The organism is Spirochaetota bacterium, from assembly GCA_035477215.1.
In the GTDB taxonomy this organism is placed as follows: Bacteria; Spirochaetota; UBA4802; order UBA4802; family UBA5368; genus MVZN01.
Genome location: DATIKU010000014.1, coordinates 57,672 through 115,342, shown reverse-complemented (window position 1 = coordinate 115,342; position 57,671 = coordinate 57,672). Strand labels below are relative to the sequence as shown.

At 58.2% G+C, this 57,671-nt stretch carries 55 protein-coding genes (2 of these 55 cut by a window edge); 24 read left to right on the top strand and 31 right to left on the bottom strand.

What is annotated here, in order from left to right; translation table 11 throughout:
- The 3 genes in view from VLM75_02550 to VLM75_02540 are tightly spaced (at most 34 nt apart) and all read right to left on the bottom strand, a layout consistent with a single transcriptional unit that may run on beyond the window.
- On the bottom strand, positions 1–576 hold the beginning of the coding sequence (locus tag VLM75_02550) for a hypothetical protein (GenBank protein ID HSV95796.1). Its footprint begins 1,233 nt before the window's first position; 576 of the gene's 1,809 nt are visible here — the first part of the coding sequence; it begins with the start codon at positions 574–576; its stop codon lies beyond the left edge, outside the window.
- Between the two features lie 34 nt (positions 577–610).
- Positions 611–1,345, bottom strand: a complete 735-nt coding sequence (locus tag VLM75_02545) for an ABC transporter ATP-binding protein (protein ID HSV95795.1) — start codon at positions 1,343–1,345, stop codon at positions 611–613.
- 1 nt (position 1,346) lies between these two features.
- The gene (locus VLM75_02540; GenBank protein ID HSV95794.1) at positions 1,347–2,642 is read right to left on the bottom strand and encodes an FtsX-like permease family protein; all 1,296 of its coding nucleotides are present in this window, start codon (positions 2,640–2,642) and stop codon (positions 1,347–1,349) included.
- A 301-nt stretch (positions 2,643–2,943) separates the two neighbouring features.
- On the opposite strand from VLM75_02540, the gene VLM75_02535 reads away from it, so the two are divergent.
- Positions 2,944–3,936 (top strand): hypothetical protein, encoded by a 993-nt coding sequence (locus VLM75_02535; GenBank protein ID HSV95793.1) that lies wholly within the window; start codon positions 2,944–2,946, stop codon positions 3,934–3,936.
- Here VLM75_02535 and VLM75_02530 read toward each other — a convergent pair.
- The 12 genes from VLM75_02530 to VLM75_02475 all read right to left on the bottom strand — a co-directional run bounded on the left by VLM75_02530 (position 3,923) and on the right by VLM75_02475 (position 16,850).
- The gene (locus VLM75_02530) at positions 3,923–5,317 is read right to left on the bottom strand and encodes a CoA-binding protein (GenBank protein HSV95792.1); all 1,395 of its coding nucleotides are present in this window, start codon (positions 5,315–5,317) and stop codon (positions 3,923–3,925) included. The two genes, VLM75_02535 and VLM75_02530, sit on opposite strands and share 14 nt — an antisense overlap.
- Complete coding sequence (locus VLM75_02525; GenBank protein HSV95791.1) at positions 5,314–6,024, bottom strand: hypothetical protein; 711 nt, start codon at positions 6,022–6,024, stop codon at positions 5,314–5,316. The genes VLM75_02530 and VLM75_02525 overlap by 4 nt, the downstream gene beginning before the upstream one ends.
- A gap of 113 nt (positions 6,025–6,137) precedes the next feature.
- Complete coding sequence (locus VLM75_02520) at positions 6,138–6,539, bottom strand: response regulator (GenBank protein HSV95790.1); 402 nt, start codon at positions 6,537–6,539, stop codon at positions 6,138–6,140.
- Positions 6,540–6,662: 123 nt separating this feature from the next.
- Positions 6,663–7,193: an NADH-quinone oxidoreductase subunit B family protein gene (locus VLM75_02515; GenBank protein HSV95789.1), complete on the bottom strand. Its 531-nt coding sequence runs from the start codon at positions 7,191–7,193 to the stop codon at positions 6,663–6,665.
- Positions 7,194–7,195: 2 nt separating this feature from the next.
- Complete coding sequence (locus VLM75_02510; protein HSV95788.1) at positions 7,196–7,741, bottom strand: 4Fe-4S binding protein; 546 nt, start codon at positions 7,739–7,741, stop codon at positions 7,196–7,198.
- A gap of 166 nt (positions 7,742–7,907) precedes the next feature.
- Positions 7,908–8,807, bottom strand: a complete 900-nt coding sequence (locus VLM75_02505; GenBank protein HSV95787.1) for a complex I subunit 1 family protein — start codon at positions 8,805–8,807, stop codon at positions 7,908–7,910.
- Positions 8,808–8,817: 10 nt separating this feature from the next.
- Entirely contained in the window at positions 8,818–10,491 is a 1,674-nt protein-coding gene (locus VLM75_02500; GenBank protein ID HSV95786.1) for an NADH-quinone oxidoreductase subunit C, read from the bottom strand.
- A 34-nt stretch (positions 10,492–10,525) separates the two neighbouring features.
- Positions 10,526–12,382, bottom strand: a complete 1,857-nt coding sequence (locus tag VLM75_02495) for a proton-conducting transporter membrane subunit (GenBank protein ID HSV95785.1) — start codon at positions 12,380–12,382, stop codon at positions 10,526–10,528.
- The gene (locus VLM75_02490) at positions 12,379–12,894 is read right to left on the bottom strand and encodes a hydrogenase maturation protease (protein HSV95784.1); all 516 of its coding nucleotides are present in this window, start codon (positions 12,892–12,894) and stop codon (positions 12,379–12,381) included. The genes VLM75_02495 and VLM75_02490 overlap by 4 nt, the downstream gene beginning before the upstream one ends.
- 27 nt (positions 12,895–12,921) lie before the next feature.
- The gene (locus tag VLM75_02485; GenBank protein ID HSV95783.1) at positions 12,922–13,773 is read right to left on the bottom strand and encodes an FAD/NAD(P)-binding protein; all 852 of its coding nucleotides are present in this window, start codon (positions 13,771–13,773) and stop codon (positions 12,922–12,924) included.
- 9 nt (positions 13,774–13,782) lie between these two features.
- Positions 13,783–14,850 carry a 4Fe-4S dicluster domain-containing protein gene (locus tag VLM75_02480; GenBank protein ID HSV95782.1) on the bottom strand — a complete coding sequence of 356 codons (1,068 nt, stop codon included), beginning with the start codon at positions 14,848–14,850 and terminating at the stop codon, positions 13,783–13,785.
- Complete coding sequence (locus tag VLM75_02475) at positions 14,847–16,850, bottom strand: molybdopterin-dependent oxidoreductase (GenBank protein ID HSV95781.1); 2,004 nt, start codon at positions 16,848–16,850, stop codon at positions 14,847–14,849. Before VLM75_02475 ends, VLM75_02480 begins: the two co-directional genes overlap by 4 nt.
- 453 nt (positions 16,851–17,303) lie before the next feature.
- On the opposite strand from VLM75_02475, the gene VLM75_02470 reads away from it, so the two are divergent.
- Positions 17,304–18,023, top strand: a complete 720-nt coding sequence (locus VLM75_02470; GenBank protein ID HSV95780.1) for a DUF2294 domain-containing protein — start codon at positions 17,304–17,306, stop codon at positions 18,021–18,023.
- On the opposite strand, the gene VLM75_02465 is transcribed toward VLM75_02470, so the two are convergent.
- The gene (locus tag VLM75_02465) at positions 17,998–18,489 is read right to left on the bottom strand and encodes a hypothetical protein (protein ID HSV95779.1); all 492 of its coding nucleotides are present in this window, start codon (positions 18,487–18,489) and stop codon (positions 17,998–18,000) included. The genes VLM75_02470 and VLM75_02465 overlap by 26 nt on opposite strands.
- A 253-nt stretch (positions 18,490–18,742) precedes the next feature.
- Here VLM75_02465 and VLM75_02460 point away from each other — a divergent pair, with 253 nt between their 5' ends.
- From VLM75_02460 to VLM75_02425, 8 genes are all read left to right on the top strand, one after another.
- Positions 18,743–19,351, top strand: a complete 609-nt coding sequence (locus VLM75_02460) for an outer membrane lipoprotein carrier protein LolA (GenBank protein HSV95778.1) — start codon at positions 18,743–18,745, stop codon at positions 19,349–19,351.
- 107 nt (positions 19,352–19,458) lie between these two features.
- A complete protein-coding gene (locus VLM75_02455; protein ID HSV95777.1) occupies positions 19,459–20,085 on the top strand; it encodes a hypothetical protein in 627 nt (208 codons plus the stop codon).
- Positions 20,082–22,217, top strand: a complete 2,136-nt coding sequence (locus tag VLM75_02450) for a ComEC/Rec2 family competence protein (protein HSV95776.1) — start codon at positions 20,082–20,084, stop codon at positions 22,215–22,217. Before VLM75_02455 ends, VLM75_02450 begins: the two co-directional genes overlap by 4 nt.
- A 179-nt stretch (positions 22,218–22,396) precedes the next feature.
- Positions 22,397–23,875, top strand: coding sequence for an HDOD domain-containing protein (locus tag VLM75_02445; GenBank protein HSV95775.1), 1,479 nt, complete (start codon positions 22,397–22,399; stop codon positions 23,873–23,875).
- Positions 23,876–23,896: 21 nt separating this feature from the next.
- Entirely contained in the window at positions 23,897–25,612 is a 1,716-nt protein-coding gene (locus VLM75_02440) for a 6-hydroxymethylpterin diphosphokinase MptE-like protein (protein ID HSV95774.1), read from the top strand.
- A gap of 87 nt (positions 25,613–25,699) precedes the next feature.
- A complete protein-coding gene (locus tag VLM75_02435) occupies positions 25,700–26,587 on the top strand; it encodes a hypothetical protein (GenBank protein HSV95773.1) in 888 nt (295 codons plus the stop codon).
- A 33-nt stretch (positions 26,588–26,620) separates the two neighbouring features.
- Entirely contained in the window at positions 26,621–27,355 is a 735-nt protein-coding gene (locus VLM75_02430; GenBank protein ID HSV95772.1) for a hypothetical protein, read from the top strand.
- A complete protein-coding gene (locus tag VLM75_02425; protein HSV95771.1) occupies positions 27,352–28,212 on the top strand; it encodes a tetratricopeptide repeat protein in 861 nt (286 codons plus the stop codon). Before VLM75_02430 ends, VLM75_02425 begins: the two co-directional genes overlap by 4 nt.
- Before the next feature lie 2 nt (positions 28,213–28,214).
- On the opposite strand, the gene VLM75_02420 is transcribed toward VLM75_02425, so the two are convergent.
- From VLM75_02420 to VLM75_02410, 3 genes are all read right to left on the bottom strand, one after another.
- Complete coding sequence (locus VLM75_02420) at positions 28,215–28,679, bottom strand: chemotaxis protein CheX (protein HSV95770.1); 465 nt, start codon at positions 28,677–28,679, stop codon at positions 28,215–28,217.
- Between the two features lie 104 nt (positions 28,680–28,783).
- Positions 28,784–29,923: a SurA N-terminal domain-containing protein gene (locus tag VLM75_02415; GenBank protein ID HSV95769.1), complete on the bottom strand. Its 1,140-nt coding sequence runs from the start codon at positions 29,921–29,923 to the stop codon at positions 28,784–28,786.
- A 92-nt stretch (positions 29,924–30,015) separates the two neighbouring features.
- Positions 30,016–30,180: a Trm112 family protein gene (locus VLM75_02410; protein ID HSV95768.1), complete on the bottom strand. Its 165-nt coding sequence runs from the start codon at positions 30,178–30,180 to the stop codon at positions 30,016–30,018.
- Positions 30,181–30,374: 194 nt separating this feature from the next.
- Between VLM75_02410 and dnaE the strand changes: the two genes are divergently transcribed.
- The gene (gene dnaE, locus VLM75_02405) at positions 30,375–33,815 is read left to right on the top strand and encodes a DNA polymerase III subunit alpha (protein HSV95767.1); all 3,441 of its coding nucleotides are present in this window, start codon (positions 30,375–30,377) and stop codon (positions 33,813–33,815) included.
- 18 nt (positions 33,816–33,833) lie between these two features.
- Here the strand turns inward: dnaE and VLM75_02400 are convergent, their stop codons facing one another.
- The gene (locus VLM75_02400; protein ID HSV95766.1) at positions 33,834–34,871 is read right to left on the bottom strand and encodes a hypothetical protein; all 1,038 of its coding nucleotides are present in this window, start codon (positions 34,869–34,871) and stop codon (positions 33,834–33,836) included.
- Positions 34,872–35,040: 169 nt separating this feature from the next.
- On the opposite strand from VLM75_02400, the gene VLM75_02395 reads away from it, so the two are divergent.
- From VLM75_02395 to VLM75_02375, 5 genes are all read left to right on the top strand, one after another.
- On the top strand, positions 35,041–35,988 hold the full coding sequence (locus tag VLM75_02395; protein ID HSV95765.1) for a class I SAM-dependent methyltransferase: 948 nt from the start codon (positions 35,041–35,043) through the stop codon (positions 35,986–35,988).
- 181 nt (positions 35,989–36,169) lie between these two features.
- Entirely contained in the window at positions 36,170–37,039 is an 870-nt protein-coding gene (gene panC, locus VLM75_02390) for a pantoate--beta-alanine ligase (protein ID HSV95764.1), read from the top strand.
- Positions 37,027–37,503, top strand: a complete 477-nt coding sequence (locus VLM75_02385; protein HSV95763.1) for a hypothetical protein — start codon at positions 37,027–37,029, stop codon at positions 37,501–37,503. The genes panC and VLM75_02385 overlap by 13 nt, the downstream gene beginning before the upstream one ends.
- Positions 37,504–37,544: 41 nt before the next feature.
- Positions 37,545–38,036, top strand: coding sequence for a peptidylprolyl isomerase (locus VLM75_02380; GenBank protein HSV95762.1), 492 nt, complete (start codon positions 37,545–37,547; stop codon positions 38,034–38,036).
- 28 nt (positions 38,037–38,064) lie between these two features.
- Positions 38,065–38,811: a hypothetical protein gene (locus tag VLM75_02375; protein HSV95761.1), complete on the top strand. Its 747-nt coding sequence runs from the start codon at positions 38,065–38,067 to the stop codon at positions 38,809–38,811.
- Here VLM75_02375 and VLM75_02370 read toward each other — a convergent pair.
- The 5 genes from VLM75_02370 to VLM75_02350 form a co-directional block, all read right to left on the bottom strand.
- Complete coding sequence (locus tag VLM75_02370) at positions 38,759–39,598, bottom strand: tetratricopeptide repeat protein (protein ID HSV95760.1); 840 nt, start codon at positions 39,596–39,598, stop codon at positions 38,759–38,761. The two genes, VLM75_02375 and VLM75_02370, sit on opposite strands and share 53 nt — an antisense overlap.
- Before the next feature lie 155 nt (positions 39,599–39,753).
- Positions 39,754–40,248, bottom strand: a complete 495-nt coding sequence (locus VLM75_02365; GenBank protein ID HSV95759.1) for a hypothetical protein — start codon at positions 40,246–40,248, stop codon at positions 39,754–39,756.
- A 7-nt stretch (positions 40,249–40,255) separates the two neighbouring features.
- Complete coding sequence (locus VLM75_02360) at positions 40,256–40,990, bottom strand: cytidylate kinase-like family protein (protein HSV95758.1); 735 nt, start codon at positions 40,988–40,990, stop codon at positions 40,256–40,258.
- A gap of 60 nt (positions 40,991–41,050) precedes the next feature.
- Positions 41,051–41,893 carry an archaetidylserine decarboxylase gene (gene asd, locus VLM75_02355; protein HSV95757.1) on the bottom strand — a complete coding sequence of 281 codons (843 nt, stop codon included), beginning with the start codon at positions 41,891–41,893 and terminating at the stop codon, positions 41,051–41,053.
- A 72-nt stretch (positions 41,894–41,965) separates the two neighbouring features.
- Entirely contained in the window at positions 41,966–43,108 is a 1,143-nt protein-coding gene (locus VLM75_02350) for a SpoIIE family protein phosphatase (GenBank protein ID HSV95756.1), read from the bottom strand.
- Between the two features lie 256 nt (positions 43,109–43,364).
- On the opposite strand from VLM75_02350, the gene VLM75_02345 reads away from it, so the two are divergent.
- The 5 genes from VLM75_02345 to VLM75_02325 all read left to right on the top strand — a co-directional run bounded on the left by VLM75_02345 (position 43,365) and on the right by VLM75_02325 (position 46,893).
- On the top strand, positions 43,365–43,988 hold the full coding sequence (locus VLM75_02345; GenBank protein HSV95755.1) for an MBL fold metallo-hydrolase: 624 nt from the start codon (positions 43,365–43,367) through the stop codon (positions 43,986–43,988).
- A 179-nt stretch (positions 43,989–44,167) separates the two neighbouring features.
- Positions 44,168–44,407 (top strand): membrane protein insertion efficiency factor YidD, encoded by a 240-nt coding sequence (yidD, locus tag VLM75_02340; protein HSV95754.1) that lies wholly within the window; start codon positions 44,168–44,170, stop codon positions 44,405–44,407.
- Positions 44,408–44,411: 4 nt separating this feature from the next.
- Positions 44,412–45,329 carry a hypothetical protein gene (locus VLM75_02335; GenBank protein HSV95753.1) on the top strand — a complete coding sequence of 306 codons (918 nt, stop codon included), beginning with the start codon at positions 44,412–44,414 and terminating at the stop codon, positions 45,327–45,329.
- Positions 45,330–45,350: 21 nt separating this feature from the next.
- Positions 45,351–46,229 carry a hypothetical protein gene (locus VLM75_02330; protein HSV95752.1) on the top strand — a complete coding sequence of 293 codons (879 nt, stop codon included), beginning with the start codon at positions 45,351–45,353 and terminating at the stop codon, positions 46,227–46,229.
- A gap of 19 nt (positions 46,230–46,248) precedes the next feature.
- A complete protein-coding gene (locus tag VLM75_02325) occupies positions 46,249–46,893 on the top strand; it encodes a hypothetical protein (GenBank protein HSV95751.1) in 645 nt (214 codons plus the stop codon).
- A 14-nt stretch (positions 46,894–46,907) separates the two neighbouring features.
- Here VLM75_02325 and VLM75_02320 read toward each other — a convergent pair whose 3' ends face one another.
- A complete protein-coding gene (locus VLM75_02320; protein ID HSV95750.1) occupies positions 46,908–47,372 on the bottom strand; it encodes a hypothetical protein in 465 nt (154 codons plus the stop codon).
- Positions 47,369–47,965, bottom strand: coding sequence for an LON peptidase substrate-binding domain-containing protein (locus tag VLM75_02315; GenBank protein HSV95749.1), 597 nt, complete (start codon positions 47,963–47,965; stop codon positions 47,369–47,371). The genes VLM75_02320 and VLM75_02315 overlap by 4 nt, the downstream gene beginning before the upstream one ends.
- 336 nt (positions 47,966–48,301) lie before the next feature.
- Here VLM75_02315 and VLM75_02310 point away from each other — a divergent pair, with 336 nt between their 5' ends.
- The gene (locus tag VLM75_02310; protein HSV95748.1) at positions 48,302–48,616 is read left to right on the top strand and encodes a TIGR02266 family protein; all 315 of its coding nucleotides are present in this window, start codon (positions 48,302–48,304) and stop codon (positions 48,614–48,616) included.
- Here VLM75_02310 and VLM75_02305 read toward each other — a convergent pair.
- Positions 48,597–51,419, bottom strand: coding sequence for an SNF2-related protein (locus VLM75_02305; GenBank protein ID HSV95747.1), 2,823 nt, complete (start codon positions 51,417–51,419; stop codon positions 48,597–48,599). The two genes, VLM75_02310 and VLM75_02305, sit on opposite strands and share 20 nt — an antisense overlap.
- A gap of 352 nt (positions 51,420–51,771) precedes the next feature.
- A complete protein-coding gene (locus VLM75_02300) occupies positions 51,772–54,852 on the bottom strand; it encodes a tetratricopeptide repeat protein (GenBank protein ID HSV95746.1) in 3,081 nt (1,026 codons plus the stop codon).
- 268 nt (positions 54,853–55,120) lie between these two features.
- Here VLM75_02300 and VLM75_02295 point away from each other — a divergent pair, with 268 nt between their 5' ends.
- On the top strand, positions 55,121–55,852 hold the full coding sequence (locus VLM75_02295) for a hypothetical protein (protein HSV95745.1): 732 nt from the start codon (positions 55,121–55,123) through the stop codon (positions 55,850–55,852).
- 17 nt (positions 55,853–55,869) lie between these two features.
- Here VLM75_02295 and VLM75_02290 read toward each other — a convergent pair whose 3' ends face one another.
- Both VLM75_02290 and VLM75_02285 read right to left on the bottom strand, forming a co-directional pair.
- Complete coding sequence (locus VLM75_02290) at positions 55,870–56,514, bottom strand: endonuclease III domain-containing protein (GenBank protein HSV95744.1); 645 nt, start codon at positions 56,512–56,514, stop codon at positions 55,870–55,872.
- Positions 56,515–56,517: 3 nt separating this feature from the next.
- On the bottom strand, positions 56,518–57,024 hold the full coding sequence (locus tag VLM75_02285) for an Lrp/AsnC family transcriptional regulator (GenBank protein ID HSV95743.1): 507 nt from the start codon (positions 57,022–57,024) through the stop codon (positions 56,518–56,520).
- Between the two features lie 345 nt (positions 57,025–57,369).
- Here VLM75_02285 and VLM75_02280 point away from each other — a divergent pair, with 345 nt between their 5' ends.
- Positions 57,370–57,671: the beginning of a type I restriction-modification system subunit M N-terminal domain-containing protein gene (locus VLM75_02280; GenBank protein HSV95742.1), read on the top strand. Its footprint extends 466 nt past the window's final position; the window shows 302 of its 768 coding nt (coding positions 1–302); the start codon lies at positions 57,370–57,372; its stop codon lies off the right edge, out of view.

The window sequence follows — 57,671 nt, the reverse complement described above, 5'->3', positions numbered from 1 at the left end:
GACGACCACAAGTGACAGGGCGAAGACGAAGAGGATGTGTCCCGCCCGGTCGATTTGACCCATGCGGCTCAGATAAAAAAACATGGGCAGAAAAAGCAGCACGCATAGAAACACCATGGGAAGTTCGTACAGCGCTATTCTGCTGTGGAACAGGAGTATAACGTTGATGGACATCGCAAGCCCCAGCAGAAAGATCGTACGCTTATTGAAGAAAAAAGAAAGTACAAACAGCGTCAGTACTATGATTCCCACCGAAACGGCGATATTGAAATATCTGAGGTTGATTATTTTAATGCCGAAGGTCTCGAATATCCAGAGCTGGACGGCATGGATCACAGGGGATTCGTCGCGGTGGCCGCGGTAGCTGTCGTGCTCGCTCCAGCGGGGGGCGCCGTACTTTAAAATATTCCGGGCATCGAGCGCCTTGTACCCTTCGTCGACATAGATTGCGGCACTCCATGACAGGTAATCGGGCGGATCGCTGTTGAGACTGTACATACGAAGCGCGAGGCTGAAGACCGCGATCGACACGATGATGATCGCCTTGTACAGCACCGACATTCTGCCCGCAGTCATGATCCTCCGACGTTTGAGAGCTTCAAGCCGCGGCTCATCGACCGCGGCGCGATCTTTTTCTGCGCTCCGGCGGCTCTATCCGCTTCAGTTGCGCGTCATCGATATTGAAATGCACGTCGGCGTTGGCGACGGTGCGGCTGTCGTGGGTCGCGATGACGATCGCCATGCCGTTTTCATCCCTCAGTTTTTTAAACAGGCTCAATATATCGTTTGCCGAGCGCCCGTCCAGGTTCCCGGTGGGCTCGTCTGCCAGGATGACCCGGGGATTGTTGATGATCGCGCGGGCAATCGCAACACGCTGGCGCTCGCCTCCCGAAAGGGTCGCCGGATACTGGTGCAGGATATTCTCGAGCTGAAGGTATGCGACGAGGTAGTCGACTTTTTCTTTCAGGTTCCGCGACCTGGGGCTTATAATCGCCGGATAGAATATGTTCTGGTACGACGTCATGTCTGGCAGCAGGTTGAAGAACTGGAAGACGAAGCCGATCTCCCGGTTGCGAAAGCGCGAGCGCTTGAAATCGCCCCACTTCAGGATGTTCTGCCCCTTATAGACGACCTTGCCGCTGTCGGGCTTCATAAGTCCCGAGATGATACCCAGAAGCGTCGTTTTCCCCGCTCCCGAGCGCCCGGTAATCGCCACGATGGACGAGGGCTCGACCGTAAAACTTGCCCCGTCGAGGATCTTCCGTTTCCCGAACGAGGCGCTGACGCCCTCTATCGAGAGAAGAGCCGGTTCTCCGCCGGTTTTTTCGCCGCCCGCTCCACGCATTTTATTTCTGCACCGCCCTGAAAAGATTCATGTTAGACGCAAATACAGCCGGAATGAACGCCGAAACCGACGAGAGAATCGCCGACAGCCCGACCGCCAGGGGCAACAGCCCCCCGGAGTCCACGCTCAGAGTCAGCCCCTTGAGCACCGGGACCCAGTGCGGCATATTATGCTTAAAATATCCGATGGCCATCACCCCCGTGTAATAGCCGATAAAGCCGAAGAGCGCCCCGATCAGGGCGGCCTCGAAAACGAACGTCAGGATGATGCGGGCCTTGGAAACACCGATCACCCGCTGAAGCGAAAAGGTATAACTGCGGTTGTAAACAATGGTAAGGTAGGAATTAAAGATCGCGATCACCGTCAGGAAAAGGAAAATGCCCATTATAACCAGCGACGAACCGTCGATGACGGCAAGCGCCTTGTTGGTTTTGGCCGCGATCTCCTGCTGCGATTCGACCTTGAGCCCCAGCGACTGGATTTTTTTACTGATTGCCGGAAGATCCCTCACGTCTTTAACCGTAACGACGAGCTGGGCGTACGAAAAACCCGGCCTGATGGCCGCGGGATCGCCTGCATGCGCGGCGGCGAACTTCGTGATGAAGTCGGAAGGGACTACCAGGCCCGTCAGCGGCAATTCCGCGCTGAAACCGAAGACACGGGCCGGTTGATCGTACTTCTTTCGTTCGGGGGCGCCGCGTGAAGCCGTCTCGATCACAAGCTCCATCGGGAAGCCCCAAAGAGTTTTTTCCCCGAGCTGCGGAAGGCCACGCGCGGCGGCCAGGTTATTGAAGACGTCCAGAACGAATTTCGGCACTATGACCGGAATCTCAGCGCCCGGAACGAACTGGCGCCAGCGGGTTTCTGACTTTCGCAGAAAAGCCGGGCTGATACCGTAGACCGGCATATATTCCCTGACCGAACGGCCGAACATCTCGAGCTTGACCTTCGCCGGGTACTCCATCCGTATTATGGAATTGATCTCGCCGATTCCGGGAATGGCCCGTATCCGCCTAACCCTGTCCGTGGCGATTTTTTCCGATCGCCCGCCCATGCTGACGAGCTCACCCGCGCCCGACGCGGGAGGGGAGACCACGATCTCGTTGATGTCGAGCGTCCCGAACAGCGTCCCGCCGACGTATTCCTTGATCGACTGCCGAAGCGAGAGGTAGAGCACGAGGAAAGCGATAAGGAAGATGATGCCGAAGCTCGACAGCAGGCTTCGCAGGATGTTTCTGACAATCTCCCTCAGTGAAAAATAAAGGTTCCGTCCGATGTATTGTAGAAATGCCTTCATTGGTATCCGTACGGTCTCACGCGGCACCCAGCCTGGACGTTCCCCGCGGCCTGTCAAGATAATTATTTCACTGACCGCGTCGGACGATGATAGAGCGATCCGGTATATTTGTCAATATTCTAATCCGGTATTTGATAAACGGGGATGAACAGAACAAGCGGTTGAAGCAAGGCGCCGTGGCCCGGAAACATTCCACTCTTCCCAATAGACGACCCTTTGCATCCGACCGGCCCGTAATTTCGCTTGAAATACCCCGGGGAAGGCATACCTTCAATTTCATCTTCGAATAGAGGTACACGATATGAAAAGCCGCCTATACCCCTTCCTTGCGTTTATCCTGCTTGCGTTCTGCGCCACGCTTGGCGACTCCACACTGAGGGAGCTCCCGGTCGACCGGGAATATCCGATCGTCATACGGCACGTCATCGATCCGCGCCTGCCGGCGCTCTCCGAAGCGGAGTTTCAGGACATGCTGGGGCGTTGCAAAAACTACATAGACGAGTACCTGGGCTACAGGGTTAGCTTTTTCATCCAGGGGAATCAAAGTATGCAGGCATTCAGAGAGGAGGTGAAAAGGCTCGACGATCTGCCGATGATGCACCAGCTTAAAAACAGTTTGCTGGATATCGACAGCGAGGGCGACCGCGGCCGCCTGGCGAAGTACATCGACGAACTCGTCTCCTCGGCCCCGGAAACGACACTGCAACAACACGTCCCCGGATTCAAGCGATACAAGGACCGAAAGGAGATCTCGTCGCACATCTACCGGCAGTACGTCGAAAAACTCAGGAAGATACAGAACATTAAAACATCGGACGGCACCCGCCTGGCGGAATCACCGCACGATAGTACGCTCACCTATCCGTTCTGGGACATGGCGTTGCGCCATCTCGAGGGTGCCCACTTCATCTTTACCAACACTATCATGGCCGACATGGAAGTCGATATCCCGATCTACGTGGCGCTTCGCTATGGGATAACCACCGGACTGGTCGAGGAAAACATTCACAACGCCTACCGCGCGTCCGGCGTCATTTTCACTTATCCCTTTCTTTCGCGGGACGGATTTTTCGTCGCCGAACGCGGGGAGGAGACGCCCGCGGAGCTCGTTACCGACGTCATAGCACTGTACGCAACGCACGAGTTCGGACATTTTCTGAACCATTACCGGGACTATTACGATCACCACAACTGCATCATGGTCCCGGCGCACGACCTCGATTATTACCGATGGTACAAAGATAAAAAGGAGAAGAAGTGCGCGCTCGAGCACGAGAAGCTCAAGAGGTTTTAATCCCTGCTTTCTTCCTCGAATGGGCCTTCACGCCGGCGATGAACGCGGCACATCGGCTGATCTCGGCGAAGACCGGGATCCCCGCCTCCTCGGCAACAGAGCGATAGCGCTCATTCGCCTCGCTGGGGCCGATCTGCCACAGGGCGACCGGCTTTCGATAGCGCTTCTGCATCTCGCCGGCGGTAACCAGATAATCGGGGCTCGACAGGTTCCATGCGATCGATTCAATGATGACCGAATCGACATTCGGGTCTTTAATGACCGCTTCGAAGGCTCTGTTATACACGAGCTCAAGGCCGTTTAATTCAACCGCCGGCCATACGTCTACCGGGTGCGAGGGCCTCATCCACGGGGGAAACACCTCCGCAAGCGCGCTTATCGTCTCGGGCCCGAACTCGGCGAGCTTAACTCCCCAATCCGCCAGAAGGTCCGAGGTCACGATGCCGGCCCCGCCCGAGAAGGTAATGACCGCGGTGCCGCCGTCCGAGCCGCACGGCGTTATTTTTGAAAATCCGCGCGCGAAGTCCATGAGCTCGTGTACATCATACACCTGAACGATGCCGGCCTGGCGGAACGCCCCCTCGTGCACCGCCGCCGAGCCGGAAAGGCTTGCGGTGTGGCTCACCGCCGCCTTCGCCCCCTGTTCACTCCTTCCCGCCTTCAGTACAATGATCGGCTTTGATGTAGAGCGCGCGATCTCGAGGAACTTCCGCCCGTCGACGATCGATTCGAGATAACAGCCGATAACGCCGGTTTCCTCGTCCGCGACAAGGTATTCCATGAGCTCCGTCTCATTGACGTCGCACTTGTTGCCGATCGAACACACCTTCGCGATGCCCATGCCGCCGCGCTCCAGGATCATCATGAGAAAACCCGCGGAAAGCATGCCGCTCTGCACGATGAGCGAAACCTTTCCCGGCTTCATGAGCGTCATCCACCTGTCCGTATACATAAACGAAAAGACGTTTCTTGAATGCCCGTCGAGAAGACCCATGCAATTAGGCCCCCACAGGCGTATGCCGAAGCTCCGGGCCAGGCTGACCGACTCTGTCTGCAGCCTCCTGCCCTCCTCGCCCACCTCCGAAAAACCCGCGGATTCGATGATGATCGCCTTCACTCCCTTTTTCGCGCATTCGCGGATTGTGCCGGGCAGATATTTCGCCGGGATAAAATAAATGGCAAGGTCGAAGTTTTCCGGGATTGAGGCAACATCGGGGTAACACGAGGTACCGAGGATCTCTCCGTACCTCGGATTGACAGGATACACACGCCCCCGGTATCCGGCCAGGGTGTTTCGCAGAATATGGTAGCCTCCCTTGGCCGCGTTGTCGGTGGCGCCGATTATGGCCACACCGTCGGGATGGAAAAAACGATCGATCATGGAGACCTCCCAAAATGCTTTTCCGCCTTGTGGTATTGTTTTGTTATGCGATAAAGGCGCACCATGGCCCCCCTGGCCTCGGTGCGGACCGGATTGAGCTCGTACGCGCTTTCAAACGTAGCGAGTGCCTCGTTGATTCTACCGTTCTTCTCTTGCGCAAGGCCGAGGTGGAACAGCGTGTCGTAGTCGCGCTTTCCGGCCCTGCCCGCCTCCACCAGGCGCCGCTCGGCCTCGGCATGGCGGCCCGCATGGTAAAGCGACACGCCATGTACGTATAGGAGGAATGAATTTCCTGATACGCGGTGGCGGGAAAGGATATCCGCCAGGTCAGCGTACTCCCGTTCCTCGAAAAGAATCTCGATGACACTCCCGATGGCATTGAGATCCTCGTTGTTCCTGAGGGACGCGATCACCATCCGGGCCCCCTCCGATCTGCGTCCCGTTTTGATGAGGGAAAGCCCCTTCAAGCGGCGAAGGTCGTAATCGGCCGGGTAAAGTGTCATCAGGCGATCGATGTATCCGAGCAGATCGTCATACCGCTCTTCCCTGAAAAGAACACGGGCCTTTTCTATCGATTTACCCCTGTCCTCGCCGAGGAAACGCTGGTAATAGGCCGTCAGATACCAGCGGTACAATTTCTGGCTGTTATACCAGGAGATTGTGACCACCGCAACCAGAAGAACGAAAATTATATGCCGAATTTTCATCGAAGCATCCACCACGCAAAAGGGAGATACCGTTCGATATCTCCCTGATTAATCGGATATACCGCCTGATATCGTCTATCGAAAGGCGGACAAAGGGCAAGGCCTTTTTTGGCCTATAGTAACTTTTTCACTTTTCCCAGGAGTTCGTCAATTTTGACCGGCTTGGTGAGGAAATCATTGACGCCGGGAAGAAAACTCTGCCCCTCGCTAAGCGAGAACCTGGAGTTGGTGACCTGGTTGATCGCCGTCAGCATGACGATGGGCGTCTCCCTGACATCCTTGTACCTGGAGGTCGGTCTCTGGCTTCGAATCTGATAGGTTATCTCAAAACCTGCCGTGTCGGTTTCCATCATAACGTCGAGTATCATGAGGTCCGGCCGCACCTCGAGGAGCTTCACAAGGCCTTCGGCCCCGCTATTGGCTATGGATACGTCGTAACCATTCATCATAAGCGCCTGCGAAAGGCTCGCCACCAGGTCGCTGTCGTCGTCCACTAAAAGTATCTTCTTTGCCATGTCACGCTCCAAAAATTATGGATTGCGAATTAAAGATTCAAGATTCGAAGACTTGTTAAGCGTGAAGCCCCCTTCCGGAGAACCGGTCATCATGCCATCCGAAATCTTATAATCTTTCATCTTCTAATCTTTAATTAATTTGTAAATTACGTTTCGCTCTTCCCAGGCCTTGTTGCGCTCGTACATATCGATCGGGAACTCCATCTGTTTGAGCTCTATTGGCGCGACCTTCTTCTCGACCAGGCCCAGCGCGAGGGCAACGCCGTAAATGATCGCCTCGGGGCGCGGCGGGCAGCCGGGAATGTAGTAGTTGACGGGAACGGCCTTGTCCGCACCGCCGGTTACATTGTAGCAGTCGAACCAGCAGCCGCCGCCCACGGCGCACGAACCAATGCCGAAGACCAGCTTGGGCGAGGGCATGGCGTTATACGCCTTCTTGACGATGGGAAGCGTGGGCCTCGTCACCGCGCCGGAAATCAGCATCACGTCGGCGTGCCGGGGAGAGGCCACGAGCTTCATGCCGAACCGTTCGATATCGTAATAGGGAGTGAGGACGTTCAGGATCTCGATGTCGCAGCCGTTACACGCCCCCGCATTGCAGTGATACACCCACAGCGATTTTAGGAACGCCTTTTTGATCAGATTAGCAAGCATGGCTACTCTCCCGCCTTTTCCGGCCTTTTGATTTTTTCGGTCTTTTCGTACAGTTTCATATCGAACTGCTCGGAGCCAACCGGCACCACGGCCCTCATCTCGATGCTGTCATACTTGAAGCCGATTCTCGACATGCGGTCGATCACGTTTGTTGTCTCGTGGTCGTAACAGCGCCCGCAGCGCTGACAAGTGGCCATGAACAGCTCCATGGTTTCGTTGATATCTTCCTTGTCTCCGGTCGCAAGTTCAAAGCTCTCGGTCATGGTGATGGCGTCCTCGGGGCACACGTCGGCGCAGCGCGCGCAGTAGGTGCAGCGCGACCCGTCATATAACATGACCCGAAGCTCCTGACAGAGGTCACGCACCAGTATCGTGCGCGCCGGGCAGTGCGCCGCGCACCCGCCACAGCCTATGCACTTGTGGTGATCCCAGTATGGCTGCCCCCTGAAATTCGCTGGAGCCGGGCGCGGCTCGAACGGATACCGGAGCGTCACCACGCCGGGTTTTGCCACCATGAAAACCTGCTTTATCTTACTTGTCAGCCACACGGTGTTTCTCCTTGGGTTCAAGATTTAAACCGACCTGCATAATCAAATCCCCCGCCCTCCGGCCCGCCCCCTTTGGCAAAGGGGGCTCCTGTCGATCAACCAGTCCCTTCTCAGCGGCTCCCCTTTATCAAAGGGGAGCCGCCGGAGGCTGAGGGGATTCAATCGGCTATATTCCATATACCGACAACCCGACGGCCACGAGCGATGCGGCGATCAATATCGCGTAATACTTCACCGCCTGGTCGATGCGCAGCCTCGGATTGGTCGAGCCGAGCAGGGCGATGAGCACGAAGACCACCAGTATCCCGACAAGCTGAACCGCCACATCGACGAAGAAATACCCCGTATAGACGAGCGGCACAAACACCGCAACGAACAGCGCCGCGTAGAACATCTGCTTGATCATCATATAGTACTTGAAGAGGGCGAGCCCGGGGCCGCTGTACTCGATGAAGGGCCCTTCCATTATCTCGACCTCGGCCTCTGCGATGTCGAAGGGCTGTCTGGCCACGAAGGCCTGGAGCGCCATCAGGAAGACGACGAGCATAAGCACCATCGAGAACCCGTAGGACCCGCCGAGCGAACTCGCTATACTGGCGTCGATAGCGAGGCTCTTCGCCTTGAGCGCGCCAAGGATGAGGGTCATGGCGAGCACCGGCTCCACCATGATCATGGTGACCATCTCCCGGCTCGCCCCCACCATGGCATAGGTGTTTTTACTGGAAAGCGCCCCCAACAGCACCGACACCCCGCCAAGCGCAAGAAGATAGATGATGGTGATGATGTCCCCGTACTGCGTGAGGAACCCGGGAGTGTAGCCGAGCGGCATAAGCGACACCGCCGTTATAATTGACGCGAGCGCCATCATGGGCGCGATTCTGAACGCCCAGTTGCCGGCCGAAAGCGTCTCTTTGCCCAGAAGCTTCAGGAGATCGTAATAAGGCTGGAAGATCGGCGGGCCCATGCGGGACTGCACCTTGGCATAGAGCTTTCGCACAACGCCCTCGAAGAGCGGGGCGAGCGCCAGGAAAATCAATACGTTGATCACGGCTATCAGGATGTCCATACGCTTTCCTCTATCGTTTATTCCGTGAAAGCTCTTCAAGCTCGCGCCGGGAGGCCGTTTTCGCGGCGCCCGATCGCAGGTCCACTATCTCCATCCGGTCAGTGCATGAAAAGCACGGATCGATGCTCCCGATGATGATCGGCACATCGGCGAGCTGGTTGCCCAGAAGCATGAGCGGCACGCCCTGGAGATTCGGATACGTCGGGGCGCGCACGCGCCAGCGCTCCGGGGCGTTTTTCTCGCCGGTGATGACATAGTGCACCACTTCGCCGCGGGGCGCCTCGACGGCTGCCAGGCCATGCTTAAGGGCCGGGATCGGCGCCTCGAGCTCGGTGAGTATCGGACCGTCGTTCGGCATTTTATCGAGGCACTGCCGTATTATCTTGATCGATTCGAAGGTCTCCAGCAGGCGCACCAGCAGTGTAGCCCATACATCGTTGGAATCGAAGACCGGCACGTCGAACTTCATTTCGTCGTACGCGGCGTACGGATAGTCGCGCCGTACGTCGATATCGACGTTCCTTGCTCGAGCAACGGGCCCGACCAGGCTCCAGAGCACCGTGTCGGCGGTTGAAACATAGCCGACGCCCTTGGTCCTTCTGTGGATGGCCGAGTCGCCCTGTATGGCCTTCTGGACGACGAGGAGCTCCTCCTCCACCTTGCCTATCACATTCAGTATGTCTTCTTTTATTTCGGGGGTGATGTCCCGGCGTACGCCGCCGATGACGATCATGCCGTAAGTCTTCCTGTTGCCGGTGATGCGCTCGCCCAGCCACATGATGGGCTCGCGTATGCGCCACGACTGCATGAACACCGTGTCGAAACCGATGAGGTGACCGGCGACCCCGAGCCACAGGAGGTGCGAGTGAACCCTCTCGATCTCGAGCATGATGGTGCGGATGTACTCGGCCCTGCGCGATATCTTTATACCGCCGGCCAGCTCCACGGCCTGCGAATAGGAAGTGGCGTGCACCGAGCCGCAGATACCGCAGATGCGCTCGGCAACAAAGGGTATCTCGTTATACGTAAGCTGCGTCTGGCAGAGCTTCTCTATGCCGCGGTGCGTCATGAAGCCCCGGTAATCGCTACCCTTTATGGTCTCCCCGTCCACGAATACGGCAAAGTGCGCCGGCTCGTGCAGCGTGGGGTGATAGGGGCCTACCGGGACGATGCTGCACCCCTCGGGGCACTCGTCGAGCTGATAGGCCACGTCCTCGGCGGCCGGCGGCATGAGGTTCCAGGGGATGTCCTTTCGGAGCGGATGCACGCCTTCGGGCCAGTCGTCGGCGAGGATGAGCCGTTTGGGCTTGGGGTGCCCGGTGAACTTCATGCCCAGGAGATCCATGAATTCGCGCTCGGACCATCCGGCGTTGGGGATGTCCGGCGTGATGGAATCCATCACGGGCTTCGATTCGGGGACCGAGGTGCGCAGGGACAAAAAAATACCGTCCTTGTCGAAGCCGAAGGTGTGGATCATGCCCAGCGTCCCGTCGCGGCTGATATTGTCGCAACCGATGCTCACAAGGTAGCGCCCGCCCATGGCGATGATCTCGTTTGAAATCTCGCGCACCTTTGCGCTTTTTATATCCACGAACAGCCTCGTCGGGTTTTGCTCCTCAACGGCGACGACGGCATTCTTGAACTTTTTATTTAAACCGCTTTTGATCTCTTCAATCCCTGGCATACCGCACCTCGTTTAATAAGGATGGCCTATTTAATTACTTTACGTTCCCGCCGGTCCAATGCAGCAGGTTTTTAAGCGCGGAGAACATGCTCTTGTCGCGGTACCTGGTCTTGTCGTGCAGGTCCTGGTAGCCGCAGAGCCAGGTGGGAACCTCGCGCTCCTTCGATCCGCCCGCGCGCTTCAGCACGGCGGCAAAGCCAAACGCCGCCGCGAAGATTATCAGGAGAACCGCCGGAACCGCGATCGACGACACCGACGAAAGCCCCGGAATGCCCACCGATACGCCCATGGCCGAGTTGAAGACGTGGTCCTGGACATTCAGGTTCCTGAACACCGCCGAGACCATCGACCCTCCCGAATTCGCGAAAATGCCGATGATCGTCTGAAAGTAGAAGAAGGGGATGAGCCCCTGGAGCAGGCAGAGCGCCGCGAGGAAGAGCTTCGGGATGAGCATTCCCGCGGGCACTTCCTTCACCTTTTTGCCGACTCCCCACTCGGCGCCCGCCGAGGTGAAGGTCATACCGAAAAATTTTACGTAGCATGAAAGCGTCACGGCGCTGGTAAAGAGCGCGATGATTCCGAAGATCACCAGGAAGAGCACCTCGCTACCGGCGAGAAGCGAAGTCGACACCAGCGTCCACTTGCTCGCGAACCCGCTGAAGGGCGGCACACCGGAGATCGAGAGGGACGAAATGCCCGCAACCAGCGCGGTGACCGGCATGAGGTTGATGAGCCCGCCGAGCTTGTTGAGGTCCTTGGTCCCGGTGCTGTAGAGGACGCTGCCGCTGGTTAAAAAGAGCAGTCCCTTGAAGACCGCGTGGTTGAGTATATGATAAACTACGCCGACGAGGGCGATGAGTCCGAGCATCTTAAGCGACGCGCTTTCGGCGCTCACCATGAAGAGCGCCGCGCCGATACCGAGGATGATGTAGCCGACCTGCCCTATCGATGAATAAGCGAGCAGCCGCTTGGAATGGCTCTGTTTCATGGACTGCACGGTGCCGATAAAGAGCGTCACCACCCCGAAGGAGGCGATGAGCACGCCCCAGAAGGCGCCGCTGAAGTGAAAGGTCTCGGCGTGCGGCACCATCCAGAAGAAGGTGCGGATTATCCCATACACGCCGGTTTTTATCATCACGCCCGAAAGGAGCGCGCTTATCGGAGACGGGGCGATGGAGTGCGCGTCGGGCAGCCACATCTGGCCGAAGGGGAACACCGCCGCCTTGAAGCCGAAGCCGAGGAAGAGGAGCCCGTAGACAATGTACGGAACCGCGCCGTGCGTGTTCCCCAGACTGCGGGTAACGGCATGGATCGAATCTCCCATCGAGGTGCCGGCGATGAAGGCCGCGACGACGATGAATACCCAGGCAAGCTGCATGAGAATGAGGTACTTGTTGGCGGCCCTGACGATTTCGGGCTTCCGGTGCTCGAATCGCACCAGGAAATAGCTGGTGATGGTCATAGCCTGCCAGGCGATGGTGAAACCGGTGGTGAGGTCGTCCACGGTGACGATCCCCGCCATGCCCAGCACGAAAATCGGGTAATTCGCGTAGTAGCTCCGCAGGCCGTAATCGTCGTAGTGCTCCATGTACTCGATCGAGTAGAAGGCGCTGACGATGGCCATGAGGGCGATGATCCCCAGGAAGAACCCGGAGAAGCTGTCCAGGAGAAAGTACATATCGAGCGGCCCCACCGATACGAGCTGCGCCTGGAGGGAGTTCACAAAGATGACGCTGTAGCTGATCGAAAGAAGGATGGCCCCCGCAACGGCGACAAAGACGAAGTTGAGCCAGCCCGCCAGCCTGCGCTTCTCGGCGATTAAGGGCACAACTACCGCCGAACAGAGAAGTATCGCCATCGCGAGAATCAGTTTTCCATAAAGGTCACTCATACACATGCTCCTTCGGGGTGCTGTTTAACTGCTCCAACAAGTATTTTACAGAGTGTGTCGGCGCTCATTTTTACGGCCTGCGAAAGCCCCTCACCGAAATTCAGGTTCCCGGGCTCGATACCGAGGAGATAGGTTTCCTTGCCCCGCCCTCGCCAGATCGATTCCGAAAGCCGCAGCGAAAGCTTGTGGGTCGAGTAGTCATTCAGGAGGTCGCCGATCTCGGAGAAGGCTCCGAACATCACATCGCCGGGCCTGCCGCCGAAGCGCACCGCGTCGATCACAATGACCCTGTCCCAGTCTCCGTCGGCGATCTCGAAGGCGTGGCTCTCGATGATGTCCTCGGCATTTACCAGGTGGGCCCCGCCCGCGCCGGCGGCCCGGAGAGCTTCGACAAGAATCACGCCCGCGCCGTCGTCTCCAAGCAGTGTGTTTCCCATGCCCACGATACAGGCCCTGCCCGAAAGTGCTTTTCGTATGTCATCGACGATGCTCATCGCTCTCCGTTCTTCCATCCCAGGCAGTCCGCCCGCACGCCGAGGCTATATCTCCTCGCCGAGGGTTTTTATCTGCCGGTAGGTGTATACCGGCCCGTCCGTACAGACAAGCGTTCTTCCCACGGCGCAGTGCTGGCATTTGCCGATGCCGCATTTCATGTGCCTCTCAAGCGTCGAGTAGATATTTTCGTCCGGGAGGCCTCGTTTCAGGAGCTCGCCGATCACCGTGTTGAACATGACAGGCGGACCGCACACGAATGCGATGGTGTTCTCGACGGGAAGGTTCGCCTTGTCGAAAAGGGTGTGAACGAATCCCGTCTCGCCCTTCCAGTCCGGCGTGGGCGCGTCGACCGTTATATAGGTCTCGAAACCCTCGAAGCTCTGCCACTCCTTGATGTTCTCCTTATACATGAGGTCGTCGGGCGTGCGCGCGCCATGAAGCACCAGCACCCGTCCGAAATCCTTCTTGTGCTGAAGGGCGTGGACGATGGACGAGCGGAGCGGGATAAGACCGATGCCGCCCGCCACGTAAACCAGGTTCTTGCCCTTGAATTCCTCGAAGGGAAAGCCGTTGCCAAACGGTCCGCGGAGGCCCACCTTGTCGCCGGGCTTCAGCCCGTGGAGGGCGCTGGTGACCTTTCCGACAGTGCGCACCGTTATGTGAAAGCGATCGTTCTCGGGGCTGGGCGGCAGCGACACGGCGAACTCGCCCGCGCCGAATATCGTGCACATGATGAACTGCCCGGACTTGTACTTGAAATTATTCCATATTTCCTTGTTGTCGATCGAAAGGTAGAAGGTCTTCACCTCGCGAATCTCGTCCCTGATCTCCTCGATCGTGGCGACCTCGGGTACGGTGACTATCTTTCCGTTCTGGATGTTCAATACCTGGCTCATACGCTTCCCCTACCTCGTTATTTCCCTTCTGACATAGGTCACGACGTTCGGCAGACCGATATCGCCGGGGCACACCCAGGCGCACCGGCCGCATCCTACGCAGCCCGGCCGCAGATATTTCTTCATCTGCGAGTATGACAGCTTGCAGAAAAACCTCTTGTTGCGGCGGTCTTCAACGGGTTTGCGGGGATTGTGGCCGCCCGCCATGCGCGAATACCCTTCGTAGGAGCACGAGTCCCATGTGCGCAGCCGGTCAGCGCAGCCGGCGCACTCCGGGTTGTTTACGTCGGCGATGTTGAAGCATGAGCACGAAGGGCACACGAAGGTACAGGCGCCGCACTCGAAACACTGGTCGCCGACATACTCCCACACGTCCTCCTTCACGAAGCCGGTGGTGACGCGGTTCATGACGCGCGAAATCCACGCCTTGGAATCGACGGCAATGCCCTCGAACATCGCGATGGATTTGTCGACCTTTTCCTTTTTCATCGCGAGGTGGGAGTCGTTCGCCGGCTTGAGGGCGAGCTTCGCGGCCAGGGCCGTCCCCTTTTCTGAGCCGACCTCGACCAGGCATTCCTTGCCGAGGTCGGTAAGGTTGAGGTCGTAGCCCTCGCCCGCCGCGGGCCCGCTGTCGGTGCATACGCAGAAGCATTGTTTAAAAGGAGCGACGCATGTATTGGTGACGATGAACATCTTCTTGCGATGGTTCAGGTACACCTCGTCGACGAATTCCTGCCCCATGAAGAAACGGTCCAGGCAGAGTATGCCGGCCAGGTCGCAGGGGCGAAGCCCCACCAGCGCCCTGGGTTCGATTTTGTAATCGGGCTCCATCTTTACCGCGTTTTTCGCCCTGTCATATTCATACGAGAGGATGCGCTCCATCTGCGGAAACACGACCGACTTGGGCGGATTTGACGGGATTGGGGCCGAGAGGTTGATTTCAGCCAGGTCCTGTGCCCGGTCGAAGAAGGTCTGCCCCGAGCCCTTTTCGATCATGGGGCCATATATCTGGTATTCCCGGCTGAGCTCCTGTGCGATGTTACCGACGTCGGCTTTCTTGATAAGGAACATGGTCATACCTTCTCAATCCTTACTGGAATGGTTGCGTCTTCTCCCTGCCTGAGAACCTCCGTGTGTCCCAGCAAAAAGCGCGATATCATTTCCTGGACGAAATACGGCGCGTAAGCGGTGTATGGCTTGACGTCGTCCGAAACCCTGGCCGACACCCGCATTTCGCCGTGCGGCGATACCACGCGCACCGGCCAGTGGTCGCGCACGCCGATCTCCTTCGCGCTTTGCGGGCAGATTTCGACGTAGCCTTCCGGGTAGTCCAAAAGCGTCGCGTTATATTCGCGCATGGGAATATGCGTCTTTTTCATGAGATTGTTCTGGTGCCAGAAATGCTGCGCCTTGCCGACCATCAGCAGAAAGGGAAACTGTTCCTTCGCCGCCGGCATCTCGAAGACATCGCTGACCCTGTAGAAGGAAAGCTTGCGGCCCGCTTTCGCGACATCGAACCGCTTGGTTCCACGCGGATTCTTTTCATCGACAGGCCACTGCAACCCGAACGCCCCCGAAAGCTTCGCGTGTGAAACGCCGGCATAGGCGGGGGTGAGCCGCGCGATCTCGTCCATTACGTCGGAGACCTTCGCGTACTTCCAGGACTGGCCCGCCTTCCCGGCTATCATGGAATAGAGCTTCCAGCCGGGGAGCAGCCCGTCCTCGGGCTCGATCTTCTTCATCGAAAACTGTATGCGGCGCTCGGTGTTGGTAAAGGTGGCGTCCTCCTGCACATAGGTGGCTATTGGGAGCACGACATGCGCGTAATCGGCGAACGCGTTTTTAAAGGCGCCGATATAGGCGATGAAATCGAGCTTGCCGATGGCGTCAGCGTATCTAACGATTCCTTCGTCGTGGTCGACCACAACAAGCGCTTTGAGTTTCGATGACCGGTCCGACAGCATTTCATAAATGGGCGCGCCCGGCGAGGACGGCACGTCGGTCTTCCATTCCGCGGAGAACTTCTTCGCCGCCACGTCGGCGAGCGGCTGGAACCCGGTAAGAAGATCGGGGGCGAGCCCCATGTCGTACCCGCCCTGGAGGTTATTCAGGCCCGCGACGGGATTGACGCCGCATCCTTCCTTTCCGACCTTGCCGGCCATGAGGAAGAGGTTGTAAATATAGCCGATCGTGTCCTCGTCGAGGCCGGAGATGCCGGATGCGAAAAACACCATCGCCGACCTCGCTTTCGCGAGGTCGCGGGCCACGGCTTTGATTTCGTCGGCCGGGATGCCGGTCCTGTCGGACACTTCGTTGTCGGGGAGAAGCCCGAAGGCGTGGCGGAATTTTTCGAATCCCTCGGTGTGCGAGCGCAAAAAGGCGGCGTCGGAGAGGTTCTCATCGTAAATGGTTTTGGCGAGCGCGAGGATCGCCAGTTTATTGGCGCCGGGTTTTACCTGTAAAAATTTCTTCGAGAGCTTCGCAATCTGCGTGCGTCGGCTGTCAAGGGTCACCACCATGGCGCCGGCGCGCTCGGCCATGTGGATCTCGCTTCCGATGATGGGATTCTGGCGGGTGATGTCGATCCCCGCCACAAGGATAAATTCGGACTTCCGTATTTCTTCGACCGAACCGAGCATGCCCGCCATTCCCGTTCCCGTGTGGAGTACGTTGAGGCTCGCCCGGTGCCCGGAATCGCTATCGAGGCTGATGTTGTTCGTTTTGAACGCGGCGCGCGCGAGCTTCATCAACAGATACTGTTCCTCGTTCGAGGAGCGCGGCGATGCAAGAAAACCGATCGATTCGGGAGGATATTTCTTTAGAGTGTCCACCAGACGCGCCACCGCGTCATCATACGATGATTCCTTAAAGCCCCCGTCCGCGCGCACCAGCGGTTTTTTTATTCGTTCCGGCGTATCGAGGAGTTCGTGGATGTTCCAGCCCCGCACGCATAATCGACCTTTGCCTATGGGATGGTTCTGGGAGGGATAGACCCGGGTGATTCTGTTGTTTTCGGTACCGATGAAGTGGCCGCAACCCGTCCCGCAGAAAGTGCACACGCCAGGTTTCTGATTCATACCATAACACTCCACGTAATAGAATTTCCGCTGCCGGTTGCGCACAGCGCCGCCCTCTATTACAACCCGTTGCAAACGACAGGCCCTTAAGCACCGCGGACGGCTGTACGCAAACCGACAAGACCCAGAGCGGAGCCTATGGAACCCTTACGGGCGGCCTTGTGATCGCTACGCTTCACGCCCAAATCACCCGCCAACCGTAGCCCCATGATTATTTTAGTCAATATTTTTTTAATTCTAATACACCATAATTTATTATTTTTTCTTATTTATACGATTTATGAATTATTGTTATTTTATATTTTACATCCAATAATATATGTCTATATTATAATACAATAAATATATTATCAAATAATACAACTCACCCGTTCCCATGTTAGTAGTCCGCCGAATGACACGACACATGTCTCGCGGCGCCTTCCACCGACCGGACTCCAGGGGAACAAGACCGTGAAAACCAGGAGCAAGGGGATGATCGAGGCCGAGATCAGCGAAGCGCTGATCAAGTTCGGGAAGGAATACATGGGCAGGGGGCCGGTAGAAACCAGAACATATATAAACGATGACACGATCATCGTTCGCCTCAAGGGAGTCCTTGCGCGCGCGGAAACGCAGCTTTCAAAAAGTGGCGAAGAATTGGCGCTCGTCAATCCGCCGCTGATCCTGAACCCGCCCATCAACCGGTGCGCCGGGCAGTTCATCAGGGTGGACCGAAACCCGCTGGAGGTGATCGACCCGGTCGACGATGAGTGGCTGTGCTACCCGGCGAAGGTGGGGCCGCTTCTCATACTCATCTATTTCCACGCTAAATTTGACGACCATCCCGTCATAGAACGCTTTGCGGACGTCGACCGGGCATTTTCGGTCTTCCGCGAGGGAATGGTGAGGAGCAAGGGCGCCACGACCTCCACCGGGATCGTCCATTCGTATTTTGCCAACATCTTAGGGCCTCCGCAGTACAGGGATATTCATGACCGTCCGGCCATGGTATTCTTCAACGGCTTTTTCAACCGGGGGCGCTCGTGGGACAGATGCGCACGCGGCAGGGAATCACCGGTTACGAAATGCGGGGCCCGGAATAAGCGGCCAGCAAGCTGTTGCGGCAGGTCCGCGGCGAACGCCGAGGTTCGCCGGGCGTGGGCCGTTACCCGACCGGGAACTTGTCGATAGCGCCTTTTATTAGGTAGATCGCGTTGTAAATGTAGCTTATGCCGCTGATGAAGCGCTCCTTGATCATGCCGATGGGAAGCGAGTCGATGACGTGCCGGATGGCGGCCAGTTCGTCCTCCATCACGCGGTGACATTCGAGCGCCCGTTCGCGGCCGACATCCCGCACAAACAGCTCGACCTTCGGCTGGAGTGTGGCGACGTCGTAAAACATGTCGCGGAGCGGGGCGATCGATTCGGCCGGGCAGCGGTTTACGAGCTTCTCGATGACGCAAATGCGCACCATCCGGTAGCCCCTGGTTACATCCCGGCAGTTGCGGTTCGAGAAGCTGTCGGGGAAACGCTCGAAGTAAACATCCCCCAGGGCGGTCATGTCGTCCTTTTCGAACGGAAAATCCCCCTTCAGGGCGGCAACCCTCTCCCGGAACGCCTCAAGATCGGTGTTCTCGCTGAAAAGCCGCGCAATCATAGGCCCTCCCTTACCCGCCGAACCAACTGTACCGCGCCCCCCGCAGGCAATCAAGAGAAAAGCGCCACGGAAATTGTATTGCATTTGCATAACCAGTTCATAGAAAGTGTCTCTGGAGGCTGTTCCGTAAAGAATAGCTTCAAGGCTGCCGGGATGCGGAATCCCCGGAAAACCGGCTGATTTTCGGCGGGAGCAAATTTTCTTTTTACTTTTTTCAACCTGATAACGTACTATATATGGGGACTCTGAAACAATGAAACGGATACTCACCATTCTCGCGTGTGCCGCATTCATGGCCTACGCGCAGGCCGCGTCAGCGCTTACGGGGGATGAGGCGGTCGGTAAATTCCAGGCGCGCATGAACAGCGTCGGCACGATGAGCGGCACCCTCTCCTGGATGCACCAGAGCGGGCAGGGATACAGCGGCGATTTTAAATACATGGCCCCGGGGAGGCTGCTGGTTAAATTCACCAGTCCCTCCGGCCGTATCCTCTCATCCAACGGCAGGAGGCTGTGGGTCTTCGACTCTTCCAGCAATATTTGCGGGGTCCAGGACCTCGCTCGCGGGGGGTCGGGAGGGCTTGCGGGGCTGGTCAGCGGCTATCTCGCCATCCTCACGGCCCAGGGCCCCTCCGGATACACTATCAAGCTTAAAAACAGCGAGCGCGCGTATTCGGACGTAACGCTGGTCCTCGATGGAAGTTTCCTTCCCAGGAAGATCGTGCTGCTCAACAAGGCCGGCGACGGCATGTCCATTGCCTTTTCGAACATCAAAACCGGAGAGAGCATGGCCCCGGGCATATTCGACTTCTCCATACCGTCTAACGCTCAACTGGTGAAGAATCCGCTCGATGTTAAATAGAAACGAGGCAACTTCCGCCGGCGCGGGGATTTCCCCCGTCCCCGGCCGGGCAAGTCGCGCAGAGCGCGCGTGCGCTCCACTTCGAACGACACAGGGAAACGCCGGCGATGAATAAAGGCACGATCGCGATGATACATACCGGGCGAAAGCGCCCCCGGTCGTTCGTTGCCGGGGTCCGCGCGGCAATCGTCGCCGCCGTTATGGCCCTGTCGATGCCGGTCTCGGCACAGCAGGAGCTTTTTTTCACCTACATCGGCGCGACGCTGGGCGGCGGGGCTGCCTCGATCGACTATAGCGAGTGGGTCGTCGATCACCGCGAATCCAGTAGCGCCACGGGCGCGTATTTCTCGGGCGGCATGCTCCTCGACGTGGTTGTGCGCGATATCATCGGCGAATTCTCGCTCCAGGCGGTGAACACGGGAGCGTCGGAAGACGCGGTCGCATCATTTCGCCTTCTCTACTCCGCCACCGGCAAGTACGCGTTTCGGCTCGGCGAATCCTTTTTCCTCTCTCCCGGCATGGGACTCTACATGGAGACGGGCCCCTCGGACAAGGACTATGACGGCGGCGCCGGGCTCGCCGCTTCGGCGGGTCTTGGATGGATGTTTTTCCGCGACTGGATACTGCTGTTCGATATTATCGGGCGATACGGCTCGTACGGCCTCGGGGAGGACTCGACCATTATCTCATACGGGGTCAACCTTGGGGTCGTTTATAAAATCGGCAGGCTGTGATACCGGCTTCGCGCGTAGTACAGCCGTCGCTATTTCTCCTTCTGGTCGTCATCGCTTCGATTCTCCTCGCCTATGGATCGACTCTCGATTCGCCGGCCGACCGCTTCGCCGGCATTGCGGTTGCGCTCGGCGCCATCATAATACTCCATCCGATTGTCCAGAAAACCATCGCCCGCAAGGAAGAGCGCCCGTATCGTGACACACCGGGGCCGATTTTACCGGCCTGGGGCGAAACAGAAACCCCAAACACGCCACATTCCCCGCTCCGCGTCCGCCTGCTCGCCGTGCTCGCGCTCGCCTGTGCCGCGGTCACCGCGTATCGCATCAATGCGCTGGCGCGCCCCGACGCCGAATCGACCGCTCTAACATCCTTTGCCGGCACAGTGGAAAGCGCCCGCATGCAGCGCTACACCTCCGAGATCGTCATTCGGCTGGACCACGTTCCCGGCACACGGGACCGGGCGGCCGAAATATCGCGCGCGGTGGTCCTCGCCCCGCGCGACACGACCGTGCGGAGAGGAGACGAGTGCGCCGTATTCTCTGAAGCGCGGCCGATCACCATGGAGCGAATCAGGGAATCTTCATTTCTCCGCGGACTTGCGCGTCGCGGACTGGCATACGTCGCCTATGCCGATGAAGACTCTCTCGCCGTCGTCAAAACCACGCCCGATGGCGCACGCGAAACAATTCGCTCCGGTATCGCCCGATCGATCGACCTGCATTTCAGTGCCGGGACGGCATCGCTCCTGAAGGCGCTCTATTTCGGCAACAAGAACCACCTGGACAAGCGAACGATCGAATACTACAAAAAAGCGGGGGTGATGCACATCCTTGCCGCGAGCGGCCTGCACGTGGGAATCGTCGCCGCCATCCCGTTCATGCTCCTCGCTCCGCTACGAATCGGAAAGATGACCATTCTTGCGGTTACCACCGCCCTTCTCTGTTTTTATCTCTATATAACGGACATGCCCGTCTCGCTCGTGCGCGCCTTTATGATGTTCGCCGCGTACGCTGTCCAGCGCCTCTTCGATATGGACCGGGGCGCGGTCAATACTCTTTTTCTGACCGCGTCGGCGATCCTGATTTTCATGCCGCACGAGCTCTACGAGCCGGGCTTCCAGCTCACCTTCGGGGCGACGCTCGGGATACTGCTCTTTTACCGATCCTTCGACGCCTGCCTCGACCTCCTTCCCCGCCCCCTGAGGGGGCCGCTCGCACTGACGCTTGCGGCGCAAATTCCCGTGTTCCCCATCATACTGTATCACATGAACGAGATCAACCTGGCGGGCGTCGTCTCAAACCTCGTTGCCGTACCCGGCGTAGCCTTCGCGCTGTCGGCCTCCATCGCGGCGCAATGCGCCGGTCTTCTCTCCGAAACCGCCGCGCGCGTACTCGCCGTGCCGGTCGACATGGCGGTAGAGGCCACCTCTCTGTTCGTGCGCGCAATGGCCTCGCTGGGCGGCCATTTCAGGATGGAACACCGCTGGTGGGTCCTTCTTCCCTTCTTCGCGCTCTACATAGCCCCCCTGTTCGCGAAGCGGAAGAACAGACACGCGGCCGCCATTGCCCTCCCCCTGGCCTTTGCCGGAGCGTGGTTCATGCTGTCATCAGACGCCGGGCGACCTGTCGCTCCGCGCGTCGTATACGAGGAGGCCGGGCGAACAATTGTCGTCTCCGACGGCCGCCACGCCCTGCTGTACGGCCGGCTCACCGGAATTGAAGAGGCCAGAGCCGTGTACGAGATCCTGGAACGCGAACGCGTTGAAACGGTACAGTTGGCCCTTGCCGAAACCGATTTTCGCTCTCTGTCCGCCTCCTGCTTTCTCGCCCGTCGCTGCGTGGTCTCCGCCTGCATCATCGATTCGGGCTTCCGCTTTTCACGGGCCCTGTCGCGGCTCGTGGCGGTTCTCGAGCGCGACGGTGTAACGCCGGAGTTTCGCCGCCTCCGCCCCCCGCCGGTTCACTGCGGCGACGCGATGCGATGTACGGATCTTTTCTCGCCTCCTACCCGCGTCTCTCCCATGTCGACGCTCGCGGCGGCCATGGAACGTCTGCGTGCATATTTCCGGTCGGATGGAGACCTCGCCGATATTGCCCGCCCGGGATTGCCGGCGACGCCCGAAAGGCGGTAAAACGAACCGGCCGCCGGAAAACACTGTTGACAAAACAGTGCCCCGTTTTCTTTGAATGGAAGTTGTCGGAAGGCCCGTCTCGAGACAATTTATCTGTTCAGTAAGCATGTTGCCGGTTCGATATTCAATACAGGGCGCGAAGGCGGACCCATTACAGAATTGCGGGAACAATAAACAACATGGCAATTCCCAACACTTCCGATACAGCCGCAAGGGTGGCCAAAGGCGAGCCTTACAGCTTCTCCTTCCATTACCTGTCCGAGGACGTGGTGCGATACATCAACGCGCTGTTCGCGAAGATCCTCGCCGGGATGGACCATATATTCCTGCTCGATACGTTCATAACGATAATCAGGGAGATATGCATCAACGCCGTAAAGGCCAACGCCAAGCGTGTGTATTTCCGGACTATCGGCATCAACATCGACGACGCCGAGCGCTACCCCGAAGGGATCGAGATGTTCAAAAAGAATGTCATCAGCCACTTCGAGATCATGGACGTTGAGCTGAAAAACAGCGATTACCGGGTCAGCTTCAGCATGAAGAAGGACCAAAAAGGGCTCGTAATCCAGGTGCTCAATAATTCAGTGATTCGGCCCGAGGAGATGGCGCGCATCAGCATGCGGATGGAAAAGGCGCGCCACTACGAGGACTTCAGCGAGGCCTACGAGGAAATCTACGACGATACCGAGGGAGCCGGCCTGGGGATCGTGCTTACCGTTCTTTTATTGAAAAACTCCGGCATCGGTGTCGAGAACTACAAGATCATCCGCGGCGAGAAGGACACAAGGACCCTGCTCTCAATCCCCTTCGATCTGCGGCCGCGAGAGATAACCACCACCATAAAAAAACAGATCCTTACGGAGATCGAGGGCATCCCCACCTTTCCGAAGAATATTATGGACCTCCGGCAGCTATGCGCGAATCCCGAATCGTCCATCGTCGAGATATCAGAAAAAATCACCCTCGACCCCGCACTCTCCTCGGACGTGCTGAAGCTCGCCAATTCCGCGGGCTTCATCGCCGGCAAGCGCATCGAGACAATAGCCGAAGCGATCAAGAACATCGGGCTTAAAAACCTGAACGCCATCCTGCTGGCCACCAGCGCGCGCTCGATACTCGACAAGCGCTACTCGCGCTTCGAACAGATCTGGGCCCACTGCAACCAGGTGGCCTTCTACGCGCGCCGGATCGCTATGAAATACAAGCTCGCGCGGATGGTCGAAAACGCGTTTCTCGCCGGCCTGCTGCACGATCTCGGCAAGATCATCATGCTTTCGACCGACCTCGGCACCACAAATAAAATCGCGGCCATCGTGAAAGACCGGAAGATCAGGACGTCCACGGTGATGGAGGAGATTTCAGTGGGAATCAGCCACGCGAGCATAGGCGAGATGATCGCCGGGAAGTGGGCCTTCCCGGATTATCTGGTCGAATCGATCCGCTGCCATCACACGCCGCTCAACGCCGACGAAAAGCACCGCGATACCGTGTTCGTCATCTATCTTGCCAACATGATGTGCGGCATTGAGGCCCGCCGTTACCAGCTTTATTATACGGAGGACGAAGTGCTCGCGCGCTTCGCGCTCACTTCAGATACGGCCTTTGACGAACTCCATGCCGATCTGAAAACGGCCTATGCTAACCGGACCGAATAGGCCCGGAGCCGGTTGTCTCGCATGAGCCGCTTCACAGTCAACGACACCCCTTCGGGATCCAAAACCCTTGTTTTCGCGGGCCCGCCTGAAATCAGGATCCACTCCGCCTACGATCCGGTGCGCGAAGCGGAGCGCGCCGCCTCCGCGTTTAACCCCGGAAGGGCCACCGCCATACTCGTTTGCGGACTCGGCCTGGGCTACCATGTCGCGGCCCTGCGCAGCCGTTTACCGAACCGTGCCGTCATAGCCCTCGAAAAAGACCCGGAGGTCGTCCGCCTCGCGCGGGCTTCGTGCCCGTCAAACCTGGAAGGCGCGCACATAATCGGCTCACCCGGCGACATCCCTTCCCTGCTCGAAAGCTTCGATATCGACATGTTCCGCGGCAAGGCGGTCTATTTCCATCGTCCGTCGTACCTGCTGGGCAAAGACTTTTATGATTCGATGGTCGCCGATATCAGCCGCTATTTTTCATCAAAGCTTTCGGACCTTCTTACGCGCTTCGAGTTCGAGGAACGCTGGATCGCTAACATATTCGCGAACCTCCCCCGAAGCTTCGACGCGGGCAGGGTCGCGGACCTGTTTGGAAAATTTTCGGGATTTCCCGGCATAATAGTGTCCGCGGGCCCTTCGCTGCGGAAAAACGCCTCCATGCTCGGACGGCTCCGCGGCAGGGCCCTCATCGTTTCGGTTGATACGGCCCTCAAGGTGCTGCTCCGCCACGGCGTGGAGCCGCACATCGTCATGACGATCGACGCGCAGAAACACAGCATCAAACACTTTCTCGGCGAACGCCCCGGCGGCACGGTGCTTCTTGCGGACATGGTGAGCTACCCGCGCATTGCCGACGTTTATCAGGGAAAGATCATGTTCAGCACCACGGCGAAATACTACAATGGGCCCGACGGCGGAGTACGACGCGAACCGACCCCGGCGATGGACTGGGTCGAGCGCCACATCGAGCCGCCGGGGGACATTCAGTCGGGCGGTTCGGTGGCCACAAGCGCCTTCGATCTTCTGCTCAATCTCGGATGCAGCCCGATCGTACTGGTGGGTCAGGACCTGGCCTACACCGGCAGGGAAATCCACAGCACCGGCACCCATCACAACGGGGAGTGGCTTACCCGGACAACGCGCTTCCTCAATCTCGACGGCATCAATCAGCGGGTCATCCGCAAACGCAAGATCAAGTATGTCGAGGCGTACGGCGGAGGCGGTACCGTCATCTCCGATTACGTGTTCGACCTCTATCGAAGCTGGTTCGAGGATTCAGCCCTTAAAGTCGCGGTGCCCGTAATAAACGCCGGCGGGGAGGGCGCGCGCATCGCGGGCACCGTCGAGCGCCCGCTCGAGTCGCTACTCGATGAGTTTCCCGTGCGCACCCCCGGGCCGGTCGAAATACTGCGCCGCTCCATGGCCCCTGGGGCGCGAAGCGCCCGGGCCCTGCGTACGGCGCTCGAGGACGCGCTGGATGCAACCGGGGCGGCGGCCTCTCTGGCGGCAAGACCGGCCGGGGAATTTACCGATGCGGAACGACAACTACTGCTCGATACCGCTTCCAGGGCTCTGCCGGAGCTTTTCAGCCCTTTTCTTCGCCGGACAAACGCCTATCTCGCCAGGCACGCGGAGCTTTCCGCCGAAAGAAGTGCCGGCATCCTTTTTGCGGACATTGCCGCAGCGGCACGCAAGCTCCAGCGGCACCTTGCATCCTGCCGCGCCCGTATCGACGACCTGCCCTGACGCATATTTTACTGGAAAAGACCTCCCGCGCGGCCGATAATTGAAGCGACGCGGTTGTTCCAGACTGAATATTAACGGAATCTCCCCTTGCTGAAACGAGACGCTTGCCGCTTTAGGGCTGGAAAAAGGATCATCCCCGCAGTCGCCGGCGCGACGGTCATACTGCTTTTAGTCTGCGCTCCCGCGAGCGCCGCCGACTTCGTTGTACACCGCGGCAACGGGAGCATAAACTGGACAAAATCGTTCATCAGCGCGACCGGCCGCTCCGAGGCGATGGTCGCTCCCGAAGGCGCGGCGGTCGATCCCGAGGACGGCAGAACGCTTTCCATAAACGGGGCGCGAAGCGATACCTACCGCAGGGCGCGCGAGACCTCGCTCGAAAACCTGCTGCGCGCCATAAAGACCATTCGAATAGACCCCGACCGCAGTCTGGGCGACTATCTTCGGGAGGACGACACGGTGCGGCGGCGCCTCTCCGAAACGATAGCCGAGGAAACCAGGTTCAGGCGCTATCCGGCCGGCTTTCTTGAAAGCGCCTGCGAGGCGCGGTTGAGCTTCGGCGGACTGATCGGATCGCTCCACTGGGACTTCCCGGCAATGGAGCTTCCGGTTGTCGATGATACGCCGCTCAAGACCGATTACACCGGACTCATCGTGGACGGACGAGGCCTCAAGCTGGAGCCAATGCTTTTCCCTTCGATTTACGACGGGCATGGCGTCGAGATCTACGGCAGGACTTTCATCGACAGCCGCTTCGCGCTCAAACACGGCCTCGCGGCCTACTGCTACACCGAAGACGAAGCGCGCGCCCTGGGCAGGGCGGGAGACCGCCCCTATTACTCGGTCGCGCTCAAAAGTATGAACGCCTGTCCGGTTATATCCGAAAAGGACGTGCGGCGGGTGCTCGCGGCGCAGGCCACAAGAAATAGTTTGAAACGGTGCAGGGTTGTCATTATACTTGACAGAAACGGCTGACGGGAATCATCACAAACGAGGCCGGAAAGAATCATGAATTTACTGGTACATATATTCTCACGAATGATCGGCGCTCTCAACGCCCTCATCGAACGAACCCCCAGAAAGACGGCCGAAACGATACGCCAGAGCTTTTTTCTGCTGACGGCCGTCCTTCTCATCGTTGCGGTCATCATCGGGCACCAGATCGGGAAAAAGAGTGCGCGCAAAATGGGCACCCAGATAGCGGGCGAAACCAACGACGTCTTCGACATCGATATAAAACTCGAGAAGCGCGGCGGCGATTTCCGGTCGATGCTCGATTCGGAGCTTCTGAGCGAAATAAGGGAATCGACGATCAAGAAGAGACAATTCCCCGTCCAGGGCAGGCTCGAGCCGGAAACGGGGGACGGCATCATCGAACCGCCCTCCCTCGAGCGCGCTATTTCGCCGATGCCTGACCTCGACCTGCGCGACCGTATATCCGAACCGGCCCGGACCGATGATGTTCGCGCCGCTTCCGATGTCAAAAACCTGAGACGCAGGGACCCGTATCCCGGTCTCGGCGAAAAGCCGGAAGTTTTAAAGGATGAGCGGACGGAACGCGTCCTTAAACCGGGCACCATTGAAGGCGACGACCGTGTGCCGCCGCCCCCAACCGAAAAGCCGCTTGTCCGCGAGGACAGTGCCCCGTCGGAAAAGCAGGCGCCAGGGCCCGTTAAAGAACTGAAGCGCCGTCCGGCGGAACTGCGGCCAATCCAAAAGGACACGGGAATAATCGCGAAATGAAACGCCTGCCGCTTATACCCGTCATCATACTGCTCTCATTCACGTACCTGATGGCCCGGGACACTCAACAGACCGAGGCCATAATCCGAAGCATACTCGAGGGCGAAGCGCCCGCGGAAAAGAAGCCTGCCGCGCCTAAAACACCGGTCCCCGCGGAAAAGAAGCCCGGTGAGCCCGTACAGAAAGATGAAAAGCCCGGCAAGGGCGCACCCGGACCGGACGAGGTGCTTCTCAAAACGGGAATTCAACTGTACAACGCCACCATGAACCAGGCGGCGCTGGCGAAATTCAACGAGCTGAAATCAAAATATCCCGAAAGCCCGTTCAGGGACTCGGCGTCGATTTGGGCGGGCAAGATACATTTCAGCGCCAACCGACCGGCGGAGGCCGTGCGTGAATACGCGTCCATTGCCGAAGACTCCGGGGAATACCCCATGGCGCTCTATTCGACCGGCGAGGCCCATTATATGGGCGGCAATATCCCGGGGGCCATCGAGTCGTTTTTTCGCGTATCCTCGCAGTTTCCCGACCACGAACGCTCGGATGACGCGCTGCTGTTCCTGGGCAACATCTACCTTAACGGCGGCAAAGGCACCCAGGCGCTTGAAACGGCGATCAATATAATCAGGTATTATCCCGACCGCGAAACGGTCGACGACGCGTACTACCTCATGGCCAAGGTGTTCGAGAAAGACAGGACTCTTAAAGACATGGAAACCGCGCGGCGCGTTTATCGCGCGTTTTTAAAGAGGGCGAACGACGAGGGGTCCCCACACTTTCGCAACTCTCCGCTGAAGGCGCGGGTCGAACGCGACCTGCGTTATATCGAATCGACTTATTTTAAAACTGGAAATTAGGCCTACTTAAGGGCAACGTTCATCTCGAGCTGGCCGAACGGGCTGTAGAGACTTATCGCCAGCGTTGTCTGTTTGACGTGGGTGATGGTGAAGTTCTTGCCGTCGATAACGGTGGGCGTGGTGATCTCGATGCGCTTGCCGGAATAGGCGAATATGTTCATGGCGTTGCCCGTTATCATGTTGGCGAGCTCGCCGATGATGTCCTTGTATTCGGTCTTCATCTGCCCCTCGGTAAGCCCCGGGGCCAGGATTTCGGCGATCTTGTAGACCATGTTGTATCCCATGCTGTAGACGACCTCACCGCTGATCGATCCGGTAATACCGATGAGAATAGCCACCTCGTGAGAGGGCGTCGGGGACTCCTTTATGGAAAGCTTGCCCCTTTTCAGGTCGACGCCCACAACGGATTTAAAAACCGCCCCCGCCGCCTCAAGAAATGGATTCACATATTCAGCGTTTATGTTCATAGCCGCCCTCTTTCCCTCTGCATGTCCCTCTGATGCGCTCGTCGCGATAGCAGCCCCGCCGCACGATTTCCCAACGACATTTCTACAACGAAAACCGGACAATATCAATCAAAATTTAAATTTTTCGAGACCTTCGACTTTTCAAGAAAAACCGTCATCATGCTGATGTACACGGCGTTTGCTTTGTCGTTCCTGAGCTTCGCATCCATGGCCCCGTACTGCGCCGCGACCGGCTCCCCGAGCGGCACTTCCTTTCGCACCGGCGTAAACACATACAGCCCGTCGAAAGAAGCGATCACCCGCGAGGCGCTGCCGCTTTTAAGCGCGAGGCAATCGCCGATGAATAGCGGCGAATCGCTGAGGGAATAAAGTACATTCCCCTTCTCTCCGGCCTCCCGCACCGGTTCGCCCACCTTGAATACCGACGAGGTGCGCACTCCGCCTCCAAGGCGCGCCGCGGCCCGCTCGAACGATCCGCCCTCCATGGACAGGCGATCTATCTCGCCGATTATTTCCTTTTTCTTCGCCTCGAACTTTCGGTCCTCCAGCTTGGTTTTAACGCGCTCGCGGTCCGTTTTAGGGTCCTTTACCTCGGACCGGTTCGCCGCGAACTCGCCGTCGATCTCGGCGTCGCTCACCCTTAGGATATCGGCCCAGCGCCTCCTGAGCTCGGAATTCGAGGCGTAGCAATAGCGGATCTGAATTCTGGAATTGTCAACGGCGTTGCGGGTGATGATCTCATCGCGCGAGACACCCACGCCGTTTTGTATCATGCGCACCAACTCCTCGTTTATGAGGTCCTCGCGGACCATGACGTAGTAATCGTTCAGACTGAGGTGGTGATGATCGAGAAACAGGTCGAGGTGCTGGCGGTTGAATTTTCCGGATTCGTCCCTGAACATGGGCATCTCGCGGATAACGCGCTTGACCCTGTCGTCCGACACCTGCATGCCGAGCTCCCGCGCCTTCTGAAGCTGGAGGCGGTAGCGGATCATGCTGTCGAGGATATAGTGCTGCATCTCCTTGCTGTTGGCGTCCGGGACCCTCTGGGACACGCTGTTGCGGTAACGGAGAAAATCGAGGTGATGGACCTTCTCGCCGTTGACGACGGCCACGATGCTCTTGTCCATGCCGAGCGGCGACATGAACTCGGGCATCCCGAAAGAGATGATGATGATAAGCACAAAGAAACCGATGATGGCATATCCCGCGATCTTAACGACAGGCGACCTGGAACCGAACATGGTATACCTTCAGGAACCGGATTATGGGGGCGCCGACGCGCCCTTTGTCAAGGAGGGGGAAACTATTCCACTCCGCGTATTTGTCAACGCAATTACGAACCCTGCTCGGCTTCGTCTGCCAGCATGACCGGAATGCCGTCCTTCACGGGATACCGCCGGGCGCATTCGGTGCAGATGATCTTCTCGTTTTTGGCGTCGTATTCTATATCGCCCTTGCAGACCGGGCAGGCGAGAATATCCAGGAGTTTGGTGTCGATCATAATTGAAAGCCGCCCCTCTCGTGATTTATCGTGCCGGCCCTCGCCGGATGGGCCGCTTCCACCCGTACCGGACCGCCGCAGTGGAGTATCGAAGCGGCGGACAAATCAGTCAATTAAAATATGTCTTTATTTTTTTGATTAATGTGCTTGAAATTATGTCCCCTTCGCCCCAGCATAGGTACATTCCAGTCATGAAATTCATACACCTGCACAACCATTCGGACTATTCGATACTCGACGGAGCGCTCACAATCGACAGCATGATCGACAGCGCCGTCGCGCTCGGCATGCCCGGCATCGCGCTCACCGACCATGGCAACATGTTCGGCGCGATCGAATTCTACCAGAAAGCCCGGAAAAAAGGCATAAAGCCGATCGTAGGGCAGGAGTTCTACATGGCGCCGGGCTCGCGTTTCGAAAAAGACGCGCGCTCCGGCGGCAAGGACGCCGCGTACCACCTGCTCCTCCTGGCGCGCGATTATGAGGGGTACCGCAACCTCATGAAGCTCTCCTCGATCGGCTATCTCGAGGGCTTTTACTACAAGCCGAGGATCGACCTCGAAACGCTTCAAAAGTACGGCGGGGGAATCATCGCGTCGAGCGCCTGCCTGGCGGGCGAAATACCGTCGCTCATCCTGCAGGGCAAGACCAGAGAGGCCCTGGGCGTCGCGGGGCGCATGAACGAGATATTCGGCAACGGCAACTTCTTCCTGGAACTTCAGGACCACGGCATCCCCGAACAGAAGACCGTCAACACCGCACTGGCGGCGATGGCCTCGAAGCTCGGGCTCGACCTCATCGCCACAAACGACTGCCACTACCTCAGAAGGGAGGACTCGTTCTCTCACGAGGTGCTCCTCTGCATCCAGACCGGCAAGACCCTCAGCGACGAAAACCGGATGAGGTTCCCCTCCGACCAGTTTTATTTGAAAAACCAGGCCGAAATGGAGCGTATCTTCCCCGACTTCCCGGACGCCCTTCATAACACCTACAAGATATTCGAGATGATCGATCTCGAACTGGAACTCAATAACCCGATCCTTCCGAACTTCGTGGTGCCCGAGGGCTTCACCCTCGACTCCTACCTCAGGCAGCTCGTTCTCGACGGAGCGAGGATGCACTTCGGCGCCGGGATACCGGGGGAGGTGGCGGCCCGCATTGATTACGAGCTTCGCGTCATCACCGGGATGAAGTTTTCGGGCTACTTCCTGATCGTATGGGATTTCATCAACTACGCCAAGGCCAGGGGTATCCCCGTGGGACCGGGTCGCGGTTCGGCCGCCGGCTCCATGGTGTCGTACTGCCTGGGGATTACCAGCCTCAATCCGCTCGATTACAACCTCCTCTTCGAGCGCTTCCTCAACCCGGACCGCAACGAGATGCCCGACATGGACATCGACTTCTGCGCCGATCGCCGCGAGGAGGTGATCGAATACGTAAGGAGGAAATACGGCAACGACCACGTAAGCCAGATCATAACCTTCAACAAGATGAAGGCCAAGGCGGTCATCAAGGACGTCGCGAGGGTCCTGGGCATCCCCTTCGCCGAGGCGAACGAAATCAGCAAGCTCATAACCGAGGATTCGCTCAAGGAGGCCCTGGAGGCGTCGGAGGATTTTAAGAATATCCGCTCCGCCGGCGACAGGGGCAGAATGCTCGTCGATATTTCGCTGACGCTCGAGGGGCTGGTTCGCTCCGCCGGAAAGCACGCGGCGGGCGTCGTCATCTCGCGCGATCCGCTGACGGAGTATGTGCCGCTCTACAAGGACATGAAAGACGGAAGCGTCTCCTCGCAGTACGACAAGGGGACGCTCGAGGCCGCCGGCCTGGTCAAAATGGACTTCCTCGGCCTCAAAAACCTGAGCATCATCACGCGGTGCGTCGAGTATATCGCGGAAAACCACGGTGTGAAAATCGACCTCAACACCCTGCCCCTTGACGACCGGACGACGTTCGCATTGCTCCAGAAGGCGAACACCAGGGGCGTATTTCAGCTTGAAAGCGCGGGGATGCAGAATATTTTACGAAAGCTCCGGCCCACGAAATTCGAGGACATAATCGCGATAAACGCGCTCTACAGGCCGGGACCGCTCGACGCCGGCATGGTGGACGACTTCATCTCCCGAAGGCGCAACCCCGGCAGGGTTCGCTACGAACACCCTTCCCTCGAGCCCATCCTCATGGAAACGCTCGGCGTCATCGTCTATCAGGAGCAGGTTATGCTCATCTCCCAGGTGCTGGGCGGGTTCAGCCTCCCCGAGGCTGACAAGCTGCGCAAGGCGATGGGAAAGAAGATCCCGGAAATCATCACGCAGATGGAGAACAAGTTCCTTAAGGGGGCCGAGACAAAAAAGATCCCCGCGAAGATCGCCCAGAGCATCTTCGAGCAGATCGAAAAGTTCGGCCGTTACGGGTTCAACAAATCGCACTCGGCGGCCTACGCGCTCGTCTCCTTCCAGACGGCGTACCTCAAGGCCCATTATCCGCTCGAGTACCTGGCGGCGCTTCTTTCGTTCCAGCCCGACAACCAGGACGATATCATCAAATACGTGGGAGACTGCCGCGAAAACGGCATCGCCATCCTGCCGCCCGACATCAACCACAGCAAAAAGGATTTTACCACGGAAAAAGGCTGCATCCGCTTCGGCCTCTCCGCCATCAAAGGCATCGGGGAAAAGGCGATCGAATCGATCGTCGAGGCGCGTTCCAAAAAGAAACGCTTCGAAACACTGGACGATTTTCTGGAAGAGATCGACCTGATGGCCGTTAACAAGGGAGCCATGGAATCGCTGGTGCGCGCCGGCGCCTTCGATTCCATCCACCCCGTGCGCGCCCGGCTTTTTCATTCAATCGACATGATGCTTGAAAGCGGCAGGCGCCTCCAGGAGGATCGCGCCAGCGGGCAGGGGAACCTCTTCGAATCGGGCAACGGCGGCGGACGGGGCGGGCTCATCGACGAGCTTCCGGAAATCGACCCCTGGCACGACAACGTGAAACTTCAGCACGAAAAGGAAGTTCTGGGAGTGTACGTGTCGGGACACCCTCTGGCGAAATACGAACGGGAAATCAAGACCTTCGCGTGCACCGGCATATCCGAGCTCGGGGGCAATCGCGAATCGGGCGATTTTTCCATCGTCGGCATCGTAAGCGACCTCAAGGCACGCATTTCGAAAAACGGAAAACGGTTCGCCGTGGCGAAGCTCGAGGATATGGAAGGCGCGATAGAGGCGCTCTTCTTTCCCGACGTGCTCTCGAAATACGAACAGTTACTTACCGCCGAAGAGCCCGTCATGGTAAAGGGAAGCGTCGAGTTCGACAACGACAGGCCGAAGAAGATCATCGTAAACGAGGTGAAGTCGCTCAGGGAGACGCGCCGCAAGTCGATCGCCGCCATCCATATCAAGCTCGACCCCGTCGGCATCGACGAGGACCTGCTCGCGCAGATCAAGCGCGTCATTGTCGAAAACCGCGGGGGCTGCCCGGTGTTTTTTCACATACGCGAGGCGCGGGGGGAAGAGAAGATCGTACGCGCCCATCATACCTATGGAATAACGCCGAGCGATACGTTTATGAACGGGCTTACGAAGCTCGTCGGCGAAGAAGCGGTGCGCTATTCGACGCACAACTGCTGATGCACGGAACGCGTACCCTCAGGGCTCGTCGGCGTAGCGCAGATAGTCCCTGAGCAGAGTGTATCCGGTCGATTTTTCCAGAATTTTACGGTTTTCGCCGTTTACGGTCAGCCGGATACCGGCGAAGCCGCCCAGGTCGTGCACGAGCATCTGCGCGAGCGAGGCCGCCGTGGAGGCGTCCGTTACGCAGCCATCCTTCATGTTGATGACGATGGGCGAGTCCGCCTCGAACTTGACCGTCGCCACCCCCCTGGTTATCGCGCTTTTGAGCTTCCCATCCACCTCGCGGAGGTTGCGATTGGTATAGTGTCCGGCCAGGTAAAACTCCCCCGTTCGAAGCGCGGCGTACTGCGCCCCGGAATCGACACCGAGGACATCGCCGTCCACCCATACCCGCTGTTCGTCAATGCGGTAGATGAGCTTCGCGGGAGGACCGTCTCCGTCCCGCGACGAAAGACCGGTCGAAACGACCGCGTCGTCCGCCAGGCGGCCCCTGTCGTTAACGCTCTTTATGAACTTGCTGACCGTATCGGCGGCCCCGCCCGCGGGCGAGTCGGTGTTGAGCCCCCTGATAAAAAAATGGCGGAGAAATCTCTGCCGGTCGCCGCGCAGGTCGTTGACGAAGGAATTGACGATCGTGTCCCTCGTCGAGATCATATCGAGCACCGAAAGCGGGTTCTGCTCGATCTTCGATATCTCCCCCATATTCTGCGCGGTCCCGAGCAACAGGAAGTTGGCCCCGAGCGATTCGAATCCCTTGCCGCGCGAAAGAATGATGTACGAGATGAGGAACGTGCGCAAAAGCTTCCTGCCGTCAGTATCGCCCAGGTCCGCCCCCAGGCCGGCCTCGTAATCCATCACCAGCGCGAAGGGGGCGCCCTCCTCGCGGATGAACCGGAAAAGGTCCGTGCGTATGAACGCGGTGTTCCCGGTCCTGGCCAGTATCTTTTTAATCATGGGGATGGAGCTGAGATTCAGAAAGCGCGACTCCACCTCGAGACCGAACCTGCCCAGCGCGCCGCGGATGCTCACCGATGCCCGCTTGTTCTCGGACATCAGAAGGACCTTTCGGGATGATTGTAATGTTCCCATGTTTTATTTTGATAACAATCCGGTATTCCATCGATAAAACCGCGTCCCTTCATCAGGGCCGGAAAGAACACGCACCCCGCGTCGAATATCGTTACCTTCATGCCATAATAGAACGATACAAAGCACCCGGCCGATGAAATGGCAAGATTATTTCATCGGATCGGACTACTTTCTTTCACCGCGGCGAAAATCCCTTGACGCGACCGCAAAGCCCGGATATTCCTTTGTCCCGATGGAAGAAGCTCACTGCATCCTCTGCGGTCCGGCGAAGCGCAGGGTCGTTTTCACCAAGTCTTCAGCCGATGGCGAGGCGTTTACACTGGTGCGCTGCGCGTTCTGCGGCCTGCGGTTTCTTTCGCCCCGTCCAACCGAAAAGGAAATCGGCCAATACTACCGGTCCGCCTATTTTACACGGCGGACCGACCGCGGCTATGACAACTACTTCGCCCCGGGAACGCGGGCGCAGATCGAACGCCTCTTCCTCCTCAATCTCGGCGACCTCGGTTTTTCGGAACATGAGCGCTCTTTGCGGGGAGCCCGCAGGGCGCTCGACATCGGCTGCGCCGCGGGCTACTTCGTCAACATGCTCGCGGCCCGCGGATGGAACGCTTCGGGCATCGACATCTCCGAGAGCTGCGTGGCGTTTGCGCGCGACCGGCTGAAGCTCGACGTTACGCGCTGTGACTACCTCGAAAAGAAATACCGCGACAGGTTCGACCTCATTACCCTCTGGGCGACCATAGAACACCTGCACCGCCCCGACCTCTTTCTTCAAAAGATACATCGAGATCTCGGCGATGGCGGAAGGCTCTACCTTTCCACCTGCAGGGCGGGAGGCGCGAGTTTCATGCGCCTGTTCGGGAGCAGTTGGAGATACTATAACTTCCCCGAACACCTCTACTTCTTTTCGATAGGCCAGATGAGGCGCCTTCTGACCGTGAACGGATTCCGGTTCGTCGCCTGCAGCACTTACGGCAGCGGATTCGGAAGGCCGGGATCCCCTCTGAGAAAGGCGGCCGATTTCGCGGCAAAGCGCTTCAACATGGGGGACATGATGGTCGTTGCAGCGGAGAAGGCCTGACCGGTACGCCTCGATCAAAAGTATTGACAGATTAAACCGTATCGCCCTAATCTCGAACAACAGAGATGATGACTGATCCCATCGGAAGATTCATCGGAAGATTCATTCCTTCCGGGAGCGGCGCGCATTCCCGCCGGAGTACCGGGAAACCGCCCGGGGAATCCGGGGCCAGGAGAACGCAATGAAGACAGCGCATACCATAGAGGAAGTACGATCCATCGTCCGCGCCGCCAGGGTTGAAGGCAAGAGCATCGGTTTCGTACCCACGATGGGATACCTGCACCGCGGCCACACCAGCCTCGTCGAGGAATCGAGAAAACAGACCGGATTCCAGGTGATGAGCATATTCGTGAACAAAATACAGTTCAACGATCCGAAGGACTTTTCGAACTATCCGCGCGACCTCGAACGCGATCTGTCCATCGCCCGGGAAATTGGCGTGGACCTGGTGTTCGTTCCGAACGACGACGTGATGTACCTCGACCAGCGCACCGGCGTCGATGTCGACCTCCTCACCGACCATCTCTGCGGCGCGCACCGCCCGGGCCACTTCCGCGGGGTCTTTACGGTCGTCAGCAAGCTCTTCAATATCGTGCTACCCGATGTCGCCGTGTTCGGCCAGAAGGACATCCAGCAGGCGGTCAGCCTCGAGAAGATGGCGGCCGATCTCAATTTCCCTCTGAAAATCGTCATAGCGCCGACGGTGCGCGAGGACGACGGCCTTGCCATGAGCTCGCGGAACAAGCACCTCGGTGCCGACGAACGGCGCAGGGCCCTCTGCATAAATCGCTCTTTAAAAAGGGCCGCGGATAAAATCGCCTCGGGCGAACGCTCGGCATCGAACATCATGGATGCCGTCGGGCGGGTTCTTGCGGAAGGTTCTCCTGATAAAATTGACTATATAAGCGTGGTGCGCTATAGTGATCTGCAGCCCGCCGACGAAATAAACCGCAAAAGCGTACTCGCCATAGCGGCCTTTTTCGGCTCCACCAGGCTGATCGACAATATGATAATAGATGAAAGGAACGGAAAATTCGCATGCATATACTGAACAGAACGCTCGCGGCGACGCTTGCGGCCGCGTTCATTCTTACGATGGCATGCTCGCCACGAGGCCCTCTTTCCCCCGAAGAGGCGTTCGGCGTCCTCCAGAAGGCATACCACCGGAACGATCCCGGCCTCATGCTCGAGGTGCTCTCCGGGGAAAGCGTCAGCAGGATACACACCATGACCGCCCTGATCGCGACAATGAACGAACGCCAGCGCGAAAAGATGGCGGAACAGTTCGGAGTCGGCGCCGGACAGCTTGCGGGCCTGTCGCCCACCGCCTATCTGGCGCTGCAGATGCGCCTCGCGCGCACCCTGAATGAGGACGCCATGGGGAGGGCGCTCGACAGCGGTATTTTAAAGAGTCAAATAAACGACGCCAGGGCGACACTGACGGCCCAGAACGGCATGGAACTCTCGTTTGTAAAGGAAGGGCCGTACTGGAAATTCGACATGACGGACTGGTGAGATAGGAGTTGCGGCGCACTTAAAATAACAGGAGAATACTCATGATTGAAAACGGAAAATACGTGGTCGTTCATTATACCGGTTCTCTCGGGAACGGAGAGGTCTTCGACACCTCGGCCGACAAAGAGCCCCTCGAGTTCCAGCTGGGAGCGGGGATGGTGATCCCCGGTTTCGACAGCGCGGTGGCCGGAATGAAGATCGACGACGAGATAGATATCGTCCTGCCGCCCACAGAGGCGTACGGCGACTATGACGATTCGCTCCTCCACCGCTTTCCCGTGGCGGACGTAAAGTCACAGTTCGAACCGGAAATCGGCATGACCATCGGCGTACAGCTTGACAACGGGGCGCGGGTACCCGCCACGATAACCGAAATCACCGACGATACGGTGACGATCGACCTCAACCATCCCCTCTCGGGAAAGACCCTGCATTTCCATATCAAGCTCCTCGAGATCAACGATACCGTTAAATACGGCGACGCGTGCGGGGACGATGGATGCGATTCCTGCAAATCGGGCTGTTCGTGCTGATACCCCCCGCCTGGGAGACGCCGGCAGGATGGATACCGTTCTCGAAAGCATCACCCTCACGATCGACCGGGACGCGATCCGTTCGGCCCTGAGGATCTCCCCGGAGGGCCGGGAAGCCGGCCGCGTTGAGTCCATGACGCGCGAGGCCGAAGCGGCCGGCCGGCCGGCGGCCGTTTACCGCGCTGCGCGCATAGACCGCGTGCGGGCGGACGGCGCGGACATTGAGGGTATCGCTTTCGACGGGGACCTTATCGCGGAAAACCTTGCCGGGCAGGCGCATGCCTTCCCCTTCATCGCCACCGGCGGCCCCGAAATCGAGGCATGGGCGAATTCTTATACGGAGATGCTTGAACGCTTCAGGGCCGACGCCATAGCGACCTTCGCGCTGGCCTCGGCCGTCGACTCGCTTAAAAGCCACATTTTAGACCGGCACAACGGCGGCCCGCTTTCCATGATGAACCCCGGTTCCCTTGACGGCTGGCGTATTGCCGAGCAAAAAAAGCTCTTCGCGCTGTTCGGCGCCTCCGCGGAGCGAATAGGCGTATCGCTTACCGACAGCATGCTCATGAGACCGCTGAAATCGTTATCGGGAATACTCTTTTTTTCGAGCGAGGGGTTCATCAACTGCAGTCGATGCCCGCGGGCGCGCTGTCCCGCGAGGATGGCCCCCTTTAACGGGGTGGAAAGCGGCGCAGTCGGAGGATGCGGACACGGCGCGGCGGCTACCGCCGTGCCGAGAGCAGCAGGTCTTCGGCCTTCTTGTACTCCCCCTTGAATATGTAGAGCATGCTGAGGTGTGAAAGTTCGCGTATGGTGGGCTTTAAGCTCATCAGTTTCTCTTCCATTTCGCTGATGCGCCCGTCGAGGTCCCCGATTTCCTTCATCTTGTTTTCGTAGGTAAGCTCCCGCAGATAGTTCCTGAACTTCGCGTATTTCGGGCTCGACTCGAGCGCCACCGTGAGGTACTTGATCGCCTCGCTGAAATTTCCGAGATGGTAGTGGCAGAATCCGTAATACTTGTTGACGAACTGCCTGTCATCGGCGACGTCCCGAATGCGGTCCAGACACGCGATGGTTCCGGCATAGTCCTTCCATTCATAGTAAATGTACGACAGCATGTAGTTTGCCTTGAGGTGCCGCCAGTCGATTGCGATCACCCGTGCGAACGCCGCCTCGGAGGAGCGGAGGTCTTTCATGTTGAAAAGCGTCATGCCGAGATAAAAATTGCCCTCCAGAAAACCCGGCTCCCTGCCGAGCGACTCCTTAAAAAACCTCAACGCCGCCTTGTAGTCGTGCCGGTTGTAATACTCCACGCCTATGTTCAGGAGGATTTTATGGTTCCGTTCGATTGAAAGCGCATGCATATACGTCGAGATGGCATGTTCCCTGTCGCCTATTCGGGAGTATATCTCGCCGATGTTGTTATACGCCTCGATGAAGCGCGGGTAGAGCTCAATGGCCTTGGAATATTCCCGTAGCGCCGTTCCGTAATCGCCTTTGCTGGAAAGCGCAAGCGCGTGGTTGTAGATGTCGACCGCTTCCCTGGGTACCGCTGTTCTCATAGTCCGCCCTCGTTCATCAAGCTGTTCGTCATCCCGCCGAATCCGCCCCGTACCCGCCGGCCGCGCCTCTGCGACAGGCCCCGGCGACGGTTATCCCCTTCTATCCCAGTATCGACAGATTCCCCGGGATGTTTAAGACAAAAGCAAAGGCCTGTTCATGAGACCCGGACGCCGCGCTCGGAGTCCAGGACCTCCATCCTGCCCGATGCGTAGAGAAGCACTATTTTGCGCGTCTTGAAACTGTACTCGGCAAGGTCCTCGTCGACACCGTGGTGCCACAGTGCGGTTCCGTCGGCCGTGTCCACGCGGAGCAGGTAATGCCTCATCGAGCCGTCGACGAAGATGAGATACAGCCCTTCGTTATATATCAGCTGTAAAAATGACTTTCCGGGGATAAACCACTCGGTCGCGCCCGTTCGCCTGTCGAGCGCCAGAAAATGCCCGTTGGCGTCGCCGTTTTCACACGCCACGTAGTATCGCTCCTTGTCCTCGATCACGTTTCCCACGCGGCCAACGCCCTCCAGCTTCTTCACCCAGCGTTTGCGGCGCTCGCCATCCGCCTCCCTGCACACCAGCATCCCTTTCGTGAAATCGAAAGACAGTATCCCGCTTCCGAGCTCGAACGATTGCAGGCCGCCGGCAGACTCCATGCGCGTGTCAGTCCAAGCATCCCATTGTCGAGAGTCCGGCGACTATCATACGCGCGGCACCGTCCATGCCGTGCTCCGCGTTATTGACGACGAGATGATAATCACTCGGATCGCCGCTTTTAAATTTCACGAAGCGCCGCAGGAAATCCTCGCGACTGCGCCCTTTTTCGAGGATCATCTTTTCCGCTTCCTTGCGGGTGAGGCCGCTAAGACCGGCGATGCGTTCGACCCTCCACTCGAGCGGGGCCACTATCCGTACATGGTATCCCCGCTCCATTCCCCGGGTTATCGCTCGGCCCGCCCTTCCAACGATGATGACGTTTCCGTTGGTCGCCAGCGTACGTACCGTTTCGGCAAGACTCCGGTACACCACCACCTGCGGTGGCAGCTCGCTGAGCGCCGTTTGAAGAAAATTATCGATCTGTTTGCGCGCCGGCGAAGTGAGCGTTTCGAGAAGGCTCGAGCTAAGTCCAAGGTCTTGCATCATCGCGTCCAGGATTGCCCTGTCATAAGCAACCCACAGCGGAGATGGCCGGCGCTCCTTATTGATTATCTCCGCCGTCTTTTCGGCGACATCAAAGCCGCCGCACCCGTATTCCCTCGAAACGGTTACGAACGGGCCCGAAGGCCGAACCGGAACGGCCTTCCTCGGGGCGTGGTCGACCTTCTCCCGCTGTTTCTGCCAGGTCGCAATCTGCGAATTGATATGCGTCGTTATCGATGAGGTTCTCATGGTGGCCATATCGTCGCCTCCTGGACTGAAAGATATGGGCTTGACACGGAAACGTCAAAATAATTGCCGTTACCGGAACACGGCGATCCGCTCTCCCACCCGGACCCGGTCACCAGCCGCGAACGCATCCATTTTAATCGAGTCCTTCTGGAAAAGCAGCACGATGGTTGAACCGAGATGGAAAGCGCCCAGCTCACCGCCTTTATCAATCAGCGGACGTTTCCCCGACGGATAGAAGCGCTCCACCCTGCGACTGAAGGCCCGGTTTGTTTCAACGCCATCGTATGTCACGGTGATACGACCGACATTCATGGCCCCCACCTTGACGACCGCCACAATGCCGGCGTCGCTCTGGATATAGCTGATCAGGCGTTCGTTCTTCGCGAACAGACCCGGCAGGCCGCGCACCATGTATTCCTGCACCGTAAGCAGTTTTCCCGGCAGCGCGAAGTATCCCGCCACCTCGCCGCCCACCGGCGAATGGATGCGGTGGTAGTCGCCCGGGGACAGGTAAAGTGTGATAAACGAGCCATTGATGAAATTCTTGTGGTAATCTGATGGGATGAGATCGCCGAGCCGGTAGCCTACGCCCTTGGCCTGGAACACCGTTGCGCCCTCTATCGCGCCAAAATGGTCGATCCGCGCGTCGACCGGGGATACGATCGATTTTTTCCCGCGGTCAACAACATGCACACCCGGCTTGAGCCGCCTGGTGAAAAAATCCTCGAGACATCTGAAACCGCCGTCGGGACAGACCATCTCATCGGTACGAACACCGAATTTCGCCGAGTACCATACAATTATCCGGACCAGGATTACGGATGGTAGCGCAAGCCTCGCCGCGTAACCGAAACAGCGTGAAAGCAGCCCCGTAGGGATGATCCTGAAAAGAAATATCGCAAAAGCCTTCATTGGTCCTCCCCCAGGAAAAAAGCTGGTCGTCTTTCGGACGGAGAATCAATCACACGGCATAAAAACCGTCTGTCAAGTTTTCTTTATACTGATAATCAGAACATCGTAATCGAAGCCGGAGTGATTGGCGAATCCCGACAGTGACTCGGTCAGCGCATGGACGATATCCATCGATGTCTCCCCGAGGTTTTCATTCAGGCATTCCACTATCCTGCTCTCACCGTAGGCCATTTTACCGTTTTCCGATGCGACCTCTGAAACGCCGTTGGAATAAAAGAGCAGGATATCGCCAGGCTCGATAACGAACGAAATATCCTTGAAAACGTTCCTTTTAGCGAGATCGTATCCTATCGACGTCTTGTTCAGGACGATAAAACCCTTCTTCTGCGCCTTATACAGAATGGTGTTCAGTCTGCCCAGGGATGAGAGCCGTGCCTTCCCGGTCTTCGGCTCTATCTGGAAAATGGTCATGTAGACGAGGGAATGCAGCTCTTCCAGAATCCGGTCGAGCTTTGATACGGTCAGCTCTATAAGTGCCGACGGAACGATCTTCTTCGATGAGAGCGACTTGATGAGCGTTCGCATCGCGGCCCCCGCGTACGAGGAAGCGGCGTCATATCCCGTCACATCGCAGCCCGTGATCTGATAGAGGTTTTCGTCGAGATAGAAGGCGTCGATAAAGTCCCCCGACATGAGCTCCACGGGCAGATAGACCGAGGCGATGTCGAGGCCATCCACTCCGGCGAAGCGTGGAAAGAGCTTCGCCTGAATTTCACGCATGCCGAGCAGGCCGTCCCTGTATTTTCCGCCCGCGGTATCGGGACGTCCCTTTGAATCATCCGGTTGCCCCGCAAGCAGGCCCGCCATAAAGGCCCCGACGGCTTTCCCGACCTGGTCAAGCTGCGAGTCTCCCTGTATAACGATATATCCGTCACCGCCCTCCCCGGAAAGCGGGAACAGCGAGCAGAAAACATCACCCCCCGGGCCGGAGAGCTTCAAATCGAAGACCGGCGAGCTTTTCGCCGTTTCGAGAACCCCTGTATCGATCATCCGCGCGAAAGCGACGGTCGGAAATGATTCATCAAAGAGCTTTTTGGACTTTGACACATAGCCGCCATCTTCCTTCACTATCAGGTCGAGACAGCCGATGGAAAGTACGCCGCGCAGTGAATCCAGGGAACGCATGAACCGGTCGATGAATGCTTCGTTACCCATTCGTTATGTTTCTTCCCTTACCGGGGCCGGAGCCCGACCCCGGTAAACACTACCCGCGACAAGCACCAAATGCAACCGTTTTTTTATCTTGCCAAAACTCCCCGTTTACTGTTACAAAGTCGTTCCGGCCGTGTAACATCATCATTCAGGAGGGCCGGTTCCGCTGTCATCGTTGCGCTATGTTAAACATTGCCGCCGACGGATATCCGGTTATGCGCAAAGCCGGTAGTTCGGGCGGCGCTTTGGGTGCCGTACAGTGATCATAGAGCAGATCGAAGTTACATGGATGTCGGTTTTCTGCTATCTCCTCTGCGACGAGGAGACTCGGGAGGCCGCGCTTATCGATCCTGCCGGCGATTTCGAGCACATCTTCGAAACCGTCTCGCGACACGGCGCCCTGGTGCGGTATGTCATCAACACGCACGGCCACTGGGACCACACTTCGGGCAACGCGCGAGCGATTAAAAAAACCGGCGCGCTGCTCCTCGTCCACGAGGCCGACGCCGAACACTCCCGGAGCATCCCGAACAGGATACTGTCACTTGCGCCGGGCGGCGGGGTTTCTCCCAGGCCAGTCCGCCTGCTCCACGGGGGGGAGGCCATACCGCTCGGATGCCGGGAGCTTCATGTCATTCATACGCCGGGACACACCCCCGGAAGCATCTGCATTCTTGCCGACGGCAACCTGTTCACCGGGGACACGCTCTTCACCGAGGGCATGGGGCGGACCGATATGCCCGGCGGGTCCCATAAAGACCTCATGAACTCCATCGTGAACGTCATCCTTCGCCTGCCCGACACCACTAAAATCTGGCCGGGGCATAATTACGGCAGGTTCCCGGTTTCCACCGTTAAGGAACAGAAACGGTATTATACCTGATACCGGAACAGTACTCCATGAAAATAAAAAGCCAATCCGCGGCCCTGGGCCTCATCCTCATGTTTCTTGCCGGTGGAAACCTGTTCGCGGAAAATTACTTCGTGCCGTGGAACGCCGACGTCAGTGTCGGCGACGAAACCCTGCCCGCCCGGCGTCCCGCCCGCACGGTCCCGCGGCCGGTGTACGGCGGCCCGCAGGCGGCAGGGTATCTGCTCATCCGTTTTTTCCAGGTGGTGATCTCCCCCCAGGACGGTCCAAACTGCCGGTTCCACCCTGTATGCAGCGTCTATGCCGCGGCGGCCGTCGAGCGTTTCGGCCTCCTGGCGGGCTCCGTCCTCGCCGGCGACCGGGTGCTGCGTTGCAATCCATATACACCGCCCGGCGAAGATCCGCTCCCCCTGGAAATCCTGGGGAGATAACGCCATGCTGTTCCGGATAACGGCGCGATTAAAGGCGGCGCCGTACCGCCGCCTCTTCGCGGCAACAACCCTTCTGTTCGCGGCGCCGGGCGTGCTTTTCGCCGCCGGGGACGGCTTCGTCGACCGGCAGGCGTCATTCGTTCGCGACCTCTACAGGGCGGGCCGGTACTTCGAATGCATAGCCGAAACCGGGAGGCTTATGAGATATGTTCCCGCCCCACGGCGGCATGACCTCGAATATTTCATAAGCGCCAATTACTATCAGGCCCGGCAATACCGTACCGTTATACGGCGCCTGACCGATTCTCCACTTGCGTCCCCGTCCCCCGCCTCGCGCCTTCTCCTTTCGCAGTCCCTCGCGCGCCTCGGCGCCTTTGCCGAGGCGGTGCGGACAATAGACGCCGCGGGCGCGCCATGGCCGGAGGGCTCAATGGAAGAGGAGCGCTTCATCCGGTCCGCCCAGATATTGACTCTTGCGGGGGACCTCGCTTCGGCTTACGACGAAGCCGAAAGGGGCGCGGTGAAATATCCCGCTTCCATCCTCCCGGCTCTGCGCGATGGTCTTTCGGCGCACGACGCACTTCCCTCGCGATCAAGGCCTCTCGCGGCGGCGCTTTCGGCCGTGGTGCCGGGCGCAGGGCAGGCATACGCCGGCCGCTACGCCGACGCGATCTGGAGCGTTACCGCGGTTCTTGCCCTGGGGGCCGGCGCGATCTGGGCCTGGCGACAGGAACACCGTGGCGCGGCTTTCACGTTCGGTTTTTTCACGACGCTCGTCTACGCCGGGGGCGTCTACGGGGCATGGAACGCCGCCGACGGCTTCAACCGCGCGCGGACCGACCGGTTCAGGTCGGACGTATTGCGCATGATCCCCGAATACGAGCCGCTTCGGGGCGAAAATTTTCCTGCGATGTTGCGATAGCGCACCACGGGAGACGCGGCGATGACGGACAGACATGGCAAGATTATCAGGGCCTCGGGGATGCTGCTCGCGCTTGTGCTTTTCACTCCGGCACGCGTACTCTTCGCGGACGGCGCGGAAATAATCGCCCTCATGAAAGCAAACCTCGACAGCGGCGACTATTATTCGGCGGCCACCGAGGGCATGCGGTACCGCTTCCTTTATCCCGGCGGGCCGCTGGTCCCGACCTCCCTGCTGCTTTCGGGAGAGGCCTATTACCGCGGCGGCAACTATTATGAAGCCGCATCCGCATTTTCCGACTGCTACCGGTCGCACCGCGCCACGCCCGAGGCGGAGAGAGCGCTTTTGTCCCTGGGGTACATTCGTCTGGCGACCGGGTCTCCTTTCTTCGCCCTTCGTACCTATCAGGAATACCTTTACGTCTATCCCGACGGGCGCTTTCGCGAAGAAGCGGACATTGACGCCTGTTATGCCATGACCCTGCAATCCGATTTCGACGGCGCGAAGTCGGCCCTTGCGGTTTACGGCGTCACCTACCCGGCCGGGGCCTACGGCGACCACGCCCGGGAGCTCGAACGGCTCATCGAGGAAGAGATCAACCGCCCGCGGAAAAGCCTTGCCCTGTCGGTGGGCGGATCGATTCTCATTCCGGGTTTCGGTCATTTCTACACGGGCCGATACCTCGAGGGCCTCCTCGCGCTTTTCACCAACTCGGCATTTCTCTGTCTAATTTACGACGCGTGGCGGGACGATAATAAATTCAGAATGGCGGTATTCGGATTCGCGGGCTTTACCGTATATCAGTACTCCCTGGTCTCTTCGGTCAGGAACGTGTACGAATACAACAGCAGGGAGCCCTTCCACCGCTCTGTACGGCTTGCCGCCCGCCGGCATTTTTAGTTAAAAAGGCATCGAAACGATGGGTGATTACGTCAACGGAAGCACCACGGCACAGTTCACAGCGCTTGAGGAAAGCCTCTCGGTCAACATCGGGAACCTTCTGAAAGAGCGCGACCTCGAGGCCATCGCATCGGTCCTTCTCGAGGACACATTCCGCGACACCGACATCATGCGCAAGGACTCGATCGACCGCTTTCTCGATTACGCCGCCTTCAAGGCGAAAATGGGCATAGCCTACATCCCAAGCCTCGCCTATCCGTCGATGCGCATTATCGACACCGAACTCGAGAAGAAGATCATAGATCTCATCAATGAGCACCTGTACCCCGAAATCGTCCTGCGCATACTCAAATACTTCACGAGGAACATACACGACGCCGACGCCAACCTTAACATCGCCTGGCTGATACGCTCGGACGCCATAGTACGATCTATCTATGAAACCTATTCGCGCTTTCGACGCGATATTTTCGAAACCGATCCCAACACACGTAGCATCACCGTCAAACGCATAATGCAGGCATCGCCGCACGCCGACAACAGCGTGGCCTCGCCGCTCGACGCCGCATGCCGGCTAAAATATGTGCTGGAATTCATAGCGCTCAATCAGAACGTTCTGCACATCTACACCAGAGAGGACCTGCTGCTTTCCGCCGTGCGGTGAGGTCGCGCGCCGGATCAAAGCCCCGTTTTCGGAAGACGCTCGATCACCTGGTCGACGCCGAGATCCATTTCCCTGATCGAAATGTTTCTGTATCGCTTCGAATCCTCAAAGCCCTCCAGCGCGTTGAACTCGGGCTCGTATGTCCGGATGAGCCAGAACATGACGTCCTGCATGTCCAGCATGCTCGAATCCACCACCGTGTACTTGTACTGCATGGCGCGCCCGCGCAGCCGCGCGTTGATACCGGGAAACTTGGTGAAATCGGGGTCCAGGAAGTTTTTAAGCGCCATTCGAAGACCGTCGCGCCAGCAACCATAAAATATCAGATAACGCATCCCTCCGCGCGGCGCCGCCTCGAGCAGGCAGAGTATCCCCGGCATCTCGGGAAGTATGCGGGAAGCCGAATGCTTCTCGTAGGCTATCTGGCGCGACCACGCGATAGTATAAAAAACGTCATCGTTCACCACGCTCTTCTTCATTCCCGCTCCCTTTCTCTTTTGGCCTTGAGGTCGGCGATAAGATCGTCGAGCACGGCGAGCAGTTTCCTTGCGCGCAGTTCAACGTCCCCCTCTATGAATATCTCATATCTCCGGGGAAACTTCAATATAAAATAATTCGACACAAAATCCGCCAGCTGCGGAAGGTTCACCAGAAAGTTGAGAAGGTGGATGAGCTTGTCTGACTCGTTGACGTTTATCAGGAAGATGAGTTCCTGGGATTTTTTTCTCAAATCCTCGCGCAGGCGCTCCTGGCCGGGCCTCTCCACCTCGTCGACACCCTCGTATACGGCGTTGGCGAACCTTGACAAACGCCCGAGGCGGACACGCGAAATTCCCTTCAGATGAACGCTCCAGGCGCGCTCCTCCCGCTTGATTTCAACCACCTCGGAAAGCGTCGCCATCCTTCCGCTGGGAAACAGAACATCCAGCACGGTGCGTACCGGAAGGGCCACGACCCTGTCCCCCTGGCTGATCTTGGCGAGATTTTTATTACCCGAACTAAACGAGACGTTGCAGTATGGGAACACCACCTGCTTTTGAAGAAATATTATCGGAAGAGATTTTTCTTTCATTTTTCGCGGCTGCATTTTTTTATTGGTTACGCGATCGTTCCGCGCGTTTTCCGCTTCCGGCCGGGATGAAGCCCGCCCCGTGCGCAAGCCGAACGACCGGCAGGCTCATTCCGGCCATGCCCCGCATCGTCCGATACGAAGTAAAAAAATTATTGTATTATTTGTCAATACGTATATATTAGGCTGTGGCATAACCGAAGAATTCGAAGGTTTACCCTCAATCGTCGGGGCGAACCCAGTATTCCCGGGTTTTGCGACAGCCCGGGTATTAAGTCGATTTCCACACCGGTCGAACGTCGCGGGCCGGGCGTTATACTCGTTATCGGGGAAATAACCATGGAAGAAAAAAGGAAACACCTCAGGGTACAGAAACGGATTAAATCGGAGGTCCGTTCCGATCAGGGTATCACCCTCAGCGCGACATTCGACATGAGCCATGGCGGCCTGTTCATAACCACCCCCGAACCCATGGGCGAGGGCTCCGAGGTCGAGCTCTCCCTCTACATCCCTGGCGAGGAACCCGTCAACATGAAGGGGACCATACGCTGGAAGCGGGAGGACGAGTCCGATCAAATCAAGGCGGGCATGGGCATTGAATTTATCGACGCCTCGGATGAAACGATTAAAAAGCTCAAAAAACATTTCGGCTGAGCGCGTCCGCAACCGCAATTAACACGCCGGCGCAGACCAGTCGGACCGCAGGCCTGGCCTCGACGCAGCGCCTGTAGCCCGCGAGGAGACGTTCCCGCTCCATTTCCACCTGGGCGATTTCATTGCGCGTTCGCGTGAGAGCGCTTCGCATATCCCTTCCGAACCATTTATGCTGACACTCCTGCCTCTCGAGCTGCTCCGAGAGTTCCCTGATCCGGGTGTCGGAAGCCTCGGTGATCTTGTCTATCTCGGGATCGATGGACAGGTCGAGCGTTTCGCGGAGATCGGCAAGCCTTCGCTCCATCCTGCGCTCGAGCCTGCCCCGGGCCTCGTCGAAACGATCGCCGGCTGCGGTTATAACGCGTCGGAAATCCCGATCAAAATCCCCGCCGGAGACCTCCATCCCCTCCTGCTCGATAAACTCTCTTTCGATTTCAGAAAATTCGTCGTCTCGCCTTCCCGTTCCATCGGCGGCCACCACCATGAGCTCCTGCGTCGGTGAAAGGGCGTTGAGGGTCACCAGATAGCAGAAGACCATCCCCTTAAACGGGGCCGGCGAGCGAATGATCTTGACGCCGGTCTTCCCGCCGAATTCATCGCTTCCGCAGCGGGCGAACAGGGAATCAACGATGCGGTGCCCGAAGGCGAGGAATTCTATGCTCTCGTTCTCGAGGGCGATTTTACTGTCGAAACTCCCGTAACAGGACGCTTCGACCCTCCTGCCGGGAAGGGGCCTGATCCGGTACAGCCCCGTGCGCGGGTTTTTCCGGCCCAGGTATTCACCGACTGCGCCGTCGATCGCTCCCATCCGCTCGACAAATCGCTCGATCCGCCTGTTCGAGAACTGGCGCTCCTTCATCGTGATAGAATAGTATTCGTCATAATTGAAATCGAGGTTCCTCGCCACGGTGAGGTCGGACAGTTTTTCATAGCTTCTGCGCGCGTTTTCAATGCGCTCGTCGACCTCGGCCAGAATCCTCTTTCGCGGCCTCACCCCGGCCGCCATCTCCATGAAGAGGCTTGAAAGGGCGAGCTCGTCCTCAATCCGCCCCAGGAGCACGTCGGGGACGCCGATGGACTCCTCGAAAAGCTTGAGCTTTCTCTCGAGCACCTCGAGCACGCGTTCGGCCACCGTGTTCCGGGTCGAAAAGTTGTAGATGAAAACGTCATACGGCTGGCCGAAACGGTGCACCCTTCCGATGCGCTGCTCGATTTTGAGCGGGGACCAGGGGAGGTCGTAGTTGATCAGGATGTTGCAGAACTGCATGTTGCGCCCCTCGCCGCCCGCCTCGGTGCAGATGAGCACCTCGGCCCCCTGCCTGAAGTCGAGGAGCGCCTTTTCCTTTTCGTCCCTGTCCATGGATCCGTGGAAAAGCTCGACGCTGAAGTCGTCCAGGAGGCCGCACAAATACTCCTGAGTTGTGCGAAACTGTGTGAATATTATGAACTTGCCGTGCCCCTGCCTTCTGAGCTGGCGCAGCAACGAGGCGAGTTTTTCGCCCTTCTTGTTGATGGTGATCGAGCGCGCCAGGGCGATGAGCCGTTCGAGCGTGGCGATCTCCTCGCGTATTTCGGCGGCGCTTTTCCGCACCAGCGCCGCAACGGCCTCGTCCGCGTTTTCGTCGTCGATATCGGCGTCTTCCGGATCGAATTCCGGGTGCGCCGCGGCGGCGGATTCGGCCCGTTCCAGCATCGCGGCAAGGTTGTTCCTCCTGTTGGCGAGCGCCGAGAGCAGCGCGAAGGAGGACGAGTCGAGGAGTTTCTGGAATACGGTCATTACGAAACCAACGGCGCGGTTTTCGGCCTGCATGGCTCTGTTGAACTCCTCCACCACGTACCGGGTGGTCGCGTCGTACAGCTCCCGTTCCCCGGGATACAGGTCGAAACGAATCGTCCGCGCGAATCGGCGCGTGAACCCGCCCACCTCTTTCTTGGTGCGGCGTATGAGGACCGATGAAAGCCGGTCGCGGAGCGGCGCGAGATCGGCGCCATCCATGCAGTACCTGTTGTAGAACGTCTGGTAGGGTCCCAGAAGGTTTTTATCGACGAGCCCTACGAGGTAGTAGAGCTCCTCGAGCTTCCCCCGGAAGGGAGTAGCCGTAAGCAGAAGGAGCGACCTGGTGTTGCGCGAAAGCACCTCCGCGACAGTATAGGCGAGCGTGCTTTTCTGCGAATCGCGGCGAAGTCGGTGGGCCTCGTCGAAGATGACGGCGTCCCAGCGACTCGCGGAGAGGCTCGCGGCGAAGCACCTGTTCTTGATGAAATCGAGCGAGCAGATCGCCTTCTCGCAGAAACGCCACGGGTTGGAGCCGCGGCCTCCCCTGGTCTGCGCACGGCGTATGAACCGCCGGTCGAGGACCTCGAAGTGCTCGTTGAACTTGTTTTCCATTTCGTGCTGCCACTGGAGCAGGAGCGAGGCGGGCGAGATGATGAGTATCCTCGCGTAACCGTGGCGGTAGATGAGTTCCTTGATGACCAGCCCCGCCTCGATCGTCTTTCCCAGGCCGACCTCGTCGGCGATGATAAACCGCCGGTTAAGGCTGTTCACGATGCGGTGCGTGCTCTCGACCTGGTGGGCGAGTATGCGCGTCCTCGAATTGGAGAGCGAGAGTATCTTGTTGTTGGCGTGCGCGAGCTGAAGGGCGCATGCCTCGGCCCGAAGCTCGAAGCGCCCGTCCAATGGCAGTGGCCCGTCCAGAAGGAGCGAACGTAGCTCGTCCTCGCCGTCGATACCTGTTCCGGCAGGCTCCACGGAAGCGAGTGAGAAAAGGTCCTCGGCTACGGGTACGGTCTCCGCTTTCATCCATTCACCACTATCCGGCACTCAAGACGCGGCCGTAAAAAAGCCCCTCTGCCAAAGCCGCGCACTTTATAAGTTTCAGGAACAATGACCGGGGGGTTCTCACTGATCAGATGTGACATAATAAGGACAGGCGCGATATTTACAAGTTTTTTTTAACCCGGGATTATGGCACGAGCTTGAAGACGGTCCGGCCCATCCGGAGGACGGCCGGATTCCCCGGGGATGCGCGGCAGGTCAATGGCAGCGGAATCGCGCGAACACAGGCGCTCCGGGCGCCTTCCGGGATGGACCCGTGCCGCCTCGTGCGCGCCGCCTGATATGTTCCGGGCGAAAGGCCGGACGGAACGCTGCGTCAGCGCATCTCCAGGCTGAAGATGCCGAGGCTGAAGGGTATGTTCTCGTCGAGGATCGGCCGTATCGGCTCGGTGCGTTCCTTGAAGGCGCGTCCCATGTTGACCCTCGCGAACTCGTTCTCGCGGTCTATCCGTTTGGCGTAATCGATCGCCTTCCAGTAGCTTATATTGCTCTTCGTCTCGTCGTTCTTCCTCTGGTACACGGCCCCGAGGTTATTGTAGGCCGAGGCGAGCGTCTGAAAGACCTTGACGTGGTCCGCCCTGTCGGGGAATATCTTCGTTATCGATTCGGCCTGACGCTCGAAAATGGAGATCAGCTTGAGGTATTCCCCCCTGCTCGCTTCAAGATTGTCGAGGTGATAGAAGGCGTTCCCCATCGCCATCATGACTTCCGGGCTGTCCACGGACTCCTCGTACAGCTCGAGCCATCGCTCGAGCGCCCGCTCGTACTGGTCTTTCATGTAATGGATGCGCCCGAGGTTATAGAAGAGTTCCGGCGACCTGAAGCCCTCCTTCAAAGCCTCTTCATACTTTTGGCCCGCGATATCGTAGTTCCCCTGCTGTTCGATCTCGGCATCCAGCGCCTGCTCTTCGAGGTCGTCGCCAAATCGATATTTGACCTTGTCAAAGAAATAATAGAATATATTGCCCATATAAAAATACGTCGACCCGACGTTTTCGGTCTCATGGTAAAAATCCTCGCGGGTGAACTCCGGCTGTGACGGATACGCCTTTATGGCCTTGTTGAATGCCGCGTAGGCCTTGCCCGGCTCCTTGACCGCGTAGTGGTACTCACCCAGCAGGTGGAGCGCGGCGAAATAGTTCGGCTCTTTCTCGAGGGCCGTGATCAGGTGTTGTTCCATCAGCTTCGGATTCTTCTGTTCCTTGCTTAGCTTCGCGTACAACACGTACTGCTGCGGGTAATGCGGATCGCGCTGATGGAGCGCGTCCAGGACCGCCCTCACCGCGGGGAAGGGATTGTCGGCCGCGTCCTTGAAGCGCGGCGACTGAATGCCGAAATCCACGCGCACGTTCGTGGAGTCCGTACGCTTCTTGCCGAGATAATATGCCGCGAGCTTGCCCAGCAGCGGCGACGGAATGTCCGTCAACATTTTTTTATCGACCAGGTCCGAGTGAATCTCCATCACCCGCGGCATGACATCGCGTTCGATATAAAGATTCAGGAGGCCCGAATAGCCCACCACCGACTTGCGGTCGACCTTCAGGATGTCTTCGTAGTACTGGCGAGCCATGAGGTACTGCCCCTGGTACATGTAGGCGTTTCCTATGCCGTAGAGCGCGGCGACGTTGTCGGGCTTGCGGTTGAGCACATAGCGGTAATACTTGATGGCCTTGTCGAGCTTCGAGTCCTTCTCGTCGGCGCGCTTGATTCTATTGAAAACACTTTCGGGAACCCGGGAATAGAAATAGCCCAGGTTATTGAGCGTATCGATATCGACCGGGTCGATTTTATTGGCGCGCTCGAGCTTGCCGAGCGCGAGGTCGTACTCGCGCTTGTCGAAATAGGCGCGCGCGTAGGCGTTGTACCCGGGCAGATAGTCCTTCGCGTAATCGGTATCCACCCTTTTAAAGAGTTCCTCGGCCTCCGCGTAATCCTTCATCTTCTTCGTGACCGGATCGCCGGGTTCGCGGATGAAGGCAACCCCCTCCTCAATGAGGCGCTTTGCCATAAGCGGCTTGTAGATGAACTGGTAGCCGAGGACGGTCATGGTGAACGCCGCGAGCGCCGCGATGCCGCCAATCCGCGTGGCCTTCAGCAGGCGCTTCTGGCGCACCATGCCCTCGCGGGTGTACTCCGGGCGCGAGGTGAGCACGCGCCGTCCCGGCGCCGCCGGCCCCTCGGTGATGTCGATGCGCCGGTTGAGCTTTTTCTCGAGGAAGTGATGTACGTTGTCCTCGGACTTGCCCGAGAGTATCATGTCGATAAGCTGCCGCGTGTCCGCCGGCGGCAGCAGATCGTTCAGAATGGCGTCTTTTACGGCCTTACGCAGGGCGGGATGGAAGAGCAACAGCGCCTTTTTGAGCCTCCGTATGTCCCTCTCCGAGAGATCATCCCCCTCGTCCGCGCGGGCCTCCGGACGCTCCTTCTTTCTCCTTGGAGGTTCGGGCGTCGGCTCATCCTCGACGTCGGGGATCTCCTCGGCGCCGACCGCCTCTTCGATGCGTCGGATGCCGGGGATCATCTCCTCCGGCTCTATTCCCAGATCGAAATCGGCCATCGGCGCCGCTTTGGCCGGCGCCGATGGCCCGACATCCATACCGAGCGGCTCGGGGATTCCATCGTCGCGAAAGTCCGCCACGAAATCCTCGGCCGGAGCTTCACGCCGCGGGGATGGGGGTGTGGACGGTTTGCTTTCGGGGGCGATATCGCCAAGGTCTATCTCAGGAATATCGGCGGCCCCGGCTTCCGGCATGTCCTGTATCTCTTCGGCCGATATATCCGAGAGCGAACCGATATCGAAGTCGGTTTCCTTCTCTATGCGCATGGCCGCGGGCCCGGCCGGGACCTCGTCGAGATCTCCAAGGTCGATATCAATGGCGTCGAAATCCGCCGCGGGTTCGGCCTGCTCATCCATGGCAGGCGCGCGCGGCGGCTCCGCCTCATCCACAAAACGGTCTTCGGAAATCTCCTGCAAATCAACCGATTCGGGTTCGAGAGAGGTCAGCTCTTCGAGCTGGTCGAGCGATGTAAGCGCTTTTCCCGCAGCGCGGGGGGGCGGCGGGGCCGGCTCTTCCTCGAAAGATGGAAGCTCCTCCAGCGGCATCTCCCCGGCGTCCGGCTCACCCCGGGCGGGCGGTTCCTCGACCATCTCGATGATATCTGTGATGTCTTCAATTTCCTCGGATTCACGAGACGGGACAGCGTCGATATCGACGAGGTCGTCGCCCGTATCGAGGGCCGGCTCTTCCTCGAGATCCATGCGCAGGCGGGGAGGCTTGGCGACCGCCTCCTCCTCCGGGCCTTTGCCCGTAGAATCGCCGGGGAGAAGACCGAGTATCCGGTCTATCTCGTTCTGCTCTTCCGGAGTGTATGCTGTTCTTTCTTCGCTATCGCCCATTACCGTTAACAGCCCCGAGGCGGATTGTACGCCGTTCACTGCCGCCGTATGCGGTCAGAAAGCGACATAATTCAGAAAAAGCCATCGTTTTAGAAAAAGCAATTACTTTTCACCCTGCCGCGCGTATTATACGGTAGAACCCGGCCCGGCGTATTTCCGGGTTTTTCTATTTCCGGATTCCGTTCATTTTTACATAAATATTTTCACTATAGTTATCGACATAAGTAATATATCGCTGAAACTCATTTTGGCACAGAGGTCCTCGCCCATGGGATTCCGTATTATCTTCGCGTTTCTGCCGGTTCTTCTCACCGCCTTCGGCCCCATGGAGGGTCCGCCGCCCGAAGAGCGGAACCACTACAATCTGCGCTTCCTGCGGGACTCGCGGACACCCGTCGAAATGAAACTGGTCCGATACGATACCGCCCGGCAAAAGCAGGTGGTCGAGCGGGGGGTTCTTCTTTCGTACAAAAGCCGTACCGCGCGACGCGTGCTGCTCGCGGGCGACTTTTCCGACTGGAAGCCGCTCGCGATGGAGCGGGGCAATAACGGCGTCTGGTATTATTTCATGTCCGGTGCGTTCGCCGAAGGCCGGGCGCGCTACAAGTTCCTCGTGGACGGCGTCTGGGTGCATGACCCCAGAAATGCCGTTAACGACGACGACGGCATGGGCTCGTATGTATCCATCCTGCCGCCCTTCGATGCCTCTGACGGGGCACAGATCACCTATCGCGCGCTCGGCGACAAAACGGTCGAATTCCGGCTGCACCGTCCGAAGGCGCGAATGATCTCCCTGGTCGGCGATTTCAACAACTGGAACCCGGAGAACGACCTCCTCGCACGCGGGCGTGACGGAACCTGGAGGCTGCGCAAGAAGCTGCACAGGGGGAGTTTCCGCTACTGTTACGTCATCGACGGCGAGTGGACGGTCGACATCTACAACCGGGAATCCGCGTCGAGCGATACCGGCCAGATTTGCTCGCTGATCAGGGTCGAATAGGCGCGGTCCGGCGGCCGTCAGGCCGCGCACCCGCAAAGGCGCGCAAGGCAGCACTCCCCGCATAGCGGCGTTTTTTTACAGAAGTATTTACCGTGATTCACGATAAGGGCGTGGTACTCGTTGTACTCGCGGGTACCGGCCCTGAACCGGCGGTGGAAAAGCCGCTGGACCTCGTCATACCCCTCCCCTCCCCGAAGCATGCCGATTCTGCCGAATATTCTGAAAGTATAAGCGTCGACCACGAAAACCTTTTTTTCGAGCGCGTACAACAAAATGGAGTCGGCCGTTTCCGGACCGATTCCGTTCACCGTCAGGAGCTCGCTCCGGAGGCGGCCGGTATCGAGCGCGCGAAGGCGCGCGAACGAATAGCCGTAGCGGGCGAACCAGTCCAGGAAATTGCGGAGCTTTTTGGCCTTTTGATTATAATAACCGGTCGGGCGTATGAGGAGGGCCAGTGTTTCGCCGGGGATGCGGTGCAGCGCGCGCGGAGCGAGGAGCTTTTCCTCTTTCAATCGCCCTATCGCTTTTTCCACGTTGGTCCAGGATACGTTCTGTGCGAGGATCGCGCCGATCGCGATTTCGAAATCGGTTTCACCCGGCCACCAGTGCTGTGGGCCGTACCGGGCGAGCAGTGCGCGGTATATCGCCGCGAGCGACGCCACCGCCTAAAGACTCACGGGCAGGCGTTTGGATTCGGGATGGTCGACAAGGACATCGCCATCCTCCTTGTATTTTTTAAGAAGGAAATGCGTGACGGTCGACTGCACGTTCTTTATTGTCGCCAGCTTTTCCGAGACGAAGAGCGATACTTGTTGAAGGGTCGGCCCCTCCACCTGCACCAGCAGATCATAGCTGCCCGAAAGCAGGAACACCGACGACACCTCCGGATAGCGGTAGATGGATTCCGCCACCGCGTCGAAGCCCACACCGCGCTCCGGGGTCACCTTCACCTCGATAAGCGCGCGCACCTCGTTGTTGCGGACCCTCATCCAGTTGACGTGCGTCTTGTATCTTAGAATTATCTTGTCCTTCTCGAACTGCTTGATGTATTTCGCCACACTGTTCTCGGCCACGTCGAGCTGCCGTGCGATCTCCTCGGCGGTCGTCTTGGCGTTAGCGGCGAGTATTTCGAGGATGGCCTCTCCGGTCTCATCGGTCTTGTATGCGCGCATTGTTCTCTCCTGATACCATCTGTTGCGCCGGGAATCGGCGCCCCCGCGCGGCCCCTCCCCCAACGGGCGGTACGCGGGAACCTATGAATTAACGCTTTACTCTTCCGCGCGTCAATAGTATTTTGCTTGATTTAAGGTAAAATTAAGCCGCAAAATCGGGTTTCTCACAGTCGTTTTTACGATATAATCGACAATTGTGTGGAAAAATCAATGCTCTTTTCCGCCCTTTTTCTTTCTTCTTTAAAGTTGCCTAACTCCGGAAAATAGTTACAACGCGCTGGAATGTTTGCGCGTAGTTTGGTTACAGTCCGTTAGATGGCAAAAGACCTGCTCCATGGTGAACGCATGAATCACAACGGCAACCACATCGAATCCCGCCTATGGGAAGCCGCCGACGAACTGCGGGCCAATTCCAAGCTGAAATCCTCGGAATACTCCGTTCCGGTACCTGGGCTTGTTTTCCTGCGCTATGCCGATCACAAGTTCCAGGCGGCCGCAAAGGAGCTCACCGGATCGGGCGGCGGCAGAAAAAAGATCGGCCCGGCCGATTGCCAGGCAAAGGGAGTGCTCTACCTGCCCGAAGCCGCCCGTTTCTCCGCATTGATTCAAATGCCCGAAGGGGCCAACATCGGCGCGGCCGTCAACGA

Bases quoted from the DNA above. Each gene is read 5' to 3' on its own strand.
- VLM75_02545 (HSV95795.1), bottom strand. From the start codon at position 1,345: ATGCGTGGAGCGGGCGGCGAAAAAACCGGCGGAGAACCGGCTCTTCTC.
- VLM75_02540 (HSV95794.1), bottom strand. From the start codon at position 2,642: ATGAAGGCATTTCTACAATACATCGGACGGAACCTTTATTTTTCACTG.
- VLM75_02535 (HSV95793.1), top strand. From the start codon at position 2,944: ATGAAAAGCCGCCTATACCCCTTCCTTGCGTTTATCCTGCTTGCGTTC.
- VLM75_02530 (HSV95792.1), bottom strand. From the start codon at position 5,317: ATGATCGATCGTTTTTTCCATCCCGACGGTGTGGCCATAATCGGCGCC.
- VLM75_02525 (HSV95791.1), bottom strand. From the start codon at position 6,024: ATGAAAATTCGGCATATAATTTTCGTTCTTCTGGTTGCGGTGGTCACA.
- VLM75_02520 (HSV95790.1), bottom strand. From the start codon at position 6,539: ATGGCAAAGAAGATACTTTTAGTGGACGACGACAGCGACCTGGTGGCG.
- VLM75_02515 (HSV95789.1), bottom strand. From the start codon at position 7,193: ATGCTTGCTAATCTGATCAAAAAGGCGTTCCTAAAATCGCTGTGGGTG.
- VLM75_02505 (HSV95787.1), bottom strand. From the start codon at position 8,807: ATGGACATCCTGATAGCCGTGATCAACGTATTGATTTTCCTGGCGCTC.
- VLM75_02500 (HSV95786.1), bottom strand. From the start codon at position 10,491: ATGCCAGGGATTGAAGAGATCAAAAGCGGTTTAAATAAAAAGTTCAAG.
- VLM75_02495 (HSV95785.1), bottom strand. From the start codon at position 12,382: ATGAGTGACCTTTATGGAAAACTGATTCTCGCGATGGCGATACTTCTC.
- VLM75_02490 (HSV95784.1), bottom strand. From the start codon at position 12,894: ATGGAAGAACGGAGAGCGATGAGCATCGTCGATGACATACGAAAAGCA.
- VLM75_02485 (HSV95783.1), bottom strand. From the start codon at position 13,773: ATGAGCCAGGTATTGAACATCCAGAACGGAAAGATAGTCACCGTACCC.
- VLM75_02480 (HSV95782.1), bottom strand. From the start codon at position 14,850: ATGACCATGTTCCTTATCAAGAAAGCCGACGTCGGTAACATCGCACAG.
- VLM75_02475 (HSV95781.1), bottom strand. From the start codon at position 16,850: ATGAATCAGAAACCTGGCGTGTGCACTTTCTGCGGGACGGGTTGCGGC.
- VLM75_02465 (HSV95779.1), bottom strand. From the start codon at position 18,489: ATGATTGCGCGGCTTTTCAGCGAGAACACCGATCTTGAGGCGTTCCGG.
- VLM75_02460 (HSV95778.1), top strand. From the start codon at position 18,743: ATGAAACGGATACTCACCATTCTCGCGTGTGCCGCATTCATGGCCTAC.
- VLM75_02455 (HSV95777.1), top strand. From the start codon at position 19,459: ATGAATAAAGGCACGATCGCGATGATACATACCGGGCGAAAGCGCCCC.
- VLM75_02445 (HSV95775.1), top strand. From the start codon at position 22,397: ATGGCAATTCCCAACACTTCCGATACAGCCGCAAGGGTGGCCAAAGGC.
- VLM75_02440 (HSV95774.1), top strand. From the start codon at position 23,897: ATGAGCCGCTTCACAGTCAACGACACCCCTTCGGGATCCAAAACCCTT.
- VLM75_02430 (HSV95772.1), top strand. From the start codon at position 26,621: ATGAATTTACTGGTACATATATTCTCACGAATGATCGGCGCTCTCAAC.
- VLM75_02425 (HSV95771.1), top strand. From the start codon at position 27,352: ATGAAACGCCTGCCGCTTATACCCGTCATCATACTGCTCTCATTCACG.
- VLM75_02420 (HSV95770.1), bottom strand. From the start codon at position 28,679: ATGAACATAAACGCTGAATATGTGAATCCATTTCTTGAGGCGGCGGGG.
- VLM75_02415 (HSV95769.1), bottom strand. From the start codon at position 29,923: ATGTTCGGTTCCAGGTCGCCTGTCGTTAAGATCGCGGGATATGCCATC.
- dnaE (HSV95767.1), top strand. From the start codon at position 30,375: ATGAAATTCATACACCTGCACAACCATTCGGACTATTCGATACTCGAC.
- VLM75_02400 (HSV95766.1), bottom strand. From the start codon at position 34,871: ATGTCCGAGAACAAGCGGGCATCGGTGAGCATCCGCGGCGCGCTGGGC.
- VLM75_02395 (HSV95765.1), top strand. From the start codon at position 35,041: ATGAAATGGCAAGATTATTTCATCGGATCGGACTACTTTCTTTCACCG.
- panC (HSV95764.1), top strand. From the start codon at position 36,170: ATGAAGACAGCGCATACCATAGAGGAAGTACGATCCATCGTCCGCGCC.
- VLM75_02385 (HSV95763.1), top strand. From the start codon at position 37,027: ATGCATATACTGAACAGAACGCTCGCGGCGACGCTTGCGGCCGCGTTC.
- VLM75_02380 (HSV95762.1), top strand. From the start codon at position 37,545: ATGATTGAAAACGGAAAATACGTGGTCGTTCATTATACCGGTTCTCTC.
- VLM75_02375 (HSV95761.1), top strand. From the start codon at position 38,065: ATGGATACCGTTCTCGAAAGCATCACCCTCACGATCGACCGGGACGCG.
- VLM75_02370 (HSV95760.1), bottom strand. From the start codon at position 39,598: ATGAGAACAGCGGTACCCAGGGAAGCGGTCGACATCTACAACCACGCG.
- VLM75_02365 (HSV95759.1), bottom strand. From the start codon at position 40,248: ATGGAGTCTGCCGGCGGCCTGCAATCGTTCGAGCTCGGAAGCGGGATA.
- VLM75_02360 (HSV95758.1), bottom strand. From the start codon at position 40,990: ATGGCCACCATGAGAACCTCATCGATAACGACGCATATCAATTCGCAG.
- asd (HSV95757.1), bottom strand. From the start codon at position 41,893: ATGAAGGCTTTTGCGATATTTCTTTTCAGGATCATCCCTACGGGGCTG.
- VLM75_02350 (HSV95756.1), bottom strand. From the start codon at position 43,108: ATGGGTAACGAAGCATTCATCGACCGGTTCATGCGTTCCCTGGATTCA.
- VLM75_02335 (HSV95753.1), top strand. From the start codon at position 44,412: ATGCTGTTCCGGATAACGGCGCGATTAAAGGCGGCGCCGTACCGCCGC.
- VLM75_02330 (HSV95752.1), top strand. From the start codon at position 45,351: ATGACGGACAGACATGGCAAGATTATCAGGGCCTCGGGGATGCTGCTC.
- VLM75_02325 (HSV95751.1), top strand. From the start codon at position 46,249: ATGGGTGATTACGTCAACGGAAGCACCACGGCACAGTTCACAGCGCTT.
- VLM75_02320 (HSV95750.1), bottom strand. From the start codon at position 47,372: ATGAAGAAGAGCGTGGTGAACGATGACGTTTTTTATACTATCGCGTGG.
- VLM75_02315 (HSV95749.1), bottom strand. From the start codon at position 47,965: ATGAAAGAAAAATCTCTTCCGATAATATTTCTTCAAAAGCAGGTGGTG.
- VLM75_02310 (HSV95748.1), top strand. From the start codon at position 48,302: ATGGAAGAAAAAAGGAAACACCTCAGGGTACAGAAACGGATTAAATCG.
- VLM75_02305 (HSV95747.1), bottom strand. From the start codon at position 51,419: ATGAAAGCGGAGACCGTACCCGTAGCCGAGGACCTTTTCTCACTCGCT.
- VLM75_02300 (HSV95746.1), bottom strand. From the start codon at position 54,852: ATGGGCGATAGCGAAGAAAGAACAGCATACACTCCGGAAGAGCAGAAC.
- VLM75_02295 (HSV95745.1), top strand. From the start codon at position 55,121: ATGGGATTCCGTATTATCTTCGCGTTTCTGCCGGTTCTTCTCACCGCC.
- VLM75_02285 (HSV95743.1), bottom strand. From the start codon at position 57,024: ATGCGCGCATACAAGACCGATGAGACCGGAGAGGCCATCCTCGAAATA.